Origin of the sequence: Halodurantibacterium daqingense (genome assembly GCF_042666235.1) — a bacterium.
In the GTDB taxonomy this organism is placed as follows: domain Bacteria; phylum Pseudomonadota; class Alphaproteobacteria; order Rhodobacterales; family Rhodobacteraceae; genus Halodurantibacterium; species Halodurantibacterium daqingensis.
Genome location: NZ_JBHTFQ010000003.1, coordinates 111,152 through 167,552, shown reverse-complemented (window position 1 = coordinate 167,552; position 56,401 = coordinate 111,152). Strand labels below are relative to the sequence as shown.

The following is a 56,401-nucleotide window of genomic DNA, read 5'->3' as shown; positions in this document are numbered from 1 at the left end:
CAATCGCCAATTGCGCAGCTGCAAGCCGTGCAACCGGAACGCGGAAGGGAGAACAGGAGACATAGTTGAACCCGGCCGCCCTGCAGAAGGCGATTGATTCGGGATTCGCCCCATGCTCGCCACAGACCGCGAGCGTCAGATCGGCACGCGCCCGCCGTCCGCGACTGGCACCGATCAGAAGCAGCTCTCCCACCCCGTCCACGTCGAGCGTATGGAAGGGATCTTCCGGAAAGACGCCCGACTGCACATAAGCGGACATGAAGCGTCCGGCATCGTCGCGCGACAGGCCATAGGTCATCTGCGTGAGGTCGTTCGTGCCGAAAGACAGGAAGGCGGCATGATGCGCTATATCGCCTGCCCGCAGTGCCGCGCGCGGCGTTTCCACCATCACCCCAAGGCGATAGCTGAAGTCAGCCCCCATGCGCGTCCGGACGGCGGCGGCAACCGCCTCGATGCGGGCCTTGACCAGCTCGACCTCGCGCACCGCGGAAACCAGCGGGATCATGATCTCGGGCACCACGACGCGGCCGTGGCGCGCGGCCTCGATCGCCGCCTCGAAGATGGCACGGGCCTGCATCTCGTAGATCTCGGGCAGGGTGATGCCCAGCCGCACCCCCCGCATGCCCAGCATCGGGTTGAACTCGGACAGGGCCTCAACCCGCCGTGTCACATCCGAGAGCGGCTTGTCGAGCGCCTCGGCAAGTTCGCGCAGGCCATCCCGGCTGTGCGGCAGAAATTCGTGCAGCGGCGGGTCGAACAGACGGATGCAGACCGGCAGCCCATGCATGATTTCGAACAGATGCGTGAAGTCCGCCCGCTGCATCGGCAGAAGGCGCGCAAGGGCCGCGGCGCGATCCTCGGCCGTGTCGGCAAAGATCATCTCGCGCATCACGGTCAGGCGGTCGCCCTGGAAGAACATGTGCTCGGTCCGGCAGAGGCCGATGCCCTCGGCCAGAAAATCACGGGCGATTCGGGCGTCGGAAGGGCTGTCGGCATTGGCCCGGATACCTATGTCGCGCTCGGCATCCGCCCAGGACAGGAGGGTGCGGAACGTATCGTCAAGCGCCGGCTCAAGCATATCGACCGCGCCGACAAGCGCCTCGCCGCGGGTGCCATCCACCGTGATGACGTCGCCTTCCCGAAATACCCGTCCGTCCCGTGCCCGCAACAGCCGCTCGCGCGGATCGAACCTGAGTTCGGAAGCACCCACGACGCAGGGAAGGCCCAGTCCGCGCCCGATCACCGCCGCATGGCTGGTCATACCCCCGCGTTCGGTCAGAACCCCGGCGGCGGCATGCATCCCGCGAATATCCTCGGGCGCGGTTTCGCGACGCACCAGAATACAGGGCTCGCCCCGTGCAGCGCTTGCCTGCGCCGCATCCGAGGAAAAGACGATGCGCCCCTTCGCAGCCCCCGGGCTTGCGGCGATACCACGGGCAAAGATGTCGCGCGGACGGCGCGGATCGACCTGACGGTGCAGCAGTTCCGACAGCGCCCGGGGTTCGACCCGAAGAAGTGCGTCGCTGCGCGAAATCACCTCGTCCTCGGCCAAAGTCACGGCGATGCGGACACTTGCCCGCGACGAACGTGCAACCTTCACCGCATCCAGAACGCACAGCCGGCCATTGGCCAGCGTGAACTCGATCTGCATTTCTTCGCGCAGGCGGCGCCGGCACGCCTCACCATAGCGCAGCAGGTCGGCAAAGGCATCCGGGCAGATCTCTTCAAGCGACGGGCCGCGAGGGTCGCGCGTCAGATAGATCTCGCCTTCGGACTGGGCAATGGGATCACCGCCCTGGGCCTGACGCATGTAGCGCCCGGTGATCTGCGCCTGCCCGCTGACCGGATCAACGAACTGGATCACGCCCGAGCCGCTTTCGCCGCGTCCCAGCCCAAGCACCATGTCCTGCACCACAAGGCCAAGCCCGGCCTCGGCCGGCGCGCCCTTGGCCTGGCGCAACAACCGCGCCGACGTGCCCTCCCAGGCCCGCGCCATCGAGCGCAGGACTTCGGCAAGCTGGCGTGCGGGATCCTGCGGGAAGGGCTCTTCCGTTTCCTGGGCATAGGCGCGCAGCGCAGCGCGCAGCGCTTCGGCCGAACCGTCGGCACCATCGAACATGTCCGGGTCCAGACGGGCCACATGCGTCGCATAGGCGCGGATGAAGCGCAGATAAAGCGCGTCGGCCACCGTCGCGCCGTGTTCGGCGGCAAGCGCCGCGTGACGTTCGTCATTCATGCCGATATTCAGCATCGTTCCCGGGCCGCCCCAATCCGGGTTCTCCGAACTCGGCCGAACAGAAACAAGCGGCCCCGCCCCGAAACCGGCGAGGATCGCGCCAGTGTCCGGCAGATGCCCCCCGGCTATGGCGCGCACCGTCGCGGCAGGAATTGCCACAGTCCGCGGCACCGGCAGATCAAGCCGCACCAGACGCTGCAGGCATTTGGCGCGCCAGCCATGGCTGGCCACGGCGACGGGCGCCGTCGGCGTGATCTCGGTGAACTCCGGCCGCTCGCTTCTCTGCACTGCAGCATCCCCCTGTTCTTCCGGCAACATACGCTTTCTGCGCAGCCGCACAAGCGTCGCGACGGGGGACAAGGTCAGCCTTGCAGCCGCCCGAAATCCGCGACGCCACCGCAGATAGTGCGGATGCGGTGCAAGAGGTTCAGACGGTTGCGCCGCACGATGGCATTGTCGCTGTTGATCTGGACCGCCGTGAAGAACGCGTCGATGGGGGCGCGCAGCCTTGCCATTGCCGCCATTGCGGTCTGGAAATCCTCGGCGCGCACGGCAGGCAGGATCGCGGCCTCGGCCTGATCAAGCGCCTCGAACAGCGCCTTCTCCTCCTCCGCTTCGGCCAGCTTGGGTTCTGGTCCGACCGAGTATTCAACCCCGTCCTTCTCCTCGGCCTGGGTCAGAATGTTATTGGCGCGCTTGAAGCCCTGCAGAAGGTTCTCGCCATCCTCGGTGCCCAGGAAGGCCGTCAGTGCCTCGGCCCGCTTTACCAGCAGCGTCAGGTCGTCGTTACCCGGCATGGCAAGACAGGCGTCGATGACGTCATGGCGGATGCCCTGATCGCGCAGGAATACCTTGAGCCGGTCGTGGAAGAAGGAGAGGAGTTCAGTTGCGTTCTCGTCCGCCTGGACCTTGCCTTTCTCAAGGCGCTCTCGCGCCACCTGCAATTTTTCCATTGCGGTGTTAAGGTTGGTCTGTCCTTCAGAGATGTCGAACTGCTCACGCTTAAGGACCTGATGAAGCGCGTGCGTGCCTTCGATATCCGCTTTCTCAACAGCTTTGCGCAGAGCCAAAGCACGAGTCACGCTGGCCGACGAACCAGCGTTAAGATCATCTGCATGCTTATGGACCGCCGGGGTTGCCTCCACGACATCCTGCACGAGCTTCAACAGACCAGCATGAAGAGCGACTCCTGCAAAGGCCACCTCGGCAAGGCGAAGGCGCAGGCCGTTCCCCAGCACCAGCCGGATCACCCCCAGGGCGGCGCGGCGCAGGGCGTAGGGATCCTTGGAGCCGGTGGGCTTTTCGTCGATCGCCCAGAAGCCGCTCAGCGTATCCAGCTTGTCGGCCAGCGCGACAGCGACCGACACCGGATCGGACGGCACGGCATCCGAGGGGCCCAGCGGTGAATAATGCGCCGCGCAGGCATCCGCAACGGCATCGGGCAGGCCGGCAGCGCGGGCGTAATAGCTGCCCATCAGGCCCTGAAGTTCAGGAAATTCGCCGACCATCGCAGATTGGAGATCGGTCTTGGCGATCCGCGCAGCCTGTTCGGCCTGGTCGGGATCGGCACCGACCTGCGGCGCGATATCGCGCGCGAGCGCGGCAATCCGGGTGATCCGGTCGAATTGCGACCCAAGCTTGTTGTGGAAGGTGACGGCCTTCAGCCCCTCCAGCCACTCATCCATGCCCGAGGGCGATTGCACGACCCGCAGATCGTTTTCCCAGAAGAACCGCGCATCCGACAACCGGGCCGACAGCACCTTCTGGTTGCCACGCAGGATCGTGGCACCGTGATCGGCGGTTTCGCGGTTCGCCACGGTCACGAACTTCTCGATCCGCCCGGTCGCCGGATTGCGGACCGAGAAGAACTTCTGGTGCTCCTTCATCGAGGTTTGCAGCACCTCGGGGGGCAGGCCCAGAAAGGCGTCGTCGATCGCACCCATGAGAACCACCGGCCATTCGACCAGCCCCGCCACCTCGGCCAGAAGGCCCTTGTCCGCGACCAGCTCCAGCCCCTGGGCGAAAGCGGCATTGGTCGCCTCGGACCAGATACGGTCCGCGCGTTCCTGCGCATCAAGGATCACATGCGCCCGCTTCAGCCGCGCCTGATAATCCTCGAAGCCGGTCACGGCAAAGCGCCCGGGTGACATGAAGCGATGGCCCTCGGTGGTATTGCCGGCGCGGATGCCGTCAATCTCGAACGGGACCGTTTCAGCCCCGGCCTCATCGCTCAGAATGCAGAGGATGGACTGCAGCGGTCGCACCCAGCGCAGCGTGCCGCTGCCCCAGCGCATGGATTTGGGCCAGGGGAAGGTGCGGATCGCGGCCTCCAGCACTTCGGCGATGATCGCCGCGGCGGGGCGCCCGGGGCGTTCGACCACTGCAAAGAAAACCTGCGCCTTGCCGGCGTCGCGCAGTTCAAGCTGATCGCGCTGCAGGCCTACCGACCGGCAGAAGCCTTCGATCGCGGCATCGGGCGCATCGGCACGCGGGCCCTTGCGCTCTTCCCGCAGGGTTGGGCTTTGCGCCGTCAACCCGTGCACCGCCAGCGCCAGCCGGCGCGGCGTGGAAAAGGCAGCGGCGGCCTCATAGGTCAGCCCGGACTCGACCAGGCCATCGGTGACAAGCCGCTTCAGATCCGCCGCAGCGCGGTCCTGCATCCGCGCCGGGATTTCTTCCGAGAAGAGTTCGATCAGCAGATCCGGCATGGTCAATCCCTGTACGTATCGTTGAGCTGGTGCCAGGCGAAGGCCCGGCCATCCGGAAACACCGCAATCACCCGGTCTACCCCAGGCGCGATTTCGGCCTGTCCGAGAAAGGCTTGCGCCGCGCCGTCTTCAAGCGCCGCACCGATTGCCGCCGCATCGAAGCAGGAAAACCAGTGGGGGGCATTCAGCGGTTCCGGGCGCGGATAGGGGGTAAAGCCCTGCAGGTCCTGTTCGGGACCGGCCGCAAGGTCAAAGCAGGCACGGAACCGCAACGGCGAGCTGTCGGCGTCGATCCCCTCGAAGCCCGTCACGGCAACGGGGCGGGGTCGGTCCTCACCCTCGGGCACCAGGGCGATGGCCGCGGCGTCCTGCGTGACAGGCTGATAATAGCCATAGACCTGCATGTAATACATCGCTGCGCCCCCGATCAGGGCGACGGCCGCGATTGATCCACCAAGGATCTTGCCGTTCACGCGCCTGCCCCCCCGGCTTCGGTTTGCACGAAGGCATCGGCGCATTTCTTGGCCAGTGCCCGCACACGGCCGATATAGGCCTGACGCTCGGTGACCGAGATGACCCCCCGCGCATCCAGAAGATTGAACAGATGGCTGGCCTTGATGCACTGATCATAGGCGGGATGGGCCATGATGATCTGCCGCCCTGCCTTGTCTGCCAGGGGTGCGGCAAGGATCCGTTCACATTCGGCCTCGGCATCGCGGAAATGCTGGAACAGCGTTGCAGTATCGGCCACGTCGAAATTCCAGCGGCTGTATTCCTGTTCCGTCTGGCGGAAAACGTCGCCATAGGTCAGCGGGATCGGCGCGTCGGGATCGTTGAAGGGCATGTCCATCACATGATCGACGCCCAGCACATACATCGCCAGCCGTTCGAGGCCGTAGGTCAGCTCGCCCGAGACCGGCCGGCAGTCGTGCCCGCCGACCTGTTGGAAATAGGTGAACTGCGACACTTCCATGCCGTCGCACCAGACCTCCCAGCCCAGACCCCAGGCACCAAGCGTCGGCGATTCCCAGTCATCCTCGACGAAGCGGATATCGTGCAGGCTGTCGTCGATGCCGATGGCGCGCAGGCTGCCCAGATACAGGTCCTGCAGATCAGGCGGCGAGGGTTTGATCAGCACCTGGTACTGGTAATAATGCTGCAGGCGGTTCGGGTTTTCGCCATAGCGCCCGTCGGTCGGACGCCGCGAGGGCTGGACGTAGGCCGCCGCCCAGGCGCGACTGCCCAGGGCGCGCAGCGTCGTGGCCGGATGAAATGTGCCCGCGCCGACCTCCATGTCATAGGGCTGCAGCACCGCGCAGCCTTTCGACGCCCAGTAGGACTGGAGCCTCAGGATGATTTCCTGAAAACTGCGGGGGGAAGAGGGGGCCTGGGTCATGCGCGCCTCGGTTCGGAAAGCAGGTGTTCAATAGGCAACGCCGGGCCAGGGGTCAATGCGCCTCCCGAATTGGGATGCGGTGGCCGGCAGGTTTGTTAGGGTCGCTGCGAGTCGCAGCAGGGGGCGAAACAGTGAGGAAACTGATCGGGGTGTTGATGCTGATGGGCGCGCTGTGGATTGCGCCTGCCCTTCAGGCGCAAGAGCCGGCATGGATCCAGGTCGAGGCACAGCCCAGTCTGCGCGCGGCCGAAGCCCGAGCGCGCACCTATGCGGCACAGTTTGCGGACGTGAACGGCTTTCGCCTGCCCTCGGGCTGGTATGCCATCGCGCTTGGCCCCTACCCCACCTCCGACGCTGCAACCCGGCTTCAGAGCCTTTTGCAGGATCGGCGCGTGCCGGCCGATGCCTATGTCGTGGACGGAGACGCCTTTGGCCAACGGTTCTGGCCCGTGGCAACGGGCCTGCGCCAGCCGCTCGTGATTGACGTTCCCCCGCCCGAGCCGGCCGCACAACCGTCAGAGGAGGTGTCTGCGATCGCCGCCGCGCCCGAGCGTCCTGTCGCTTCCGACTCCCCCGCCCCGGCGACCGAACCCCTTGAAGAAAGCCTGCGCCACGAGGCCCTTCTGAGCCGGGAGGACAGGATCGCCCTGCAGGAGGCGCTGCAGCAGGCCGGGTTCTATCGCGGCACCATCGACGCGGCGATCGGCCCTGGCACCCGCAGCGCCATGGCGGCGTGGCAGGCCGCGCAGGGCCACGAGGTGACAGGGGTCCTGAGCAGCGCCCAGCGCGCCGCCCTGCTTGGAGCCCAGGCCGAAGCGGACGCCGCACTGGGCCTTGCCAGGCGCCGGGACGAGGCAGCGGGAATCGAGGTGATCCTGCCGACGGCGCTTGTGCAGTTCGATCGTTATGATCCGCCCTTTGCGCGTTACGGCGGCGATGCCGGGGTGGAGATTATCCTTGTCAGCCAGCAGGGCAATCCGCAGGCCCTGGCCGGACTGCGCGATCAGATCCGCGCCCTGCCCGGCGTTCCTGCGGGCGGACGCGATTCGTTCGACGCTGCCGGGTTCGAGATCGAGACCGCAGAGGGCGCACGGCGCGCCCATGTGCTTGTGCGGCTTCACGACGGCGCGATCCGCGGTTATGTGGTGACATGGGATGATCGCGCCCCCGACATGGCCCCGATCCTTGCCGCGATGCGCCAGAGCTTCGCCCCCATCGGCCCGCAGACGCTTGACGATCTGGGCGCCGCACCCAGCGACGAGATGCGTGCCGCCCTGCTTGAGGGGGTGGCCGAAGCCGCGCCGAGCCGTAGCGCCACCGGCGTCTTTCTGGATGCCGAGGGGCATGTCCTGACCGCTGCGGCGGCGGTTGCAGCCTGCACACGGATCAGCGTGGACGATGCACCCGCGGTGATCTCGGCCTCGGATACCGCCACGGGGCTTGCGCTTCTGCGCCCCGAAGCACCGCCGCCGCCGCGACGGACGGCGGGCTGGCAACGCCTCCCGCTTGAGGTGGGTGCCCCGATCGTGGCGGCGGGCTTTTCCCTCGGGGCGGCCATGGGCTTGCCGGCCCTCACCCGCGGCATCGTGGCGGCGCCCCCGGAGGAGGGTCGTCAAAGCCTCAGGCTTGAGATGTTGCCCGGCGACACGGGCGCACCCCTTCTGGATGGGACGGGCGCCGTGGTCGGGCTGCTGCTGCCGACAGAGACCGCCGGCGCAAGCCTCGCCATCACCACTGCGGCGGTCGAAAGCTGGCTTGAGGGCCAAGGCATCTCTCTGCCCGGTTCCGGAACCGGTCAGGATCTGAGCCCGGCGGCGCTGGCCGAAGGCGCTGCAGGAATAACGACCCCTGTGTCCTGCTGGAACTGATACGGTGCCGGCGCTCAGCCGCGCCAGAACCGCGGCACGAACAGGACGAATACCGCCAGAAGCTCCAGCCGGCCCAGAAGCATGGCGAAGATCATCAGCCATTTGGCAAGCGCCGGAAAGGCATCGACGGCGCCGGTCGGCCCCACCTCGGGGCCAAAGGCCGGGCCGATGTTGAAGATGGCCGTCCAGGCCGCAGTCAAGGCAGTCAGGGTCTGCAGGCCCGTCATCGACAGGGCCACGGCTGTCAGGCCGAAGGTCAGGATGAAACAGGTGAACAGCACGATCACCGAATTCAAGACATCCTCGCCCACCGCGCGCCCGCCAAGGCGGACAGGGATCACCCGGCTCGGGCTCTGGATGCGGCGGACCTGTGCCTTGATCCCTTCCAGCAGCACAAGATAGCGGAACACCTTGATCGAACAGCCGGTGGATGAGGTGCAGCCCCCGATCATCCCGACGATGATGATGACGACGAAGGAAAACGCGCCCCAGGATGTCACATCGGCACTGCCATAGCCGGTGCCGGAGAACAGCGTCACGATGTTGAAGGTGGTTTCGCGCAGGATCACGAAGAACGGCACATCCTGCGTGTAGGACCGGTAAAGCACCACCGCCACGATGGCGTAGAAGGCCCAGCGCAGATAGGCGCGCACCTGCAGATCCTGCCAAAGCGGTGTGACCGAGCCATTGAGGACCTGGACGTAACGGATGAAGGGCAGCGTGGCGAGCAGCATGAAAACCGTCGAGGCATATTCCAGCGGGCCGCGAAAGGCGGCAAAGGAAGCGTCAGTGGTTGAAAACCCGCCCGTTGCAATGGTGGTCAGCGCATGGACCAGCGCGTCAAACCCGGTCATCCCGAGACTGTAATAGACGATCGTGCAGGCCACTGTCAGCGCCACATAGACCTGGATCAGCGCCGAAGAGATGTCGAGCGCGCGCGGCAGGATCTTGCCCAGCGTGTCGAACCCTTCCGAGCGGAAGAACTGCATCCCGCCGACCTTCATGACCGGCAGGAAGATCAGCGCCACGATGACGATGCCCAGCCCGCCCAGCCATTGCAACATGCCCCGCCACAGCAGCGTTCCCGCAGGCATGTCGTCCAGTCCGACGAAAACGGTCGCGCCGGTGGTGGTCATGCCCGACATGGATTCGAACATCGCGTCGGTAAAGCTTGCCCCCGGCACACCCATCATGAACGGCAGCGCCCCGAAGGCTGGCAGCGCGATCCAGACACCTGTGGTCAGCAGGAAGGATTGCTGGATGTTCAGCCCCCGCCCGAGGCTGTTCGAACAGGCCAGCGCGATCAGCCCCCCTGAAAGGCCGGTGATGACCGCGCATTCGAAGAACACCATCCAGTGCGGATCGCCGCGCAGAAGATCGGCCAGCATGGGCAACAGCATGGCAGCGCCCAGAACGGCGACAAGGAGACCTATGACATAACCGACCGGGCGCGCATCGAACATTCGCGCAGGCTTGGCGCTCGCAGCACGAACTGTCAAGCCTGCCGCAGCACCCGGTCCGCCCTGGCTCAGCCAGCGTGGTAAAGCGTGTTGAACAGGCGCGGATCGAGACTTTGCGCTGCGAAGGTTTCGCCATGTGTCAGGATGCTGACCGCGTCATGGCTGTGCAGGCTTTCCTGATGGCTTGCCACCACCCTGAAATCGCCGATCCGCTTGTCCTTCAGCAGTTCGCCACAGAACGACCGCGCCGCATCTTCGACAAAGATCGGATTGGCGGCATTCAGTTCCGCAAAGGCCTGTTCATCCTCGCGCTTGACCATCACCTGCGTTTCCGTGGGCACGGCTGCACGGCACAGATCGATCAGGTCCTCGAACCAGAGGCACTGCGCGCCCACGATCTCGACCGACAGACGCGCCACCGAACGCTGCGAGTGTGGCGTGGCAAGCTGGCCGCGCGTGCGGCGGGCATGTTCGGACAGCTCCAGCGAGCACGGGCAGGTCGAACTGTAGACATAATCCAGATGCATGATCTTCTTGCGCGCGCCGGCCTGTTCGATCAGCTCAAGCGCGATGTCATAGTACTGGTAGCCCTGCAGCCCCGACCGCAGCGACGTGACGCGCATGGGAAACGAGAGCCGCATCTGGATTCGGGCATCCAGCGACTCCAGATCCGATTTGTAGTCGTCCAGCGCCGCTTCGATCACGCCAAAGCTGAACGTCCGTTCGGCGTGGTTGTAGAAGCTGCGCATGATGCGCGACATGTTGATGCCCTTCTTCTCGGCCTCGAGGCTGACCGTGCCGGTCACCGAGGTTTCAAGCGTCAGATCTCCGTTGTCACGGGTGTGGAACCGGATCGGCAGGCGGAAGTTGGAAATGCCGACATGCTGGATCTGTTGCCGGGCGCCCTTGATCAGACTTGCAGGACCGTTCTGAAGATCGGGCAGGCTGGCCTTGTAGGCTTCATCAGCCTCGAAACCGGCGGGATAGGTGCGACTCAGGTCGGGATAGGGGACAGCGCCGGGCAGAAGCCCGCCCACCGCCGGATCAAGCCGGTCGATTTCGGCGTCGCTGGCCTTGCTGGCCCATTGCCGCAACAGCGCAAGCGCTTCTGCGGCCTCCTGTTCGCTGGGCTTGCGGTCGATCTCGGGCGTGTGGATATTCATGTCTTCCCCTCGGATGGGTTGGGCCGACCCGCCCCATAGTTGGGGATGGGCGCGCCGATGTCCAACTCTTTCAGGCAGAATACGTCTGGATCTTCTTGTCAGATCACATCCAGTGCCTGCCGCAGATCCGCGACCAGATCATCCGGATCCTCAAGCCCCACCGACACGCGGATCAGGCCGGGCGTGATGCCCAGCAGCGCCTTCTGATCCTCGGGCAGGCGCTGGTGGGTGGTTGTGGCCGGATGGGTCACGAGGCTTTTGGCGTCGCCCAGGTTATTGGTGATCTTGAAGATCTTCAGCGCGTTGAGGAACCGGAACGCGGCCTCTTTTCCGCCCTTCAGGTCGATGGCCAGCACCGTGCCGCCACCCCCCATGACCTGCGCGGCCAGACTGTGCTGCGGATGGCTGGGCAGAAGCGGATGCAGAACCCGGTGCAACCGTTCGTCGCCCTCAAGCGCCCTGGCGATGATCAGCGCGCTTTCGTCCTGGGCGCGCACCCGCAGGTCCAGCGTTTCAAGGCCCTTCAGCATGACCCAGGCATTGAACGGGCTCATCGAGCCGCCGGTGTGCTTCATGTAGGTTTCGACTGTCTTGCGGATGAAATCGCGGCTGCCGCAGATCACGCCGCCAAGGCAACGGCCCTGCCCGTCGATATGCTTGGTGGTCGAATAGACCACCACATCCGCACCCAGTTCCACGGCGCGCGAAAAGACCGGCGTGGCAAAGACATTGTCCACCACCACCAGCGCACCCACGGCATGGGCGATTTCGGCGACGGCGGCGATATCGATCAGCTCAAGTGTCGGGTTCGACACCGATTCGAAGAAAACCGCGCGCGTTCCGGGCCGCACCGCCGCGCGCCACTGCTCCAGATCGGTGCCATCGACAAGGGTCACCTCGACGCCAAAGCGTCGCAGGATTTCCTCGAGGATGTAAAGGCAGGATCCGAAGAGCGCCCGTGACGACACGACGTGATCGCCCGCCCGCAGCATCGACATCAGCGCCCCGTTCACCGCAGCCATCCCGGACGCCGTGGCAAAGGCATCCTCGGTGCCCTCGATCGCCGCAATCCGGTCCTCGAACATCGCAACGGTCGGGTTGCCGTAACGGGCATAGATGAATTCGTCCGGGCCCGCCTGCACGAACCGCGCTTCGGCAGCCTCGGCCGTATCATAGACGAAGCCCTGGGTCAGAAAGATCGCCTCGGACATCTCGCCATACTGGCTGCGCCGGGCGCCCGTATGCACCAGCTTGGTGCGTGTCTTCCAGTTTTCTGCCATGGCAGCCCCCGCCAAAGAAAAACCCCCACCGGATCAAGGTGGGGGCCTGCGCCCTGCCCTCTTTAGCGGAATGTTTAACGTGGCCCGCAATCCGGTCACAAAGCGCCACGGCCCTGCGATAGACCTGCACGCGCGTCACGTCAACCTTTCTGGAAGGTCGCCCCTGCGGCCCTTGTCCTTTCCGCCTGATGCTGCATCATTGCCTCCGAAAGGGGACATGCATGACCAAACCGATCGATCTTTATTACTGGCCAACACCCAACGGCTGGAAAATCTCCATCGCGCTTGAGGAAATGGGCCTGCCCTACGCCGTTCATCTGATCAATATCGGCGCAGGTGAACAGTTTGCGCCCGATTTCCTGAAGATCGCGCCAAACAACCGGATGCCCGCCATCGTCGATCCCGAGGGCCCGGACGGTCAGCCGATCTCGATCTTCGAAAGCGGCGCGATCCTGCAATATCTGGCCCGCAAGACCGGCCAGTTTGGTGGCGCGAGTGAACGCGACCGCGTTGCAGTCGAACAATGGCTGATGTGGCAGATGGGCGGCCTGGGGCCGATGGCCGGCCAGGCGCATCACTTCCTGAAATACGCGCCGGCGATGGATCCGCCGAACGACCTGCCCTATGCCAAGGACCGCTATCGCAACGAAGTGGCGCGGCTTTACGGCGTTCTGGACCGCAAGCTGGCCCAGACAGCCTATGTGGCCGGTGATTTCTATTCCATCGCCGACATGGCGATCTGGCCTTGGGCGAGCCTGTGGGAAGGCCAGCAACAGACGCTTGACGACAAGCCGAACCTCCGGCGCTGGCTCGAGGAACTTGCCGCACGGCCCGCGGTGCAGCGCGGTATGGCTGTCGCCGCCGAAAAACGCGCCAATATCCAGAGCGACCGCAAGGCGCAGGACGTGCTGTTCGGCAAGCGCTGATCCGCGCCCGGGCAGGGGCGGTCCCGGCCGCCCCTAGTCCTTCTGCACGATCCCGTGCGTCTGCATCAGCTTGGATTGCGCCATGAAGAACAGGAACATGGCGACGGTGATCCCGAAGGTCTTGAAATTGACCCAGGCGTCGGTGGACATCGTCCGCCAGACCACCTCGTTTGCCAGCGCGAGTCCGGCGAAGAACAGCGCCAGCCGCCGGGTGAGGATCATCCAGCCCTCGGGGCGCAGCGGCATCATGCCTTCCATGACGTATTGCAGCCAGGACTGGCCACGCAGCAGTCCCACGCCCAGCAGACCGGCGAAGAACAGGTAGATGATGGTCGGCTTGATCTTGAAGAACCGTTCGTCGTTCAGCCAGACCGAGAGCCCCCCGAACAGCACGACCAGCACCGCCGTCATCACCTGCATCCGGGAAAGGTGGCCGGAAAGCCACCACAACAGCCCCGTGCAGGCCAGAAGCAGCGGGATGAACGCCGCCGTCACCACGATGAAGCCGCTGTAGTCGCGCCCGCCAATGGTGAACACCTGGTCGCGCACCAGCAGATACCCGACGAAGAACGCCAGTACCGGCCCCAGCTCCAGCCCCATCTTCACGAGGGGGGATACCTGTTTCTGCTCGTCCATTTCGTCTCCTCTCATGCCGCAAACTGAACTATCACCGCGCCCGCCGCAATCAAAGCCATAAGCGCAACCCGCCGCGGCCCGACGGTTTCACCCAAGGCAAGCCAACCGATCGCCGCGGCAAAGACGGTCGAGGTTTCGCGCAGCACCGCCGCCTGCCCCACCTGCCCCAGCCGCGTTGCCATCATGATCGACCCGAAGCTGAAGATCGCGACCACCGCCCCGATCAGGCCCCGTCGCAACAGCGGTGCCAGCGCCGATGCCGGCAGCGCCCGCCACTGGCGCCAGGTCCAGAGCGGCATGAACAACCCGTCGATGAAGAAGAACCACGCCAGAAAGGTGAAGGGGTCGGCGGTGGCGCGGATGCCATAGGCGTCATAGGTCGTGTAAAGTGCCACGAAGGCACCGGTCAGCACCGCAAGCCCCAGCGCCGGGATCAGCGTGTCCCGCGCCACGCTGACATGCACAAGATTATAGGCCGCCAGCCCGAAGATCCCCGACAGAAGCACCGCAACGCCCAGCCATTGCCACGCGTTGAAGGTTTCGCCGAACAGAAGCCAGGCCCCGAACACGGCAAAAAGCGGTCCGGTCCCGCGCACGACGGGATAGACCACCGTGTAGGCGCCCCGCGTATAGGCCATCGCCTGAAACACCTTGTAGCCGGTGTGGATCACGAAGGCGCCGGCAAAGATCGGCCACATATGCGGTTCCGGCCAGGGAACGACGAACAGCGCAAAGGGCAGCGCAATCAGCATGTAGAACAGATCCATCGCCGCGCGGCTGATCCAGGGATCATGCCGGCCCTTCTGAAGCGCGCCAAAGACCGCGTGCAGCAGTGCCGCGAGCAGCGCCAGCGCCAATGCAACCTGCTGGCCGGTCGCGGTTCCTTCAAGGCTGGTCAGCCAGGCTGTCATGTCCGACAATCCTCATGCGGAACCTGCCGCGCGGCGGCGGCGTTGGCAGGAAGGTTCACCTCGGGGCGCTGCGGCACCCTTTTGCGGAAGATGTCCCGATGCTCGAAGCCCTGCTTGCCGACTTCAATGCGCCGTTCCAGTCCGTCGCCGTGGAAACTGTGGTGGTGCGGCTGATCACTGCCGTGGTGCTGGGGGCCGCCATCGGGTTCGAACGCGAATACCACGCCCATTCGGCGGGGCTGCGGACCCATATCCTGATCTCGCTTGCCGCCTGCCTGTTCACGCTGATCGCATTCGAGCTGATCAATGTCGAGATTGCCGGCGCCGCCGATCAGCAGACCGACCCGTTGCGCCTGATCGAAGCGGTCACGGCCGGGGTAGCGTTCCTGGCGGCGGGATCGATCATCACCTCGGGGGGTCAGGTGCATGGGCTTACAACGGGCGCCGGCATGTGGCTGGCGGGGGCGATCGGCCTTGCCTGCGGCACCGGGCGCATCGTGCTGGCGCTGATTGCGACCGGAATCGCCCTTGTTGTGCTGTGGATGCTGCGCACCGCGTCCAGCGCGATTGCCGCCCGCGCACGCACACTGGGCGATGGCGACGGGCGGCCCAGCACCGACTGACCCACGCAAACCGTTATCCTGCCTCCCCGGCGCCGGTCAGGGCACGGGCGAAGTCGCGCGGATCAAACGGTTGCAGATCGTCAATCTGTTCCCCCACCCCGATGGCGTGGATCGGAAGGCCGAACCGGTCGGCAAGGGCCACCAGAACCCCGCCGCGCGCGGTGCCGTCAAGCTTGGTCATCACCAGGCCCGAAACGTCGGCCAGCTTGCGGAAGGTTTCCACCTGGCTGAGAGCGTTCTGCCCGGTGGTCGCATCCAGAACCAGAAGCGTGTTATGCGGGGCCGAAGGATCCTTCTTGCGGATCACACGCACGATCTTGGCGAGTTCCTCCATCAGGTCGGCGCGGTTCTGCAACCGGCCCGCCGTGTCGATCATCAGAAGATCCGCGCCCTCTTCCTGCGCGCGCGTCATCGCGTCGAAGGCAAGGCTGGCAGGGTCTGACCCTTCCGGCGCCGTCATCACCGGCACGCCGGCGCGCTCGCCCCAGACCTGAAGCTGTTCCACGGCGGCCGCGCGGAAGGTGTCGCCCGCCGCGATCACCACCTTCTTGCCTGCCGCGCGGAACTGGCTGGCGAGCTTGCCGATCGTCGTGGTCTTGCCCGATCCATTGACCCCCACCACCAGCACGACCTGCGGCCGGGACGGATAAAGCGGCATCGGACGGGCCACCGGCTCCATGATGCGGGCAATCTCATCCGCCAGAAGCTCGCGGATTTCCTGGGCCGAAACACGCTTGCCAAAGCGCCCCTCGGCCAGATTGGCCGTGACGCGCAGGGCGGTTTCAACGCCCATGTCCGCCTGGATCAGCAATTCCTCGAGGTTCTCCAGCATCGCGTCGTCCAGGACGCGGCGCGGCTCTTCCTCGCGCCCGAAAAGGCGCCCCAGCATCCCGCCTTGCGCCGGTGCGGCGGGCTGCGGTGCCGGTTCGGCCAGTGGCGGCACTGATGCGGCGGGTCGCGGCGCAGCCTCGTCAAGGCCAGCCTCATCGACCAGCGCATCGAGCCCTTCACCGAGACGCGCCGAGGATTTCAGCATCCGGTCCTTCAGCTTCTTGAAAAACGACATGATACCTCCGGACACTGATGGTCATTCCCAGCTAATACAGCCTTGTCCCGGATGGAAGGGCTGCCCTGCCGGAAATCCGCCGAACCCCGTCACGCAGATCCCTGCGGCGGGTAGCCATCAGCCCGCCAATCTGCCAGTCTGGGCGCGACCGAGGTGAAAGAGATGATGATGCGTTTCCCCCTCCTGATGGCCCTCTGCCTTCTGCCCCTGACGACCGCCGCAGCCCATGCCGAAACGCCGATGACGGGCGCCGAGTTCGAGCGCGAGGTTACCGGCCGCACCCTGACCTATGGCACCGAGGGCGTGCCCTATGGGGTGGAACAATACCTGCCGAACCGCGAGGTGATCTGGTCCTTCATCGGTCAGGAATGCCGCCGTGGCAGCTGGTACGAGGTTGGGGAAGACATCTGCTTTACCTACGAACACGATCCGACGCCCCAGTGCTGGCGTTTCTTCCAGACGCCGGAGGGGCTGCGCGCCCGATTCATGGACGGCGCAGGCGGCGGTGGCGATCTGATCGAGGTGGACCGCAGCCCCGCACCGCTCTACTGCCCCGGCCCGGACATCGGGGTCTAGAACAGGCTGCCCTGCCCGGCGGGCGGATCGGTCTTGGCGCGCCGCCCCGGCCGGCCCCCGACCGGTATCCGGCCGTCGTGGAACTCGATCTCCAGCATGGCCGCGGTTTCGGCTGCCTCTTTCGAAGTGACCACGCTCCCTTCGGCCCGCACGACGGCATAGCCGCGCCGCAGGGTTTCACGATAGCCCAGCGTCTGACGCAGACGCTCAAGCGCCTCAAGCCGCGCCCAGGCCGCCGCGGGGGCGGCGCCTGCCGACTGATCCAGCCGCTCTGCAAGCTTGGCCAGCCGGTCGCGGCTGCGCGTGATCGCATCGCGACGGTCGCGCACCGAGCGGGCCAGCCCCAGCTCCAGACGCACTGCATATCCCGCAAGCTTGCGCCCCTCATTTCCGACCCGCTCGGCCATCCGCGCAGCGCTCAGCGCTGCGGTCGTGAAGCGGATCCGCCCGGCCTGCACCCTGGCGCCAAGCGCAGTCGAGAGCCGCAACTCGACGCGCAGCAGCCGGTCGCGGCTGCGGATGAGCCGTTCGGCCAGAACCCGCGGGCGCAGATGGGCCGCGACATCCTGGAAGGCGAGCCGCCGTTGCCCGGTTGCGTGGCGCAGCGCAGCGGACAGACGTTCGCTTCGATGGTCAAGCCGCTGTTCGGCCTGCCGCACAAGCGCCTCGGGTTGTGGCAGCGCCCGGCCCAGATCGCGCAGACGCTGCCCGCGTTGCGCCACCCCGTTTGCCGCACAGCGATCCAGCCGGGCCTCCTGTCCCTGCAGCCAGGACCACAGCTCCATTCGCACCGGCACTGCCATTTCCGCGGCCGCCGTGGGCGTGGGCGCCCGCCGGTCGGCGGCATGATCGATCAGCGTCGTATCGGTTTCGTGCCCCACGGCCGAGATCAGCGGGATCCGACTGTCCGCCGCCGCACGGACGACGATTTCTTCGTTGAAGCCCCACAGATCCTCGATACTGCCGCCGCCACGCGCGACGATCAGCAGATCAGGTCGCGGGATCGGCCCGTCCGCAGGCAGGTCGTTGAACCCGCGGATCGCCGCCGCAACCTCGTTTGCGCAGCGATCGCCCTGAACGGCGACCGGCCAGATCAACACACGGCTCGGAAAACGGTCGCGCAGGCGGTGCAGGATATCGCGAATTACCGCCCCCGAGGGCGAGGTGATGACCCCGATCACACTCGGCAGATAGGGCAAGGACCGCTTGCGCGCCGGATCGAACAGCCCCTCAGCGGCAAGTGCGGCACGGCGCTTTTCCAGCATGACCATCAGCGCACCGGCACCCGCAGGCGCCACATCCTCGATGACCATCTGGTATTTCGACTGTCCGCCGAAGGTGGTCAGCCTGCCCGTTGCGATGACCTCCATCCCCTCTTCCGGCGGCGTGCGAAGACGGTCGGCATTGCCCTTCCAGATCACGGCGGACAGGACACAGCGGTCATCCTTCAGATCCAGATAGACATGGCCCGACCGCGGCCGCGACACGCGCCCCACCTCGCCCCGAACCCGGACATGGGCGAATTCGCCTTCGACCACACGTTTGACGGCGCCCGAAATCTCGGACACGGTAAACTCGGGCGCATTCAGCCCGGGCGCGGGATCTTCGAAAAGGTCGGACATCACAGGCTCGCTTGTCAGGAACGCGGTGGCACCTTAGAACGCCGGGCAACGAAGGCCAAGAGAGGGCGGGCGGATGAACATTCTGGTTCTGGGCGGTGGCGGGCGTGAACATGCGCTGGCCTGGGCGATCAAGCAGAACCCGAAATGCGACCGCCTGATCGTGGCGCCCGGGAACGCAGGGATCGCCGCGATTGCCGAATGCGCGGAACTCGACATTCTTGACGGCGGGGCGGTGGTGGATTTTGCGGAACAGAACGCCATCGACTTCGTGGTGATCGGCCCGGAAGCACCCCTGGCCGCCGGGGTCGCCGACCGCCTGGCCGAGGCCGGCATCCTGGCCTTCGGTCCCTCGGCCGCCGCCGCCCGGCTTGAAGCGTCGAAAGCCTTTACCAAGGAAATCTGCGATGCTGCGGGCGCCCCCACCGCTGCCTGGGCCCGCTTCGACGACGCCGAGGCAGCGCGTGCCCATATCCGCACCACCGGCGCCCCGATCGTAGTGAAGGCCGATGGCCTTGCCGCCGGAAAGGGCGTGATCGTCGCCATGGACGAGGCTACCGCTCTCGGCGCCATCGACGACATGTTCAGCGGCGAGTTCGGCGCAGCCGGGGCCGAGGTGGTGATCGAGGAATTCATGACCGGCGAAGAGGCAAGCTTCTTCCTGCTGTGCGACGGAGAAACGGTGCTGCCGATCGGCACCGCACAGGATCACAAGCGCGCCTTTGACGGCGACGAAGGCCCGAATACCGGCGGCATGGGCGCCTATTCGCCCGCCCCGGTGCTGTCCGATGCGATAGCCGAACAGGCGCTGGCCGAAATCGTGCGCCCGACGATCCGCGAGATGGCGCGGCGTGGCACCCCCTACAAGGGCGTGCTTTATGCCGGATTGATGATCGAGAACGGCCGCGCGCGGCTGGTCGAATACAACGTCCGCTTCGGCGATCCCGAATGCCAGGTATTGATGATGCGCTTGGGCGCGCAAGTGCTTGACCTGCTGCTTGCCTGCGCAGAGGGGCGCCTGTCGGAATTGCGGGTGGACTGGGCCGATGATCACGCGCTTACGGTCGTGATGGCCGCCGAGGGATACCCCGGCCCCTATGCAAAGGGAAGCATCATCACCGGCCTTGACGCCCTGCCGCAGGACAGCGCGCATATGGTATTTCACGCCGGGACCGCGCTCGACAACGGCCGCCTTGTTGCCGCCGGAGGGAGGGTTCTGAACGTGACCGCGCGTGGCGCCACCCTGGCCGAAGCCCGCAGTCGCGCCTATGACATGATCGCACAGATCGACTGGCCGGGGGGCTTCTGCCGGTCCGACATCGGCTGGCGCGCGCTTTAGAACGGGCAGCGGGCGGGGAAGAAAAGGCCGCGCCCCCATCCTGGTCAGCGCCGGACGGACACCGGACACCGGAGTCCTAGAGGACCAGCAGCATTTCGGAGAGGGGCGTAAACAGTGCCTGACTGATGCGCGTCGATGGCAACCCGCCATCCCTTCCGATCGTCGGTTGCTTTCCAGCACAACACGACATGCGTTCGCCAATGGGTTTGAACCGCTGACGCCTTCGCCGGTTCTGTCTTGCCGAGGATCCCGTTCGCCTGCCGCAGCTCGCGCTGCTGGCGCTCCAGCGACTTCACCCTTCTCCGCAGCGCCGAATCGCTTGCCGCGGCGCCTTCGGCCTTTCGCACCCTTCAATGTCTGCCGCGCTAAACATGGAGGCGATGAACATCACCGCTTGCGGGCGCCGTCGGTGCTGACCGTGCGGGTCGAATACCAGCCGCGCGGCGCCTTTGCGCAGGCGTCGGACGACTTCTTCGCAGTCTTGCTCATGATGCTTCACCCTTCTCAGAAGTTGAAACCTCCGGCAAAACAGGTTCAGCCCTCAGCCCTCAGCCCTCAGCCCTCAGCCCTCAGATCTGCTTCTCGGGCATGTGAACGACAAGTCCGTCCAGCGCATCGCTCACCTTGATCTGGCAGGTCAGGCGCGACCGGGCCGGATCGGGCTGATAGGCGAAATCCAGCATGTCTTCTTCCATCGCATCTTTCGGCGGCAGCTTCTCGACCCAGTCCGGGGCGACATAGACATGGCATGTGGAGCAGGCGCAGGCGCCGCCGCAATCGGCCTCGATCCCGGGGATGCCGTTGTCGCGGGCGCCTTCCATGACGGTCAATCCCGTCGCAACCTCGACGACATGTTCCTTGCCGCCGAATTCCACATAGGTGATCTTTGCCATCGTGATCCTCTTGTCTCAGATGCTGACAGGCGCTTGCCGCCTTTCCCTTGCGACATAAGCCAACAGCCACATCTTGGCCAGCCCGACCGTCCGGAAGGCGAGAGGGCGCCGTCTCCGGCGCCCTCCGCTGCAGTGATCAGAAGGCGTTACTCGATCGACAGGGCAACGAACCGCGGTTCGCCACCCCGGCGGATCAGCAGAAGAAGCGATCGACGCCCGGCCTCGCGCGCCTCTTCGACGCGGCCCTCAAGGTCGGCAAGTGTTGCCACGCGCTGCTGACCCGCCTCGGTGATGACGTCGCCGCGCCGCAACCCTTTCTCGAAGGCTTCGCTGGCCTCGTCGATATCGGTCACCACGAGGCCCTCGGCGGTGCCGGGAAGGCCAAGTTCTTCGCGCAGCGCGGGGGTCATGTTGCTGACCGTCATGCCCAGGATGTCGGCCACAGTCGATTCCGGTGCGACCTCGGGCGCAGGCGCGCCCGGCATCGCGACGCCCTCGTCGGTTTCCCGCCGACCCAGGGTGGCCCGGAGCGTTTGCGTGCGGCCGTCGCGCATCACGGTGAGCCGCACCGCCTTGCCAACCTCGGCGTTACCGACACGACGAACCAGATCGCGGGTATCGACAACGTCGCCGCCATCAAACGACAGGATCACGTCCCCGGCCTGAATTCCGGCATCGCGGCCCGGACCTTCGGGCACATCGGTAACCAGCGCCCCGGCGGCACGTTCAAGGCCCATCGCCTCGGCGATTTCCGGCGTTACATCCTGGATCCGCACGCCAAGCCAGCCGCGCCGGGTTTCACCGAACTCGCGCAGCTGATCGACCACGCGCGTCACGACCGAGGCCGACATGGCAAAGCCGATCCCGATCGAGCCGCCAGTGGGCGACAGGATCGCGGTATTCACGCCGATCACCTCGCCTGCCATATTGAACAATGGCCCGCCCGAGTTGCCGCGGTTGATGGCGGCATCGGTCTGGATATAGTCGTCATAGCTTCCCGAAAGCGCCCGGCCCCGTGCCGAGACGATTCCCGCGGAAACCGAAAAACCCTGTCCAAGCGGGTTGCCCATGGCAACGACCCAGTCGCCTACCCGGGCGGCGTCGGAATCCCCGAAGCTGACGAAGGGCAGCGGCCGGTCACTTTCGACCTTGAGCAGCGCGATATCGGTATTCGGATCGGTTCCCACCACCTGCGCGGGCAATTCCAGACCGGTAAAGAACTCGATCAGAATCTCGTCCGCGCCCTCGATGACGTGATTGTTCGTGACGATGAACCCGTCTTCCGAGATGACGAAGCCGGAGCCGAGCGCCTGGCTGCGCCGGGGCGCGCGCGGCGCGCCGTTGGGCCCTCGGTCAAGGAAATCGCGGAAGAACTCTTCGAACGGAGAGCCTTCGGGAACGATCGGCCGCGGCCCGGTCGAGGTCTCGACCGTTGTCGATGTGGTGATGTTCACCACAGCGGGGCTCACGCGTTCGGCCAGGTCCGCGAAGCTTTCCGGCGCGGCGCGCGCATGGCCTGCGACCGTCTGGGCAAGAACCAGCACAAGGCCGAGGAACAGCGCGGCGAGAAGGCGCCGGGGGTCGGCACCCCCGAGGGGGAGGGAAATGGCCTTAGGTCTCAATCCGATCTCCTTTCCTGAAAGCTCCGGGTCGGCGGTGCGCGGCTCGGACGCTACGTGTCCTATTAGTTATGGCGCCTGTAGCAGAACGCAAACCCTCAGTAGAGGTCAGCCCCGGGCTGTCAACCAGTCGTGAACGGAATGCCACGGACCAACAGGGCCGCGCGACGCGGCGCGAATGAAAAAGCCGGCCACAGGGGCCGGCCTTTCCGGTTTCAGAGTTCAGTTCCCGACCGAGGGTGTCAGCTGCGCCTCGGGGGCTGCGGCGGGCGCCGCAGGGGCAGGCGCCGCTTCGGGTCCGGTGGCATGAAGGCCGCGGTCAGAACGCAGGTAGTTGAAGAACTCGCTGTCCGGCCGCATCACCATCGTCGAATTCTCGCCCCGCAGCGCCCGCTCGTAGGACGTAAGCGAGCGCGTGAAGGCAAAGAACTCGGGGTCACGGCCGAAGGCCTCGGCATAGATCGCATTGCGTTCGGCATCGGCCTCACCACGGATCACTTCGGCCTGGCGGCGCGCTTCCGAGACCAGTTCGACCACCGTCCGGTCCGCCGATGCCCGCACGCGCTGCGCGGCTTCGCCACCGCGGGCAATCTCGTCAGCAGCCTCGCGTTCACGCTCGGCCCGCATCCGGGCAAAGGTTGCCGCAAGGTTCTGTTCGGGCAGGTCGGTGCGCGTCAGCCGCACATCGATCACCTCGACGCCCAGCGTCGCGGCTTCACGCCGCGCCAGATCACGGATGCGGTTCATCAGCGCGGTCCGGTCATCCGAAAGCACCGCCCCCGAGGGGACCGACCCCAGAACCTCTCGGATCGCGGCGTTCACGATCCGCTCCATCCGGCCCTGTGCCGCACGAACACCCTCGATCCCCACCGCTTCGCGGAAGCGGACCACATCGACGATCCGCCAGCGGGCGAAGGCATCGACCACCAGGCGCCGATCATCGAGCGGCGTCACCTCGAGCGGCTGCGACTGCAGGCCGAGGATTCGCGCGTCATAGCGAACGACCTCCTGGATGAACGGGATCTTGAAGCCCAGCCCAGGCTCTTCGCGCACCTGTTTGACCTGGCCGAATTGCAGGACCAGAACCTTTTCACGCTCATCGACGATGAAGATCGCGGACAGGGCCAGCGCCACCGCAACGACCAGGACAGGAAGGATAAATGCAGAACGTTTCATCAGTTTCCTCCTCCGGTGCGGCGCAGTTCGTTCAGCGGCAGATAGGGAAGAACGCCGCTGCCACCGCCTTCTTCGCCGGTCACGCCATCAAGGATGACCTTGTCCATGCCGCCCAGAACCTGCTCCATCGTCTCCAGATACATCCGCCGCCGCGTCACGTCCGGGGCATTGACGTATTCGTTGTAGACCGAGACGAAGCGGCTTGCCTCACCCGAGGCGTTGTTGACCACCTCGGCGCGGTAGGCCTCGGATTCCTCGAGAACCCGTGCGGCCTCCCCCCGTGCGCCAGCCAGCACCCGGTTGGCATAGGCATCCGCCTCGCGTTCAAGCCGGTCGCGTTCCTGACGTGCGGCCTGCACTTCGCGGAAGCTGTCGATCACCTCGCGCGGCGGGTCGGCGCGATCGAAGTTCACCCGGATCACATTGATGCCCGAGGCATAGCTGTCCAGCGTTCCCTGAACCGCCTGCCGCAGATCGGCAGCAATCGCGCCACGATCGCGGTTGAGAATGGGCGAAAGTTCCGACCGGGCGATGATGTCACGCATCGCCGACTCTGATACCGCCCGCACGGTTTCGGTGGGATCGGCCAGGTTGAACAGGAAATTCTCGGGCTGCGAGATGTTCCACACCACCTGGAACGAAATGTCCACGATCGCCTCGTCGCGGGTCAGCATCAGCCCGCCTTCAAGCGGGCCGCGCCCGGCGCCGATATCGGTCACGCGCTCGCCGGTCACCTGAATGATCTCGGCACGCACTATGGGCCAGGGCGCAAAGTTGAGGCCCGGGCCACCCGTGCGGTGATAGCTGCCGAACATCAGCTCGACCGAGCGTTCTTCGGGCCGCACGGTATAGAACGAGGCCACCGCCCAAAGCGCCGCCACGGCCACAAGGCCAAGCAGAATGCCCCGGCGCGAAATGCCAGGCCCGCCCGTGCCGCCGCCGCGCGGACCGCGTGGCCCGTTGCCACCACGCCCGCCCATGAGCACCCGGAGCTGTTCCTGCCCCTTCTTCACGATCTCGTCGATTTCGGGAAGCTGCGGCCCCTCGCCGCCGGGCCGCTGACCGCCGCCGCGGTTGCCACCGCCGCCGCCCGAGCCGCCGCCTCCCCAGGGTCCGCCGTTATTACCAGACATCGAACCTTTGTTCCCCTCTCGTTATCATCAGTCTCGCAACTGGTTGCTGATGGCCTTACTCGAAAACCCGCACAGGGGCCCGGAGCGTCACAAGTTCCTCGGCCATCGTCGGATGCACCGCGACGGTGCGATCGAAATCCTCCTTGGTGGCGCCCATCTTGATGGCGATGGCCGCCAGCTGGATCATCTCGCCGGCATTGGGCGCCACGATATGGCACCCCAGAACCCGGCGGCTGTCACGGGCGACGATCAGCTTCATCATCACCCGGTCGGAACGGCCCGCGAACAAGGTCTGCATCGGACGGAACGCCGTCATGTAAACCTCGACCGGGCCGGTTTCGCGCGCGGCCTCTTCGGTGAGGCCGACCGAGCCAAGCTCGGGCTGAGTGAAAACGGCACTTGCCACCAGCTCGCGGTCGGCCTTGCGCTTCTCGCCCTTGAAAAGGGTGTCTGCGAAGGCATGCCCTTCCCGGATCGCAACCGGGGTCAGGTTGATCCTGTCCGTCACGTCCCCGACTGCATAGATAGAGGGAACGGAGCTTTGGGACCAGTCATCCACGATCACTTCGCCGTTGCGTCCCAGCGTCACACCTGCATCCTCGAGCCCAAGACCCTCGGTGTTCGGCACGCGACCGGTGGCGTAAAGCACCTGGTCGAACTCGGCCTCGTGGCCCAGCGAGGATTTGACACGGAAGCCCGTCCCGGAAGGCTCAAGCGACAGGATATCGGCCCCGCAGCGCAGGTCGATCCCGCTTTCACGCATCGCCTCGGCAATATGGCCGCGGGCTTCGTCGTCAAAGCCGCGCAGGATCTGCGCGCCGCGGTAATACTGTGTGACCTTCACCCCCAGCCCGTTCAGGATACAGGCGAATTCCGAGGCAATATAGCCGCCGCCCACGATCAGGATCGATTCAGGCAGCGTCGCAAGGCCGAAGATATCGTTCGAGGTCAGGACCTTGTCGGAATGCGACATCTCGGGCACGTAAGGCCGGCCGCCGGTCGCAATCAGGATGTGCCTGGCGCGGAAGGTCTGCCCGTCGGCCAACCGCACCGTATGCGGATCGACGACGGTGGCACGCTGGTCGTGGATGGCGACTCCGGCATTCTGAAGCCCCTTGCGATAAAGGCCCTCTAGCCGGGTCAACTCGTCGTCCAGCCGATCACGGAAATGCCGCCAGTCGAAGCCGCCCGCCTGCACGTCCCAGCCATAGGCGCGAGCATCTTCGAAGGTTGGACGATAGGTCGAGGCAAAGACCATCAGCTTCTTGGGAACGCAGCCACGGATGACACAGGTGCCGCCCATGCGGTATTCTTCGGCCAGCGCGACCGAGGCGCCACCTTCCGAGGCCGCGATCCGCGCCGCACGCACCCCGCCCGAGCCGCCGCCGATGACAAAGAGATCGTAATCGAATGCCATTGCGCCACCTCAGATGTCAGCGAATGCGTTGATCGGCCGGTCGGGATCGGCCCTTTCCTCGCGCGTGGTACGGCTGGCACGATCGCGGATGCGCACCAGCCCGTCCTCATGCCCCAGTACCACGATATCACAGAGATCGATGAAAAGCCCGTTCTCGACCACGCCGGGGATCTGGTTCAGCACCAGCGAAAGGGCGCGGGCATCGTGGATCTGACCCAGGTGCAGATCAAGGATGAAATTGCCCTCGTCGCTGATGAAAGGCGTCTCGCCCGCCATGCGTCGGGTGATGGCGGCGCCGGCATGGCCCCGGCCTTCAAGCGCCTCGCTCAGCAGCTTCTGCGTGGTCTGCCAGCCAAAGCAGATCACCTCGACCGGCAGCGGGAAGACGCCCAGCCGGGCGACGTCCTTGGCCCCATCCGCGATCACGATCATCCGGTCCGAGGCGCTGGCAACGATCTTTTCCTGAAGATGCGCGCCACCGCCGCCCTTGATCAGCTGAAAGTCGCCGTCCACCTCATCGGCACCGTCGATCGTCAGGTCAAGCCAGCCAGCCTCTTCCAGCGTGACCACCGGAATGCCCTCTTCTCGGGCCAGCGCAGCGGTGCGGCTTGAGGTCGGAACGCCGGTCACCTTCAGGCCCTCTTCGCGCACCCGCTCGCCCAGACGCCGCACCATGAAGGCCGCGGTGGAGCCGGTGCCAAGGCCAAGCCGCATCCCATCCTCGATGAAATCGACGGCGCGCCGGGCGGCAATGCATTTTGCAAAATCGGCGGGAGAAAGCTCTGTGCTCATCCATGGCTCCTGATCTGTCGCGGGGTTTATAGGAACTTTGCGCGCCGGCTGCGAGGATAATCGGCCCGCGCGGCCCCGTGCCTGTGCCTGCAACGCGACGCGAAGGATCGTTTTCCGGCGTGTGTCGGGCGCGTTTTACGCCTAAGAAGGGTTCAAAACAGGGGGAAGCATGTTCCTTTCGGTCTTTGACATGTTCAAGGTGGGGATCGGACCCTCCTCAAGCCACACGATGGGGCCGATGGTCGCAGCCGCGCGCTTTCTGGAGATGCTGCGCCACTCGCCCTTTCATCCGACGGGGCTGCGGGCGCGGCTGCACGGGTCTCTGGCCTTCACGGGCGTCGGCCATGCCACGGACCGGGCCGTGACACTGGGGCTTGCGGGCTTCACCCCCGAAGACTTTGACGCCGAGGCGGCGGAATCGGCCCTTGCCGCGATCAGGTCGTTGCGACAGGTGACGCCCCCGGGCCTGCCGGCGCTGCGCTTTGATCCCGGCACTGATCTGGTGTTTGACTACGGCCCGCCACTGCCGGGCCATGCCAATGGCATGGTGCTTCTGGCACTGGATGCGCAGGGCGATGTGCTGCTGCAGGAAACCTATTACTCGGTCGGTGGCGGCTTTGTCCTGACTGCGGCGGAACTTGGCGGCGAAAGCGCAGCGGCGCCGCCGGCGCAGGTTCCCTACCCGTTCCGCACCGCGGCCGAGATGCTTGCCATGGCATCACGCAGCGGCAAGAGCATCGCCGAGATGAAACGTGCCAACGAGCTGGCCTTTCGCAGCCCGCGCGCGCTTGAGGACGGCTTGGCCCGGATCTGGGCCGTGATGACGGCCTGCATCGACCGCGGGCTTGCCACCGACGGCATCCTTCCCGGCGGGCTGAAGGTTCGGCGTCGCGCGCATGGCATCCATCAGGCCCTGCTGCGCGAGGCCGGGCTGAACATGATCGCGCCGCATACGATCAACGACTGGATGAGCGTCTATGCCATGGCCGTCAACGAAGAGAATGCCGCAGGGGGACAGGTGGTGACCGCACCGACCAACGGTGCAGCAGGGGTGGTGCCAGCGGTGATCCGCTACTGGCTTGATCACGTCCCCGGCTCGGGCCACGCGCGGATCGGGGAGTTCCTGCTGACTGCGGCAGCGATTGGCGGGCTGGTCAAGCACAACGCCTCGATTTCGGGCGCGGAATGTGGCTGTCAGGCCGAGGTGGGCAGCGCGGCCGCCATGGCAGCGGCCGGGCTTGCCGCCGTGATGGGAGGCACGCCCGAGCAGGTGGAAAATGCCGCCGAGATCGCGCTGGAACATCACCTCGGCATGACATGCGACCCGGTGAAGGGCCTCGTGCAGGTGCCCTGCATCGAACGCAATGGCCTTGGCGCCATCAAGGCGGTTTCGGCGGCAAGCCTCGCACTACGCGGAGACGGGCAGCATCTTGTCCCGCTGGACGCCTGCATTGAAACCATGCGCCAGACCGGCCAGGACATGAGCGAGAAATACAAGGAAACCTCGCTTGGGGGCCTTGCCGTGAATGTACCCAACTGCTGATGCCGGCCCTGCAAAAAACCACCTTGCCCCGAAGGCACGCCGCGATGACCGGGAACGAGGACCGCGTCCTTCCGGGTGTTGCGCTGATGCTGGGCTTCTGCCTGATCGCGCCTCTGATCGACGTGGCATCGAAACTGGCTGCGGCCACGGTGCCCGTGGGCCAGATCACCCTGGCGCGATTTGTGGTTCAGGCCGTGCTGATGCTGCCCGTAGCCCTGGTGATGCGCGCGCCGCTGAGGCTGAGCCGTCGCGCGCTGCGGCTGATACTGTTGCGCGCGGTGTTCTCGATCCTGGCTACGGCTGCCTTTGTCGCGGCAGTGGCGGTCATGCCCATCGCCGACGCGCTTGCCATCGTCTTCGTGGAGCCGTTCATCATCCTGCTGCTGGGTTGGCTGATGTTTCGGGAACAGGTCGGGCCGCGCCGGCTGGCGGCAAGCGTGGTGGGGTTCATGGGCTGCCTGCTGGTGATCCAGCCCAGCTTCATGGCCTTCGGTGCGGCCGCACTTCTGCCGCTGGCCACCGCCCTGTTCTTTGCACTTTACATGCTGGTGACGCGGCGCCTGTCGTCCGAGGTTTCGCCCGTGGCAATGCAGTTGCACACGGCCGTTCTGGCGGTGCTGATCTGCCTGCCGATCCTCTGGCTCGGGCATCGGGCCGGCGTTGGGCCGATCAGCGTTGTGCTGCCTGTGCCGCTGGCATGGCTTTGGCTTCTGGGGGTCGGGGTCGCCGCCACGGTCAGCCACATGTTCATCACCTATGCGCTGCGCTTTGCGCCCTCGGCCACGCTGGCGCCCCTGCACTATCTGGAAATCGTCAGCGCCGTCGCGCTGGGTTACCTTGTGTTCGGCGACTTTCCGAACCTGCTGACCTGGGGCGGGATCGCGATCATCGTCGCCTCGGGGATCTATATCATCCACCGCGAACGGGTCGTGCATGTCACGGGCGGTTCGGCACCACGGCCTGCAGCGCCGCTCGCAGGCAATGGCGCGGCAGAATGACCAGCATCCGGCGTTGATCGAAGACAAGGCGCACCGGGCCGGTGACGACGTTTGATGTGCCGATCCGCTGCCCCGGGTCGAAGGTCAGCCCGGCGATGGGCCAGCGCAGGCCTTCGCTTTCGCCCTGAACCGGGCCCATGGGAAACAGCGACAAGCGCGTGCCCTTTCCGGGATCAAAGGAAAGCTGCCGCGGGGCAAGGAAGCAGATGTCGTCCCGCCCCAGCAGGAAACAGGCCTGTTCGGGGTGCTGCACAAGGGCCGTGAAGGCCGCAAGCGTGTGGTCAAGCCGCCCGCCCAGAAATCCCACGGCAAGGATGAAGGGCGCATCTATCCGCGCAAGACATTTCTGGAAATCCGTCGTGTCCTGATCGGCGACCCGGTGCAGATGCGACGCCGGCAGGGCAAGCTGCGCGGCGTCTCCCAGCGAATCGAAATCACCGATCACCGCGCGCGGCATCCATCCGGCCGAGAGCGCCGTATCGGCCCCGCCATCAGCGGCAACCAGCGTCGGCGCCAGGGCCAGCGCCTCGGCCAGATCCTGCGGCAGGGTCTCGCCCGCGCCCAGAAGCGTCACGCCATGACGGACCGTGACGATCGCCCCGGGCATCAGCCGTTGTCGGTGTCGCGGGGCGCGTCAGGGTCAGCCTGACCTACACCCCGGAAGACAAAGCGGAAAGGGGCCATCCACAGGAACCCGAGGATCACGTAGATGGCAAGTTCCAGCCAGATTGGCGGCCGGTCGAACAGACCGACCACATTCACCGCGATGACGATGTAAAGCGGCATCCCGATCAGCAGCAGCACCAGCGACCACCGCCGCCGCGCCTTGTAGGACAGGCCTTTACGTTGCGTCATCGCCGGCTCCTCAATCCGAGAACGGGTCGGTCACCAGGATCGTGTCATCCCGTTCCGGCGAAGTGGAGACAAGCGCCACCGGGCATTGGATCAACTCCTCGATCCGGCGCACATATTTGATCGCCGCGGCCGGAAGGTCGGCCCAGGACCGGGCGCCGGCGGTGCTTTCGCTCCAACCTTCCCACGTTTCATAGATCGGGGTGACGCGGGCCTGCAGATTGGCGGCCGTGGGCAGATAGTCCAGCCGCTCACCATCCAGGTCGTAGCCCACGCAGATCTTCAACTCGTCAAAACCATCAAGCACATCAAGCTTGGTCAGCGCGATGCCGGAAACACCCGAGGTCGCGCAGGTCTGGCGCACGAGCACCGCGTCGAACCAGCCGCAGCGGCGCTTGCGGCCCGTAACTGTGCCGAACTCGTGGCCCCGCTCGCCCAGCCGCTGGCCGTCGGCATCGGTCAGTTCCGTGGGGAACGGCCCTTCACCGACGCGCGTGGTATAAGCCTTGACGATCCCCAGCACGAAGTCGATCGCGTTCGGGCCCAGCCCGGTGCCCGTCGCTGCTGCACCCGCCGTCGTGTTGGAGGAGGTGACGAAGGGATAGGTCCCGAAATCGACATCCAGAAGCGAGCCCTGCGCCCCTTCAAAGAGAATCCGCTTGCCCGCGCGGCGGGCCTCGGTCAGCACTTTCCAGACGGGGGCGGCGAAGGGCAGGATCCTGGGGGCGACCTCTTCCAGAGCGGCCTTCAGCGCGTCGCGGTCGACCGGCTCAAGCCCAAGCCCCTTGCGCAGCGCGTCATGGTGCGTCAGCAGGCGGTCAAGGCGCAGTTCCAGCGTTGCCGGATCGGCCAGATCGGCAACCCGCACCGCACGGCGGCCCACCTTGTCTTCATAGGCGGGGCCGATCCCGCGACCGGTGGTCCCGATCTTGGCCACCGTTGTCTGCGCCTCGCGCCCGCGATCCAGTTCACCATGAACCGGCAGGATAAGCGGCGTGTTCTCGGCGATCATCAGGTTTTCGGGCGAAATGCTCACCCCCTGCCCCGCCAGCTTCTCGATCTCGGCGAGAAGTGCCCAGGGGTCAAGAACCACGCCATTGCCGATCACGCTCAGCTTGCCACCGCGCACGATGCCCGAGGGCAGCAGCGACAGCTTGTAGACCGTTCCGTCGATGACAAGGGTATGGCCCGCGTTGTGCCCGCCCTGAAAACGCGCGATCACATCGGCGCGTTCTGAAAGCCAGTCAACGATCTTGCCTTTCCCTTCGTCGCCCCATTGGGCACCGACAACAACGACATTGGCCATATCCGCCTCTCGCGTATGAAAATCCGCATCCCTCATAGCGGCCCCGGAAGGCTTTCGAAACCACAAATTACCCAAGGTGCCGCGCAATCGGCCCCTTCCGGACGCCGGAACGCCCCAGGCCGGGGCAAAGGGGTTGCGGCAGGGCGCGCTTGGGCCTAGATAGGCGCGAAAGTTCAGCCGAAAGCCGCCCCATGGAAAATGTCGTCCTCGTCATCCACCTGATCCTTGCGCTTTGCCTGATCGGTGCCGTCCTGCTGCAACGCTCCGAAGGCGGCGGGCTGGGGCTTGGCGGCGGCGGTGGCGGCGGGGTGATGAGCGGCCGTGCCGCGGCAACCGCGATGGGCAAGCTCACCTGGGCCTTCGCCATCGCCTTCATCTGCACCTCGATCGCGCTGACGGTCTTTGCCGCGCAGAATGCCACGGGTGGTTCGGTTGTTGACAGGCTGGGCATCCCCGCGGCCGGCACGCCTGCCCCGGCGCCCTCGATGGAGGATCTTCTGCCGCCCACGACCGGCAATGCCCCGCTTGTGCCGCCGCGCGCCGACTGACCAAGACCGCCGCTACAATCATTTGGCACCCGCCCCTTCGGCGCGACAGCATCTTGCGGTCAGGTTGCGGAGCTTTGGCGAATCCGCTATAGCTTGAGCCCCGTGATGCATCGTCCCGCGCCGGGCCGGATGCCGCATATCACTTGACCAATCACGGGAGACGCATCCTCATGGCACGCTATGTTTTCATCACGGGCGGGGTCGTCTCTTCCTTGGGCAAGGGGCTTGCCTCGGCGGCGCTGGGCGCGCTTTTGCAGGCTCGCGGCTTTTCGGTGCGGCTGCGCAAGCTGGATCCTTATCTGAACGTGGACCCGGGCACGATGTCGCCCTTCGAGCATGGCGAGGTTTTCGTGACCGACGATGGCGCGGAAACGGACCTCGATCTGGGGCATTACGAACGCTTTACCGGCGTGGCGGCGCGGCGGACGGACTCCGTTTCCTCGGGGCGCATCTACTCCAACGTGCTGGAGAAGGAGCGCCGCGGCGACTATCTGGGCAAGACGATTCAGGTCATTCCGCACGTGACCAACGAAATCAAGGACTTCCTGGCCGTGGGCGAGGATGAGGTCGATTTCATGCTCTGCGAGATCGGCGGCACCGTGGGCGACATCGAGGGCCTGCCTTTCTTCGAGGCAATCCGCCAGTTCGCCCAGGAAAAACCCAGGGGGCAGTGCATCTTCATGCACCTCACTCTGCTGCCCTATGTCTCGGCCAGCGGCGAGTTGAAGACCAAGCCTACGCAGCATTCCGTCAAGGAGCTTCGCTCCATAGGGATTGCCCCCGATGTGCTGGTCTGTCGCTCGGAGCATCCGATCCCCGAGAAAGAGCGGGAAAAGATCGCCCTGTTCTGCAATGTGCGCAAGGATGCCGTCATTGCCGCGCCCGATCTCAAGACGATCTACGAGGCCCCGCTGGCCTATCACCGCGAAGGCCTTGACCAGGCGGTGCTGGATGCCTTTGCGATCAGCCCCGCCCCGCGCCCGGACCTGAGCCGGTGGGAAGACGTGATGGACCGGCTGGAAAATGCCGAAGGTCTGGTGCGGGTGGCCATCGTCGGCAAATACACCCAGCTTGAGGATGCCTACAAATCCATCGCCGAGGCGCTCACCCATGGCGGCATGGCGAACCGAGTGCGCGTGAAGGCGGAATGGATCGACGCCGAGATATTCGAGCGCGAGGATCCGAGCCCCTGGTTGCAGGGGTTCCATGCCATCCTCGTTCCCGGCGGCTTTGGCGAGCGGGGCACCGAAGGCAAGATCAAGGCCGCTCAATTCGCGCGCGAACGTGGCATTCCCTACCTGGGCATCTGCCTTGGCATGCAGATGGCCGTCATCGAGGCGGCGCGCAACCTTGCCGGGCTGAAGGACGCCGGATCAGAAGAATTCGACCATGAAGCCGGGAAAAAGCGATTCACGCCGGTCGTCTATCACCTGAAGGAATGGATCCAGGGCAACCACAAGGTCGCGCGCAAGCTGGGCGACGACAAGGGCGGCACCATGCGGCTTGGCGCCTATACCGCCCAGCTCGCGGAAGGCTCGCTGGCGGCCAAGGTCTATGGCGGGCGTACGATCGAAGAGCGTCACCGCCATCGTTACGAGGTCGATATCCGCTATCGCGATCAGCTGGAGGGCTGCGGACTGGTCTTTTCGGGAATGTCGCCAGACGGGCGCCTGCCCGAGATCGTCGAACACCGGGATCATCCCTGGTTCATCGGCGTCCAGTTCCATCCCGAGCTGAAATCCAAACCCTTCGAGCCGCACCCGCTGTTCGCCGATTTCATCCGTGCGGCGCGCGACAATTCACGACTGGTCTAGGCCCCTCAGGGGCTTGTGAACGGCATGCGCGGCGCGCCTGATTGGCTTGCCCCGGATGCCGATCTATATGAGCAGGATGTTTGCCGATTTTCTCAGACGCCTGACAGCCCCCGCCCCCGCGCCGCTGTCGGACCCGGACGCCCGGCTTGCCCTTGGGGCGTTGCTTGTACGCGTGGCCCGGGCCGACGGGCATTATGCGCCGCCCGAGGTGGCGCGGATCGAACGCTGCCTTGCAGCCCGGTTCGGACTGGATGCCGAAGCCGCCCGCGCCCTGCGGATCGAGGCCGAGATTCTCGAGGCAGAGGCGCCGGATACTGTCCGCTTCACCCGCGCCATCAAGGACGCGGTGCCCTATGAGGAACGCGAAAGCGTCATCGAGGCAATGTGGTACGTGGTGCTGAGCGACGGGGTGCGGGACGCAGAAGAGGATGCCATGCTGCGCCTGGTGGCGAATCTGCTCGGCATCAGCGACCGCGACTCGGCACTTGCCCGACAGCGAGTCGAGGCACGGATGCACGCCTGATCCCTATGGGCGCTTTGGGCGCGATTGGCAGCCTGCCGGTTGCTGCTCGCGCCTCGCTTGAAAACGATCCGCCAAGCTTGCCTCATAATTGTCGCAGCGCCGGGCACCGACCGCCAACCCGCCCACAAACCATGCAGAACAGGCGTTCCTGATTGCTTTTCAGTCGTTTCGCAACGTCGCCTGCACAGGAAGATTGCATAATCTCCGCGAATGCGCCCTATTGAGGACATGTCCATTTCCGAAGAACTCCCCTTGCCGCCGCCCGTCATCGAGATCCGCGACCTGCACAAGAGCTATGGCAAGCTCGAAGTGCTCAAGGGCGTCGATCTGGTCGCACCGCGCGGCCATGTCGTATCGCTGATCGGATCCTCGGGTTCGGGCAAATCCACACTTCTGCGTTGCTGCAACCTGCTTGAGGACAGCGAGCAGGGCGAGATCATCTTCGAGGGCGAACCGGTGCGCTGGCGCGGCACTGGGCTGAACCGCCACCCCGCCGACAAGGCGCAGGTCATGCGCATCCGCACCAATCTGTCCATGGTATTCCAGCAGTTCAACCTCTGGTCCCATCTGAGTATCCTTCAGAACGTGATGGAGGCGCCGGTGACGGTTCTGGGGCAAGACCGGTCCGCGGTCGAGGCGCGGGCAAGGATGCTGCTGGATAAGGTCGGCATCGGCGAAAAGGCCGATGCCTACCCGGCCATGCTTTCGGGCGGTCAGCAGCAACGCGCCGCCATTGCGCGGGCGCTGTGCATGGAGCCGCGCGCGCTTCTGTTCGATGAACCCACCTCGGCGCTGGATCCGGAACTTGAACAGGAGGTGGTCAAGGTCATCAAGGCGCTGGCCGACGAGGGCCGGACCATGATCCTGGTCACCCATGACATGCGGCTGGCGGCCGATGTCTCGGACCATGTCGTCTTTCTTCACCAGGGGCGGATCGAGGAGGAGGGCCCGCCCGCGGCGCTGTTCGGCGCCCCAAGAACCGACCGCCTTCGCCAGTTTCTGCGGGCCACCGAGCCCGCCTGAACCAGTCCAACCAAGGGAGCCAAACATGAAAAAACTGATGCTTTCCGCTGCCATTCTTGCGCTTGGCACCGGCACGGCCTTCGCGCAGAACGTCGTTCGCCTGGGAACCGAGGGCGCCTACCCTCCCTACAACTTCATCAACGACAACAACCAGCTTGACGGCTTCGAGCGCGAACTGGGCGATGAGCTTTGCGCACGCGCCGAACTGACATGCGAATGGGTGATCACCGACTGGGATTCGATCATCCCCAACCTGACGGCTGGCAACTTTGACGCGATCATGGCCGGGATGTCGATCACTCCGGAACGCCAGCAGGTCATCACCTTCACGCAGAACTACACCCCCCCGGCCAGTTCGGCCTATGTCGCCCTGAGCGAGGATGCCGATCTGGAGGGTGGCGTCATTGCGGTGCAGGTCTCGACCCAGCAGGCCGGCTATATCGCCAGCACCGGCGCGACGCTTCTGGAGTTTGCGACGCCGGATGAAACCATCGCCGCCGTGCGCAACGGCGAAGCCGATGCCGTCTTTGCCGACCGCGACTTCCTTGTGCCGATCGTGAACGAATCGGGCGGTCAGCTGATGTTTGCCGGTGAGGACATCCAGCTGGGTGACGGCGTGGGCATGGGCCTGCGTCAGACCGATACCGAACTGCGCGACACCTTCGACGCGGCAATCGGTTCGATGAAGGAGGACGGATCGCTCAACGCGCTGATCACCAAGTGGTTCGGCCCCGATTCGCCCACCTACTGATCTGAACCCCGGGCGGGGCCGGACGGCCCTGCCCCATTTCGGGCACCTGCATGTTCACCTTCTGCGCCGACCCAAGCCTGCTGCCTGACTGGCAGTGGTTTGCCTGTTACCTCACCTCCGGCACCCATCTCGCCTTCTACTGGTCATTCGGGGTCGTGCTGTTGTTGATCGCGCTGACCGCTCCGGTCGCGCTGCTGTTCGGCTTTGGCGGGGCGCTGGCAGTGCGTTCGCATGTTGCGCCCCTGCGCGGCATCGGCAAGACCTATGTGGCGATGGTGCGCGGCGTGCCCGATGTCGTGTTCTTCCTGTTCGTGCCGATTGCCATCGATCAGGGGCTTGAATATCTGATGCACACGGTCCGCTGCCCCGACTGGACTGAACCTGTCCGGCGCGGGTCGGATTTCGTGGTCTGCGCGCAGGCCAAGGTGCCGTTGTCATCCTCGGCGCGCTGGGTCCATGACGTCTATGGCTTCGTTCTGGCGCTGTTCGCCTTTGCCATCGTCTTTGGCGCCTTTGCCGCGAACACGCTTGCCGGCGCGATGCAGGCAGTTCCCAAGGCCCAGCTTGAGACGGGCGAGGCCTATGGCATGACACGCCGTCAGGTGTTCCGCCGAATTCTTCTTCCGCAGATGTGGGTCTATGCGCTGCCGGGCCTGTCCAATCTGTGGATGATCCTGATCAAGGCGACGCCGCTTCTGTTTCTGCTGGGCATTCAGGACATCGTCTATTGGGCCCGTGAACTGGGCGGCACCAAGACCTCGTTCTATGCCTATCCGCATGGCGACTGGCGGCTGTGGTATTTTCTTGCGGTGCTGGTGTTCTATCTCGCGCTCACCTGGGTGTCCGACAAGGCGTTCAACCGGCTGATGCAGCGCCTGTCGCTGGGGCAGGCCACGGCGGCCGGTGAACAATTGCGGAGGCAGCAGGCATGAGAAGCTGTGCCGAATCCGTCCAGGGCTATGCCCTGCGCGCCCTGGGCCGCGACTATGGCGAAACACTTCTGCCGCGCGGGATGGAGATCACGCTGTGCGATCAGGTGGTGCTGATCGGATCCGGGATGCTCTGGAACCTTTACTTCGGTTTGCTGGCGGTTGCGATCGGCTTCTTTCTGGCGACCGCGCTGGCGATGGCCCGGAACAGCCGGAGCCGCCTGTTGCAGCGCCCGGCCTCGGCCTTCGTCTTCGTCTTCCGCGGCTCGCCGCTGTTCATCCAGTTCTTCCTTGCCTACGAGGCCTTCGTTCTGTTGCCCAAGGTCGAGATCGACATCAACCTGCTGTTCACCACGATCACCGCCGAAACCCGCTGGCTGACCCGCGCCTGGGCGGGCGCGCTGATCGTGCTGATTCTCAACACCACCGCCTATAGCGCCGAGATTTTTCACGGGGCGCTGCGTTCGGTGCCGAAGGGCGACCTCGAGGCGGCGGATGCCTATGGCATGACAGGGCTGCGCCGGTTCCGGCGGATCGTCTGGCCGACGATGCTGCGCCTTGCCTGGCCTTCTTATACCAACGAGGCGATCTTCCTGTTCCACGCCACGACGCTGGTCTTCTTCTCGGGCTTTCCGGCGTGGCAGCAATCGGGTGATGCGCTCTATTATGCCCGGTATTTCGCCGACCAGACCTTCAACCCCTTCGTGGCCTACCCGATCGTAGCTGCCTATTTCATCGCGCTGACGCTTGTCATCATCTGGATCTTCGGCATGGTGAACCGGCGGCTGAACCGGCACTTGCCACAGGCGGCACGGCCTCGGCTGCGCTACCGGCCGCAATTCATCAGGTGATACATGAAGAACTGGCTCCGCAAGCATCCCGAGGTCCGCACCATCCGTGTCGCTGCCGCTGATCTCAACGGCCAGGCCCGGGGCAAACGCATTCCGGCGCGGTTCGCGGAAAAGGTTGCGATCGAGGGCACGCGGTTCCCGATGTCGGTGCTCAACCTCGACATCTGGGGCGAGGATATCGACGACAGTCCGCTGCTGTTCGAATCCGGGGATGCCGACGGCGTTCTGCGCCCGACCGAGCGCGGCTTCGTGCCCATGCCCTGGCTTGAAGCACCCACGGCCTTGCTGCCGATCTGGATGTACCGCGAAAACGGGCAACCCTATGAAGGCGATCCGCGGCATGCGCTGGCGCGGGTCGTGCGCCGCTATGCCGAAAAGGGCCTCACGCCGGTGGTGGCCACCGAACTCGAATTCTTCCTGATTGACGACAGCGGCAAGACGCTTCAGGTGCCCCCGTCGCCCCGGTCCGGCAAGCGCCGCAAGGCCGCCGAGATCCTGTCGATCCGGGCCCTTGATGCCTTCGATGCCTTTTTCACCGACCTCTACGAGGCCTGCGAGGAGATGGACATCCCCGCCGATACCGCCATTTCCGAAGCGGGGTTGGGCCAGTTCGAGATCAACCTGATGCACGGCGATGACGCGCTCAAGGCGGCCGATGACGCCTGGCTGTTCAAGATGCTCGTCAAGGGGCTGGCCCGGCGTCACGGATTTGCCGCAAGCTTCATGGCCAAACCCTATGCCGATTATGCGGGCACCGGGCTGCATACGCATTTTTCAGTGCAGGACAGCGAGGGGCGCAACATCTTTTCCAACGGCGGCCCCGAAGGATCCGAGGCGCTGCACCAGGCCATTGCCGGCTGCCTGGCCGCCATGCCTGACAGCACGCTTCTTTTCGCGCCGCATGCCAACAGCTATGACCGGCTGGTGCCCGGCAACCACGCCCCGACAGGAATTTGCTGGGCCTATGAGAACCGGACGGCCGCGATCCGTGTGCCCTCGGGCAGCTCCGGGGCGCGTCGGATCGAACATCGCGTCGCGGGGGGCGACGTGAACCCCTACCTCATGCTTGCGGCGATTCTGGGCGCGGCGCTGATCGGGATGGAGGACGGGCTGACGCCGCCGCCGCCGATCACCGGCAATGCCTATGCCATGCCGCTTCCGCAGATCCCCGACAACTGGGACAGCGCAATCCGGGCCTTCGAAGGCAGCCCGACCATCGCCCGCATCTTCCCGCGCGAGCTGATCCGCAACCTCGTGCAGACCAAACGGCAGGAACGGCATTACATGGCCGAGCTTTCACCCGAAGAGCAGGTCGAGGTCTATCTCGACACGGTCTGAGCCCCCCTTGCCGCCGCCGGATCGCGGGGCTAGGCTCTGGGGAAACCAAACAAGAGAACCTCATGCGGATCGGAATCCTGCAAACTGGCCAATCGCCCGAACCCTTGCGGGCGGAGATGGGCGACTATCCCGACATGTTCGAGCGTCTGCTGGCGAAAGAAGGCTTCGACTTTCGCCGCTGGCATGTCGAGGCGATGGAGTTTCCCTCGGGCCCCCATGATGCGGATGGCTGGCTTATCACCGGCTCGCGTCACGGCGCCTATGAGGATCATCCCTTCATCGAGCCGCTGATGGCGCTGATCCGCGAGATCTATGCCGCCGGCGTGCCCCTTGTCGGGATCTGCTTTGGCCATCAGATCATCGCCCGGGCCTTGGGGGGCAAGGTGGAAAAGTATCCCGGGGGCTGGGCTGTGGGTCCGCAGACCTACGATTTTCAGGGAACGCCGATCACGCTGAATGCCTGGCATCAGGACCAGGTCACAGAGAAACCGGCCGAGGCCACGGTGATCGCCAGCAATGATTTCTGCGCCAACGCCGCGCTTGTCTATGGTGATCGCGCCCTGACGGTGCAGGCCCATCCCGAGTTTTCGGATCCGTTCATCCGGGGCCTGATGGAGACCCGCGGCCGCGGCGTCGTGCCCGATGCGCAGATTGACGCAGCCGAGGAACGGCTGGGCGGGCGCGTGCATTCCGACATCATCGCGCGACAGATCGCGGAATTCTTCAAGCAACCAAGGAACTGACCATGTCCGACTGGACCAGCCAGCTGCCCGAAGCCGCCCGCGACTATATCGCCGGGCGCAAGCCCGACGAGGTCGAGTGCATCGTCCCCGATCTTGCGGGTGTGGCGCGGGGCAAGGCCATGCCGGCCTCGAAATTCGCCAAGCAGCCGCGCTTCTATCTGCCGAATTCGATCTTCCTGCAAACGATCACCGGCGACTGGGCCGACAATCCCGGTGATGCCTTCACCGAGCCCGACATGGTGCTGACCCCGGATTTCAGCACCGCAAGTGCCGCGCCCTGGACGGCGGATGTGACGCTTCAGGTCATCCACGACGTGTTCGACCAGGCAGGCCGCCCCATTCCGACTGCGCCACGCAATGTGCTCAAACGGGTGATCGATCTTTATCGCGCTGAAGGGTGGATGCCGGTCATCGCCCCCGAAATGGAGTTCTATCTGGTCGCACGAAACATTGACCCGGCCCAGCCGATCATGCCGCCGATGGGCCGTTCCGGCCGGCGCGCAATGGGCAAACAGGCCTATTCGATGAGCGCGGTGGACGAATACGGCCCGGTGATTGACGACATCTACGACTTTGCCGAGGCGCAGGGTTTCGAGATTGACGGCATCCTGCAGGAAGGCGGCGCCGGTCAGGTCGAGATCAACCTGCAGCATGGCGACCCGGTGCGCCTTGCCGACGAAATCTTCTATTTCAAGCGCCTGATCCGGGAAGCCGCCCTGCGCCACGATTGCTTTGGCACCTTCATGGCCAAGCCGATCGAGGGCGAGCCGGGCAGCGCCATGCACATCCATCATTCGGTGACGGATCTGAAAACCGGGCAGAACATCTTTTCCGGGCCGAAGGGCGAGGAAACGCCGGCCTTCATGCATTTCATCGCAGGCCTGCAGACCTATCTGCCGGCGGTGATCGCGATCCTTGCGCCCTATGTGAACAGCTACCGCCGCTACGTTCCCGATTTCGCGGCGCCGATCAACCTGGAATGGGGCCGGGATAATCGCACCACCGGGATCCGCGTGCCCATATCCGAACCCGAAGCGCGGCGGGTGGAGAACCGGCTGGCCGGGATGGACTGCAACCCCTATCTCGGCATCGCGGCCAGCCTGGCCTGCGGGTATCTGGGCCTGAAAGAGGGCAAGATGCCCCGAACCGAATGTCTGGGCGACGCCTATATGAACGACGACGAACTGCCCCTGAACCTCGGGGATGCGCTGGACCTTCTGGCCGATTGCGGCCCGATCCGCGAGGTTCTGGGCCCCGAGTTCTGCGGTGTCTACGAGGCTGTGAAGCGGCTGGAATACAAGGAGTTCCTGCAGGTCATCAGCCCATGGGAGCGCGAGCATCTGTTGCTGAACGTATGAACCTGCTGCACGCCAACGACCAGACGGGCCGCTATCCGCAAAGCTATTACGCTGCCACCGCGGCGCCGCTTCCTGCCTTCCCCCCGCTGCGGGGCGCGGCCGCGGCGGATGTCTGCGTGGTGGGCGGAGGCTACACGGGCCTGTCAGCGGCCTTGCATCTTGCCGAACGCGGCTATGACGTGGTTCTGCTCGAAGCCCATCGGATCGGATTTGGTGCCTCGGGGCGAAACGGCGGCCAGGTTGGCAGCGGCCAGCGGCTTGAACAGGAGGCGCTGGAGAAGTTGCTTGGCCCCGCCAATGCACGCAAGCTCTGGGATCTGGGCGAGGAAGCCAAGGCGCTCGTGCGCGATCTGATCCTTCGCCACAAGATCGATACCTCGTTCAAGCCCGGCATTGTTCATGCCTGCTGGCGCAGATCGGAACTGCGCCATGTGCGTGCAAACGCCGAAAAGCTCGCGCGCGATTATGACTATCCGCATGTGACCTGTCTGGACCGTGAGGCGCTGCGTGCAATCTGCCCCTCGCCCGGCTATCATGGCGGGGATATCGATCACGGCGCCGGACATATCCACCCGCTGCGCTTTGCGCTGGGGCTGGGCCGGGCCGCCACCACGGCCGGCGTGCGCATCCATGAAGGCAGCGAGGTAACCGGGCTCACGCACGGGCCGACGCTGCGCATCACCACCCGTGACGGCGCGATCACGGCCCGCCACCTTGTCCTGGCCTGCAACGGCTATCTGGGACAGCTTGTACCGCAGGTTGCAAACCGGGTGATGCCGATCAACAACTTCATCATCGCCACAGAACCGCTGGGGCCGCGGCTGGAAACCGTCCTGCGGCAGGATGTGGCTGTGGCCGACAGCAAGTTTGTCGTCAACTACTTCCGCCTGTCAGAGGACGGCCGCCTTCTGTTCGGCGGTGGCGAAAGCTATGGCTATCGTTTTCCGGCAGATATCGCCGCCGTCGTGCGCAAACCCATGCTTCAGGTTTTCCCCCAGCTGCACGATGTGCGGATCGATTATGCCTGGGGGGGGACACTTGCCATCACCATGAACCGGATGCCGTGCTTTGCCCGGATCGCAGGCAATGTCCTGTCGGCCTCGGGCTATTCCGGACATGGCGTAGCGATGGCGACCCTTGCCGGGCGGCTGCTGGCCGAGGCAACTGCGGGCCATGCCGAACGCTTTGACCTGATGGCCAGCGTTCCCAGCCCGCCCTTTCCGGGCGGCACCCTCCTGCGCACGCCGCTTCTGGGGCTGGCGATGACCTGGTTTGCGCTGCGCGACCGGCTGGGGATCTGACCAAGGAAGGCGATTGAACGGCTGCACCAGCCAAGCTAGCCTGCAGCCATAACGAGGAAGGACCCGAGAAATGCGAGACACTGCGCCCAACAGCTGGGAATCCCGCGCCGATGCCCATTCGCTTTACGGTTTCACCGATCTGCCCTCGATCCATGCACGGGGCGCGGTGGTCCTGACCCATGGCGAGGGGCCTTATGTCGTGGATGTCCACGGCCGCCGTTACCTGGATGCGAATTCGGGGCTCTGGAACATGGTTGCAGGGTTTGACCATCCCGGGCTGATCGCAGCCGCCAAGGCCCAGTATGACCGCTTTCCGGGCTATCACGCCTTTTTCGGACGCATGTCCGACCAGACGGTGATGCTGTCGGAAAAGCTGGTCGAGGTGTCGCCCTTTGATCGTGGACGGGTGTTCTACACCAACTCGGGCTCCGAGGCGAATGACACGATGGTCAAGATCCTGTGGTTCCTGCACGGCGCCGAAGGCAAGCCCGAGCGCCGCAAGATCCTGACCCGCTGGAACGGCTATCATGGTGTGACGGTGGTCTCGGCATCGATGACCGGCAAGCCCTACAACAGCGTCTTCGGCCTGCCGCTGCCCGGCTTCATTCACCTCACCTGCCCGCATTACTGGCGCGAGGGTCGGCCCGGTGAAAGCGAAGCCGACTTCACCCGCCGCATGGCGCAAGAGCTTGAGGATGTCATCGCACGTGAGGGTGCCGATACGATCGCGGGCTTCTTCGCCGAGCCGGTCATGGGCGCGGGCGGGGTGATCCCGCCATCGGCGGGTTATTTCCAGGCGATCCAACCCATCCTGAAGAAACACGGCATCCCCCTGATCGCGGACGAGGTCATCACAGGCTTTGGCCGGACCGGCCATGTCTGGGGCAGCCAGACCTATGACTTCACGCCCGACGCGATCATCAGTTCCAAGAACATCACTGCGGGCTTCTTCCCGATGGGCGCGGTGATCCTTGGCCCCGAGCTGGCAGATCGCGTCCAGGCTGCCGCCGAGGCCATCGAGGAATTTCCGCATGGTTTCACGGCCTCGGGTCACCCCGTCGGCTGTGCAATCGCGCTGAAGGCGATCGAGGTTGTGATGAACGAGGGCCTGCTGGACAACGTCCGCGCCCTGACCCCGCGGTTCGAGGCCGGACTGCGTGAACTGGCGCGGAACCCCAACATCGGCGAATGGCGCGGGAAGGGGTTGATGGGCGCTCTGGAGGCCGTGAAGGACAAGGCCACCAAGACGCCCTTCGACAGCAAGCTGTCGGTATCCGAGCGGATCGCGAACACCTGCACCGATCTTGGGCTGATCTGCCGCCCGCTGGGACAGGCCGTCGTGCTTTGCCCGCCCTTCATCATCACGGAAGCGCAAATGGACGAGATGTTCGACAAGCTCGGCCAGGCGCTGACCAAGGTGTTTGCCGAAGTCGCCTGAAATGGCAGGGTGCGGGCCGCGAGGCCCGCTCAGTCATCCAGACGGGACAAACGGGCCTGAAGCGCCGCCAACTGGCGCTTTATCTCGGCCAGATCCTGCGCCGGGTCGCTGGCGTCTCCGTCCCGGTCGGGTTCGGGGCCGCTGCTTGTGGTCCAGCCCCCCATGATCGATTTGAGAAAGGCCTGCTGCTGGCGCTGCATGGCCTCGAACCCCGGCATCGTGTTCATCGGGTTCGGAACCTTGGTGAGATTTTCCATCATCTTGGACTGCCCGTCGCGCAGCATTTCGAACGACATGGCAAGGAACTGCGGCACGACGCTTTGCGCCTGAGTGGTATAGCTGCGCACAAGATCGGTCAGCACATCAAGGGGCAGCACGCTTTCGCCGCGGCTCTCGTGTTCGGCTACGATCTGCAGCAGATACTGGCGCGTCAGGTCGTCGCCGCTTTTCAGATCAACGATCTGAACGTCGCGACCCGCCCGGATGAAGGCCGCAATATCCTCCAGCGTCACGTAATCGCTGGTCTCAGTATTATACAGACGCCGGCTGGCATACCGCTTTATCAGCAGTGGTTTCGCGCCGTCAGCCATCGACCCATCTCCCATGTCCTGCAGTGCCGGGAAGCTTAGGGCAGCGAAAATCAAAAAGAAAGGGCGGGCTTCACAAGCCCGCCCCACCACCCGACCGGCTGGGAGGAAACCGGTCCGGCAGGCATCAACCCATGATCAGAGCGGCGTCTTCTTTGCAGCGCCAGCAGCACCCGAAGTAGCCTTCTTGGCGGCAGAGGTCGCGTCTTCCGAGAAATCCTTGCCAGCGGCGAGCATCAGCTCGACCGTCTCCATCTGCACCTTCTTCGCCACTTCGGCAAAAGCTGCCAGATGCTCGGCCGACATTTCAGCCGAGGCCGAAGCAAAATCGCTCACCGCCTTGGTGTATTCGGCCGGCTCTTCCTTGGCCTTCGACATCTCGCCCATCTTGGCGATCATGTCCTTGGTCCACTTGCTCTGGATCTCGGCCGATTTTTCGGCGGCCTCAAGCGCGACCTTGGTCATCTTCTCGCCCAACGCTGCCGAGGTCTTGAAGGCCTGCTGCATTGCGGACGCGTCGACCGGGAAAGCCGACATCATGTCCTGCATCATCTTGGTGTAGTCTTGGGTCTTCGCCATGCGTCTCACTCCTAGCTGCGGCCATCCCGTCTTGACAATTATATAAATGCTGCAGCGCAGAAAATCAACCCGTTTATGCTGCAGCGCAGCATTTCACGAAGGGCGCAGTTTGAATTGTCTTTTCAGGTATTTGGCCGCGCCAGAACATAGCTGCCGGGCGCACGACCCAGCAACGGAACCGGCGAATCGTCCAGCCGACGGGCTGCAACAAGCGCACCCGAGCGCTTGCGCAGCCATTCCTCCCAGCGCGGCCACCACGACCCCGGATGGAACTCGGACCTTTCGCGCCACGCGTCAGGCGCGAGGTCCAGTTCCTTGTTGATGTAATGGCCGTATTTCTTCTTCGCGGGCGGGTTCACGATACCGGCGATATGACCGGATTGTGACAGGATGAAGGTCTTGTCCCTGGCACCCATTTTCTGAACGCCCGCGTAACTTGCCTTCCACGCGGCGATGTGGTCGGTTTCGCAGGCGATGGCGCACAGCGGCACCTTCACATCGCGCAGCCGCAAGGTTTCCCCGCAGGCGTCATAGCCATCGCGGGCAAACCGATCCTGCTGACACAGCCCGCGCAGATACTCGACGGCCATGCGGGCCGGGAGATTGGTCCCGTCGCCGTTCCAGTAGAGCAGGTCAAAGGCCGGCGGCGCCTCGCCCAGCATGTAGCTGCGGATGGCCGGCTGGTAGATCAGATCATTCGAGCGCAGATAGGAAAAGGTGCGCGACATGTAGAAGGCATGCAGGAAGCCCTTGTTGCCCACCTCACGCTCGATCCCGTCGACGAAGTCGTCGTCCAGGAACACCCCCATTTCTCCCTGGTCCGAAAAGTCGGTGAGCGTGGTGAAGAAGGTCGCCGAGCGGGCCGAACGGTCCTTGCGCCTCTCCATCAGGGCAAGCGTCAGCGCCAGGGTTGTGCCGCCGATGCAATAGCCGACAAGGTTGACCTTGTCCTCCCCCGTGATCTTCTTCACCTGCGCGATCGCTGCCAGGTAGCCCTCCTCGATATAGTCATCCAGCCCCACATCGCGATAGCTGGCATCCGGATTGACCCAGCTTACCACGAACAGCGTGTAACCCTGTTCGACGATCCAGCGGATCAGGCTGTTCTGTTCCTTCAGGTCCAGAACGTAGAACTTGTTGATCCAGGGCGGGAAGATGATCAGCGGCGTCCGGCGCACCTTTTCGGTGCGGGGCGCATACTGGATCAGCTCGAACATGCGGTTGCGGAACACCACCGCGCCTTCCGTCGTGGCAATGTTCTCGCCAACATGGAACGCCTCGCGGTCGGCCAGCGTCACCAGAAGATCACCCTCGTTCGCCTCGATGTCGCGGACGAGGTTTTCCAGCCCGCGCACCAGGGACTCGCCGTCGGTTTCCACCGCGCGGGCAAGGGCTTCGGGATTGGTGCCAAGGAAATTCGTGGGCGCAAACATGTCGATGATCTGGCGGGTAAAGTAATCCACGCGCCGCTTGTCCCGCGGGTCAATATGCTCCAGATCGTTTACCGCATTCTGCATCGCCTCAGCCGAAAGCATGTATTGCTGTTTGAGGTAATTGAAATAGGGATGCGTCTGCCAGGCGGGATCAGCGAATCGGCGGTCGGACGGGGTGGGATCCGGGGGCGCCACCAGTTTGCCGCTTGCCAGAGCCTGGTTTGCCTCGACATAGTGCTTCAGGGTCTTCCCCCAGTAGGAAATCTGATGCTCCAGGACTTTGGATGGATTTTGCATCAATTCGGCAACATATGCCACGGCCGCCTTCATGAACAGCTCTTGCGAGGGGCCTTGCAGCCCCGGATCCCCCGATTTTCGCTTGGAAAGCGCGGAAACCAGCCGCTGGGAGAGTTCTTCGATCTTGACGAGATTGGCGTTGAGACGTTCGAGCCGGAGGGCTCCTGCCTCTTCCTCAGTTGTCATTGCAATCAATCCCCCCTACCTTCCTCTCAGCAAGCATAGCGTCGCCGAACTGGGGGGAAAAGCGACGATTTCCCGGATGTCCCGGCAGGAGCACGCGACATGAAATACATGGCAACCTACGACCTGATGGAAACCGCGCGCAACACCAACCAGTGGTTGGGTGCATCCGCACGGGCAATGGCGGCCTATCCGATCTGGGGGATGATGCCGAACCCGGTTTTCAACCTCATCGACGCCTGGGGCCGCGTGACCGAACGCAGCTTTGCGCGCATGGTCGAGAAACCCGATTGGGGCATTCAGGCCGTGGTCGGCTCCGAGGGCCGGGACCATACCGTGCAGTGCCAGACCGAACTCAAGCGACCCTTCGGCGATCTCGTGCATTTCCGGGTGCAGGGGCGGCCGACGATGCCGCGCAAGGTGCTTCTGGTGGCGCCGATGTCGGGACATTACGCGACACTTCTGCGCACGACGGTGGCAAGCCTGCTTCCCGATTGCGAGCTTTATGTGACTGACTGGCACAATGCCCGGGACATTCCCGTGTCTGCGGGCAAGTTCGATATCGAGGACTACACGCTCTATCTTGTCGAATTCATGCGACACCTCGGTCCCGATACCAACGTGATCGCCGTCTGCCAGCCGGTGCCGCTGGCCCTTGCCGCCACGGCCTATCTTGCACAGGAAGAACCCGAGGCGCAGCCGCGCAGCCTGATCCTGATCGGCGGACCGGTCGATCCCGACGCGGCCCCAAGCGACGTTACCGATTTCGGGCGGCGTGTAACCATGGGGCAGCTTGAACAGCTTGCCATCCAGCGCGTCGGCTTCAAATATGCGGGTGTCGGGCGTCTGGTCTATCCCGGGCTACTTCAGCTCGCGTCCTTCATCTCGATGAACAGCGACCGACACGGGCAGGCCTTCTTCGACCAGATCATGCGCACCGCCAAGGGTGAAGCCGCCGAGCATGACAAGCATAATCGTTTCTACGACGAATACCTGGCTGTCATGGACATGACGGCCGAGTTCTATCTGTCGACGGTCGAACGGATCTTCAAGAACCGCGAAATTGGCCGCAACGCCTTCAGCATTGCGGGCCGGCCGGTGGACATCGGCAAGATCACCACCGTGGCCGTCAAGGTCGTCGAAGGCGCCGAGGATGACATCAGCGCGCCGGGCCAGTGCCTTGCCGCGCTGGACCTGCTGACCGGCCTTCCGGAATCGAAGAAGGCTGCACATCTCGAACCCGGTGCCGGCCATTACGGAATCTTCGCCGGACGGTCCTGGCGCAACAACATCCGCCCGCTGGTGCTGGATTTCATCGACGCCAATTCCGGGGATGCGGCAGCAGCCAGGGGCAGCAAGAGCCGAATCCGTCTGGCCAGCGCCCAGGGTGCCGAAACCTGACCTAACCCAGCAGTTCCTCAAGGGTCTGGGCAACAAGATCAAGGCAATCGGGGGTGGAAAAGCGATGATCTGCTCCCTTCACCAGTGTAAGCCGGATGTCCGGACCCGTCGCATGTTCGAGAAGGCGCAGCGCGACCGAAACTGGGACATCAGTATCCGCCGTGCCCTGCAGGAAACGGACCGGAACCGTCAGCGGCAGCGGGCTTTGCAACACCAGGCTGTTCCGCCCGTCCTCGATCAGGCGGCGTGTGATCGCATAGGGTTCGTCCGAATAGTCCGACGGCAGATTCACCACGCCTTCGCGCAGCAACTGCGCACGCTGTTCGGCATCGAAGGCCGCCCACATGTCCTCGGTGAAATCCGGCGCGGCGGCGATGCCAATGATGCCGGCAACCTTCTCCGGCATCGCCTGCGCCACAAGCAGGCTGATCCAGCCCCCCATGCTTGACCCGACAAGGATCTGTGGCCCTTCGGTCAGCGCAGAAATCGCCTCGCAGGCATCATCAGCCCAGTCGCTGATCGCACCATCCAGAAACGCCCCTGACGAGGCGCCGTGTCCCGAATAATCGAACCGCAGAAAGGGCGCTCGTCGGGCCTTGGCCCAGGCTGCAAGATGCTGCGCCTTCGTCCCCTCCATATCCGACCGGAAGCCGCCCAGAAAGACCACGCCGCCCCCCTGACCCCCCAAACGGTGATAGGCGATGCGGCGGCCTGCGGCTGTCTGGTGAAAGGATGGCTGGCTCATCTCATGCTCCTCCGATGGTCGCGTTCTGTCCGGTCTGCCTGCTTGATCCCCGTCGCGCAAGATGGATAACAGCGCGGTTCAGGTCTCTCGGGTCTTGACTTGGCGAGGAAGCGCGCCCATTCAACTGCGGACATAACCCGCAACCGGGCGTTCCGTGGGCGCCAAAACGACGAGGACTGCCGCTATGGCCCAGATCTCCCTTACGTTCCCCGATGGCAATGCGCGCAGCTTCGATGCAGGCATCACTGCGGCGCAGGTGGCCGAGAGCATCTCCAAATCCCTTGCGAAAAAGGCTGTATCGGCCAGCGTCAACGGGGCGCATTATGATCTGCAATGGCCAATCGATGCCGATGCGGAAATCGCGATCCATACGCTGCAGGATGAAAAGCCCGCGCTCGAGCTGATCCGCCACGACCTGGCGCATATCATGGCACGTGCCGTCCAGGAGCTGTGGCCCGACGTCAAGGTGACCATCGGGCCGGTCATCAAGGACGGCTGGTATTACGATTTCGACCGGGCCGAACCCTTCACGCCCGAGGATCTGGGCGCGATCGAGAAGAAGATGAAGGAAATCATCAACCTTCGCGATCCCGTGCGCACCGAAATCTGGGACCGCGCGCGTGCCATTGCCCATTACGAGGCCAAGGGCGAGCCCTTCAAGGTGGAACTGATCGAGGCCATTCCGGGAGACCAGCCGCTGCGCATGTACTGGCATGGCGACTGGCAGGATCTGTGCCGCGGCCCGCATCTTCAGCACACCGGTCAGGTGCCCGCAGACGCCTTCAAGCTGATGAGCGTTGCCGGCGCCTATTGGCGCGGCGACAGCAGGAACAAGCAGCTTCAGCGGATCTATGGCGTGGCGTTCCGCAACCGCGACGATCTCAAGGCTCATCTCACCATGCTGGAGGAGGCCGCGAAACGTGACCACCGGCGCCTGGGGCGCGAGATGAACCTGTTTCACATGCAGGAAGAGGCCCCCGGTCAGGTGTTCTGGCACCCGAACGGCTGGCGGATCTACACCACGCTTCAGGATTACATGCGCCGCCGCCAGACGGCGAACGGCTATGTCGAGGTGAACACGCCGCAGGTGGTCGATCGCAAGCTGTGGGAGGCTTCGGGCCACTGGGAGAAATATCAGGAGAACATGTTCATCGTCGAGGTCGACGAGGAACATGCCCGGGAAAAGGCGGTCAATGCGCTCAAGCCGATGAACTGCCCCTGCCACGTGCAGATCTTCAACGTGGGCCTGAAATCCTATCGCGATCTGCCGCTGCGGATGGCCGAGTTCGGGTCCTGCAACCGCTATGAACCCTCCGGAGCGCTGCATGGCATCATGCGCGTCAGGGGGTTCACGCAGGATGATGCCCATATCTTCTGCCGCGAGGATCAGATCGAATCTGAAACCAAGCGCTTCATCGACTTTCTTGCCGCGATCTATCGCGATCTCGGGTTCGAGAAGTTCCGCGTCAAGTTTTCCGACCGTCCCGAAACCCGCGCCGGAGCCGACGTGGTCTGGGACAAGGCGGAAAGCGCGCTCAAATCCGCGACCGAGGCCGCCGGCTATGCCTACGAGATGAACCCGGGCGAAGGGGCCTTCTACGGGCCGAAGCTCGAGTTCGTCCTGACCGATGCGATCGGGCGCGATTGGCAATGCGGCACGCTTCAGGTGGATTTCGTGCTGCCGGAACGCCTTGACGCCACCTATATCGGCGAGGATGGAGGCAAACACCGCCCCGTGATGCTGCACCGCGCCGTTCTTGGCTCGTTCGAGCGCTTCATCGGCATCCTGATCGAGAACTTCGCCGGGAAACTGCCGTTCTGGCTCGCACCGCGTCAGGTCGTGGTCGCATCGATTGTATCGGATGCGGATGACTACGTCCGAGAGGTGGTCGCCGCCCTTCAGAAGGCAGGCGTACGGGCCGAAGCCGACCTGCGCAACGAAAAGATCAACTACAAGGTCCGCGAGCATTCTGTCGGCAAGGTTCCGGTGATCCTGGCCGTTGGCATGAAGGAGGTCGCGGACCGAACGGTCTCCGTGCGGCGCCTCGGTGAAAACCGCACCGAGACCGCGCACCTTGACAACATCATCACCAGCCTCGCGGCCGAAGCAACGGCCCCCGATCTGGCCTGAGAAAGTCCGGGCTGCCACGCAGGGGTGGCAGCCCGACCTCGCATGATCGCGTGGTGGATATCCGCAAGCGTGAACGCCTGCCCAACCGTAGCAGCAGGGGCGCCGCATGGAAGCCGATCAATTCGTCAAGATCAACGCCACACGGCCGAAGCACGGGCCCCTGATCGGGCGCAAGACCCGGTTCACGCGCTGCGCAATGGCGGCCCCTCGGCCGAAGATCCTCGCAGGAGGGAACGGCCGACAACGCTCCAAGTCAGTTCGACGGGGCCAGTGATCCGCCCGGCAACTGTTTGGGGCGGGCAGCGCAAGGGGGTTCGCTCTGCCCCAAAGGCAACCCGGGCAACCCATGGCCCGGGCGTCCACGAGGCGCGAAGCCGCGCGCACCCTGTTTTCCCACTGCGCCAATACCCCGCTCATGCCCCGTGCGGACAGGCATTTCCGAAGCGCCAGAGTTACACAGATGTCGCTTGATTTTTTGCGAAGATCGGTAATGCTTTTTTTCAGTGAAGACAGACTTTCTTACGACCGCCTCCTGATTCAGGCAGCCGGACCACTGGAAGACCTGGCTGAACGGCCCGGCGCAATACCGCCCGGGGGAATTGACTAAAGGAGAGCGGAGATGCCGACCGGCACCGTGAAATGGTTCAATACGACTAAAGGTTACGGCTTTATTGCGCCCGACACGGGGGGCAAGGATGTCTTTGTCCACATCTCGGCCGTTGAACGCGCCGGGCTCAAGGGCCTGAACGACAACCAGAAGATTGCCTACGAGCTTCAGTCGGGCCGCGACGGCCGCGAATCAGCAAGCGACCTGCAGCTTCTCTGAGCTTTCGCAGCCGTGTTCCGGCCCGTCGTTCAGGCGGGCCGCTTTGGTTCGGGCGCTCGGTTCAGCCCAGAAGGGCCGCCTGGTTCGCCTTGTCCCAGCCCAGATAAAGCTCGGCCCCGGTGTCGATAACCGGGCGCTTCATCAGCGTCGGATGCAGGGCAAGAAGCGTCGCCAGATCGGCCGCCCGCTGATCCTCGGGCAAGGCGCGCCAGGTCGTCGAACTGCGGTTGAGGATCCTGTCACCGAAGGCGGCCATGAATCGCGCGATCTCCTCGCCCGAGAGTGGCTCGGCGCGGACATCGCGGAAGGTCACGCTGTGACCCGCCGCTTCCAGCGCCTTGCGCGCTTTCCGACAGGTGTCGCAGGTGGGAATACCGAAAAGGAACATCTCAGTTCCCCGCGATCAGCTGTTCGAACTCGCGCCACTCGCCCTTGCTCATCCCCGAGTTTTCCTGCGTCACCGCCTCACCTGCCAGCATGCGCCGCAGACAATCCAGCCCTTTTGCCGAAAGGGTTGCCCCGCCCATGCGGTAATCCTCGAAGGCACCATAGGCAGCCGGGACCCAGTCGGCGACGATGCGCGCGATCGTTTCGGCATAGACGCGGATCTCGTATTGCGCGTGACGATCGGCGCGCAGGCGCAGGAAATGGAAGAGGTTGTGCAGATCGGTCTTCCAGTACCACTGCGTATAGATGTTCGCCGGCAGGTTCATCCGGGCCAGTTCGCGCGCCAGCCCCTGCTTGCCCTCCTGGCTCAGCATTTCCTCGTAATGATCGTAGCTGCGCGCCGCATCGGTCTTGAGGATCTCAAGCACCCGCGCCGCCTCGGGGCCGTCAAGCACCGCGCCGCGGCCCTGATTGTTGACCTGGCTTTGCGCGGCAAGCTGCTCGGGCGCGGGGATGTAGAACTCGCGGTCCATGATCGAATAGCGGGCGGAATATTCGTTCACATTCGCCGTGCGGTGACGGATCCACTGCCGGGCGACAAAAATCGGCAGCTTCACATGCAGCTTGACTTCGCACATCTCGAACGGAGTCGAGTGCCAGTGGCGCATCAGATAGCGGATCAACCCGGCATCATCGCGGGCCGCCTTTGTGCCCGCGCCATAGCTGACCCGCGCTGCCTGAACGATCGCGCCGTCATCGCCCATGTAGTCGATGACCCGGACAAAGCCATGATCCAGAACCTCGTGCGCGCGGTAAAGATGCGCCTCCATCCCTTCGCTGACCGCCCGCAACGTGTGTCGCGGTGTGGCGCGGGCAGACTCGATTTCGGAGATCTGATCGGGGGTCAGGGGCATCGTTGTCTCCGTGTCATGGCTTTTCGATCGCTTAACCCGTTTCGCAGGTCTGGACAATCGGTAGCTGTGCCCCATCATGCGACAGCAGCCCGCAGGGCATCATTGGCACAATCGAGAAGGAGAAGTGCTTGCAGATCCGTTATCTCCACACGATGGTCCGGGTCCTCGACCTCGACAAGACAATCGCGTTCTTCAAGCTTCTCGGGCTGGAGGAAAAGCGGCGGATTGATAATGACGCCGGCCGATTCACCCTGGTGTTCCTTGCACCTCCGGGGCAGCACGAATGCCCCGTAGAACTGACGTTCAACTGGGATGGAGACGACGGCCTGCCCTCGGACAGCCGCCATTTCGGCCATCTCGCCTATGAGGTCGAGGATATCTATGCGATGTGCCAGCATCTCATGGACAACGGCGTCACGATCAATCGCCCGCCACGGGACGGACGCATGGCCTTTGTTCGCAGCCCTGACAACATCTCGATCGAACTGCTTCAGCAGGGTGAGGCGCGCCCACCGGCGGAGCCGTGGACAAGCATGCCGAACATCGGCCATTGGTGAACAGCCTTTTCAGCTTTGCGCCAGCCCTGGGGCATCCCCATGCCCCAGGACCCGCGGGTGCTTGACTAGCAATCCTGCCGCATCCGTGCAGACGACCGGGCGCGGACAAAAGCGCCCCGTGTTCTGCTGCCCTTTCAAGTTAGAACGCATGCCCATCATCGGAGGGATCTTGTGCCCGTGCGCCGCCGTGTGACGTAATCCCACGGCAGGTCAGGTCAGGTCAGGTCAGGTCAGGTCAGGTCAGGTCAGGTCAGTCAGGACGACACATGATTAAACGGCAAGGGCAAGTGCAACCGCGTCTCCCCCTCCCGGCATTCATCGTGGCAGGCGGGAAGGCATCCCGATCAAGGTCAGGCTCTTTGATCCGTCAGAAGGATCATCCGTGCGGGAGACGCCTTGCCCCGTGCAGAGCGTTTTCACGATACAATCCGGTGGTGACCCCGGTCCTCTGCCCTGTTCCCGCGTCAGCCACCGCCGCAGCTGCTTGCCCGCCCCACGACAGCAGCCCCGACCTTCCCGAGCAGGCCGCCCCGCATCGCCCTTGCCTTGCCGAGGCACTCGGAACTTGCCCCTTCAGTAGATGAACCGGATCTGATCCGCCCAGTATCGCTCGATCCTGCGGAGCGCCGCGTTGATTCCCTCCATCCCTGCTTCACCAAGAACCGCAGAATTCTGCAGGCCTTCCGCATGGCGGGCAAAGAGCGCCTGCACCAACGCCCGAATATTGCGCCCCTTCTCGGTGAGCCGTACACGCACCGACCGCCGATCGATCGAGCAGCGCTGATGATGCATGAAGCCCAGCTCGACCAGTTTCTTGAGATTATAGGAGACGTTGGAACCCTGATAATAGCCCCGGGTCTTGAGTTCTCCGGCCGTCACCTCGTTTTCGCCGATATTGAACAGCAGGAGCGCCTGCACGGCGTTGATTTCCAACACGCCAAGCCGTTCGAATTCATCCTTGATGACGTCAAGCAAAAGGCGGTGAAGCCGCTCCACCAAGGCAAGGCTTTCAAGGTATTCCGCCATGAAACGGCCAGTTTCACTGGATCGAACCGATGAGTGGATGGTCATCACAAACTCCGCGAACTTTCGTCGTTCCGGAAAAATGTGACGAAAAAGAGAACATCTGGTAAACAAGAGTCACATAAACATGCGGGCACGCGCCATCGCGAAGGCACCTGCCCGCCCGGTCGTCACCGCCCGGGTTCGGGCGTCGGCTGCAGCCGGCCGCGGGCATTCGCGCCGATGGCCGCCAGAAGCTCGGCATGTTCGGCAGGGGCTGGCTGCGCACCGGTGACCCACAGATACAGGTCCTGGTCGTTTTCCTCGAGCAACAGATCGAAATGCTTGAGCGTCGCCTCGTCCATCCGCGTCAGCATCGAGTCGGCATAGGGGCCAAGGATCAGGTCCATCTCCTTGGTGCCCCGCCGCCAGGCGCGCATCCGCATCCGCTTCAGCCGTGCCTCGCGCGGTTCAGAATTCATGAGCCTTTCTCCTTCATGTTGGTTCCCAAATGGTCGGCCCGGCCACCAATGCCACCCCGGTCGAGAGCAGACCGCAAGCGCCGGCCCGGGGCGCGCATCCGCGTTCGATCGGCCCGCAGATCCGGGTACCGCGTGGCAGCCCCTGTCACGGCAAGCGGGCGCAGTCCGGCTATCGCGGCCTTTCCTGTGAACCAGCCGTCCCCGTTGCTGCGCTGCACGGTGTTCTCCGTCGTGAATCCGCTTGATCGGATCTTGCGCGAACCCTATGACATGAGCCCGGCAAGTTCAAACCGGAGTTCTCCCATGCCCTTCCTGTCCGACACGCTTGCGCGTGTGAAACCCTCGCCCACGATTGCGGTGACCAACAAGGCGCGGGAGCTGAAGGCCGCAGGCAAGGACGTGATCGGCCTCGGAGCCGGCGAACCGGATTTCGACACGCCCCAGAACATCAAGGACGCGGCCAAGCGCGCCATCGACGAAGGCCGCACCAAGTATACGGCTGTGGACGGGATCCCCGAACTGAAACAAGCCATCTGCGACAAGTTCCTGCGGGAAAACGGCCTTACCTACAGCCCCAACCAGGTGACGGTCGGCACCGGCGGCAAGCAGGTTCTCTACAACATCCTGGTCGCAACGCTGAACGCGGGCGACGAGGTGATCATTCCCGCCCCCTACTGGGTATCCTACCCCGACATGGTGCTCCTGGCGGGTGGGGAACCGGTCA

Annotated in this window: 52 protein-coding genes and 1 riboswitch (2 of these 53 cut by a window edge); of the genes, 24 read left to right on the top strand and 28 right to left on the bottom strand. The window is 64.4% G+C overall.

From position 1 onward, the window contains the following. The 4 genes in view from ACFQXB_RS06970 to ACFQXB_RS06955 are tightly spaced (at most 44 nt apart) and all read right to left on the bottom strand, a layout consistent with a single transcriptional unit that may run on beyond the window. Positions 1 to 2,554, bottom strand: the 5' portion of a protein-coding gene (locus ACFQXB_RS06970) for a putative PEP-binding protein (protein ID WP_377401227.1). Its footprint begins 41 nt before the window's first position; the window shows 2,554 of its 2,595 coding nt (coding positions 1–2,554); the start codon lies at positions 2,552 to 2,554; its stop codon lies off the left edge, out of view. 44 nt (positions 2,555 to 2,598) lie between these two features. Beyond that, entirely contained in the window at positions 2,599 to 4,944 is a 2,346-nt protein-coding gene (gene glyS / locus ACFQXB_RS06965; protein ID WP_377401224.1) for a glycine--tRNA ligase subunit beta, read from the bottom strand. A gap of 2 nt (positions 4,945 to 4,946) precedes the next feature. After that, positions 4,947 to 5,417, bottom strand: coding sequence for a DUF6446 family protein (locus ACFQXB_RS06960; RefSeq protein ID WP_377401221.1), 471 nt, complete (start codon positions 5,415 to 5,417; stop codon positions 4,947 to 4,949). Beyond that, positions 5,414 to 6,340 (bottom strand): glycine--tRNA ligase subunit alpha, encoded by a 927-nt coding sequence (locus tag ACFQXB_RS06955; protein WP_377401218.1) that lies wholly within the window; start codon positions 6,338 to 6,340, stop codon positions 5,414 to 5,416. Before ACFQXB_RS06955 ends, ACFQXB_RS06960 begins: the two co-directional genes overlap by 4 nt. A 131-nt stretch (positions 6,341 to 6,471) precedes the next feature. Here ACFQXB_RS06955 and ACFQXB_RS06950 point away from each other — a divergent pair, with 131 nt between their 5' ends. Further along, a complete protein-coding gene (locus tag ACFQXB_RS06950; RefSeq protein WP_377401215.1) occupies positions 6,472 to 8,208 on the top strand; it encodes a peptidoglycan-binding protein in 1,737 nt (578 codons plus the stop codon). Between the two features lie 14 nt (positions 8,209 to 8,222). On the opposite strand, the gene ACFQXB_RS06945 is transcribed toward ACFQXB_RS06950, so the two are convergent. The 3 genes from ACFQXB_RS06945 to metZ form a co-directional block, all read right to left on the bottom strand. Then, complete coding sequence (locus tag ACFQXB_RS06945) at positions 8,223 to 9,671, bottom strand: TrkH family potassium uptake protein (RefSeq protein WP_377401212.1); 1,449 nt, start codon at positions 9,669 to 9,671, stop codon at positions 8,223 to 8,225. A 65-nt stretch (positions 9,672 to 9,736) separates the two neighbouring features. After that, positions 9,737 to 10,831 carry a GTP cyclohydrolase FolE2 gene (gene folE2 / locus ACFQXB_RS06940; RefSeq protein ID WP_377401208.1) on the bottom strand — a complete coding sequence of 365 codons (1,095 nt, stop codon included), beginning with the start codon at positions 10,829 to 10,831 and terminating at the stop codon, positions 9,737 to 9,739. Positions 10,832 to 10,929: 98 nt separating this feature from the next. Next, positions 10,930 to 12,111: an O-succinylhomoserine sulfhydrylase gene (gene metZ / locus ACFQXB_RS06935; RefSeq protein WP_377401205.1), complete on the bottom strand. Its 1,182-nt coding sequence runs from the start codon at positions 12,109 to 12,111 to the stop codon at positions 10,930 to 10,932. A 41-nt stretch (positions 12,112 to 12,152) separates the two neighbouring features. Continuing rightward, positions 12,153 to 12,230: riboswitch (SAM riboswitch) on the bottom strand. Between the two features lie 102 nt (positions 12,231 to 12,332). Here metZ and ACFQXB_RS06930 point away from each other — a divergent pair. Beyond that, the gene (locus ACFQXB_RS06930; RefSeq protein WP_377401202.1) at positions 12,333 to 13,037 is read left to right on the top strand and encodes a glutathione S-transferase N-terminal domain-containing protein; all 705 of its coding nucleotides are present in this window, start codon (positions 12,333 to 12,335) and stop codon (positions 13,035 to 13,037) included. A gap of 33 nt (positions 13,038 to 13,070) precedes the next feature. Here ACFQXB_RS06930 and ACFQXB_RS06925 read toward each other — a convergent pair whose 3' ends face one another. Further along, positions 13,071 to 13,673 carry an inner membrane-spanning protein YciB gene (locus ACFQXB_RS06925; RefSeq protein ID WP_377401199.1) on the bottom strand — a complete coding sequence of 201 codons (603 nt, stop codon included), beginning with the start codon at positions 13,671 to 13,673 and terminating at the stop codon, positions 13,071 to 13,073. 11 nt (positions 13,674 to 13,684) lie between these two features. Further along, a complete protein-coding gene (locus tag ACFQXB_RS06920; protein ID WP_377401196.1) occupies positions 13,685 to 14,584 on the bottom strand; it encodes an EamA family transporter in 900 nt (299 codons plus the stop codon). A 98-nt stretch (positions 14,585 to 14,682) separates the two neighbouring features. Here ACFQXB_RS06920 and ACFQXB_RS06915 point away from each other — a divergent pair, with 98 nt between their 5' ends. Continuing rightward, positions 14,683 to 15,207 carry an MgtC/SapB family protein gene (locus ACFQXB_RS06915; protein ID WP_377401193.1) on the top strand — a complete coding sequence of 175 codons (525 nt, stop codon included), beginning with the start codon at positions 14,683 to 14,685 and terminating at the stop codon, positions 15,205 to 15,207. Between the two features lie 13 nt (positions 15,208 to 15,220). Here the strand turns inward: ACFQXB_RS06915 and ftsY are convergent, their stop codons facing one another. Then, the gene (gene ftsY / locus ACFQXB_RS06910) at positions 15,221 to 16,273 is read right to left on the bottom strand and encodes a signal recognition particle-docking protein FtsY (RefSeq protein ID WP_377401190.1); all 1,053 of its coding nucleotides are present in this window, start codon (positions 16,271 to 16,273) and stop codon (positions 15,221 to 15,223) included. Between the two features lie 168 nt (positions 16,274 to 16,441). Here ftsY and ACFQXB_RS06905 point away from each other — a divergent pair, with 168 nt between their 5' ends. Beyond that, positions 16,442 to 16,849 (top strand): hypothetical protein, encoded by a 408-nt coding sequence (locus ACFQXB_RS06905; protein WP_377401187.1) that lies wholly within the window; start codon positions 16,442 to 16,444, stop codon positions 16,847 to 16,849. On the opposite strand, the gene xseA is transcribed toward ACFQXB_RS06905, so the two are convergent. Next, on the bottom strand, positions 16,846 to 18,471 hold the full coding sequence (xseA, locus tag ACFQXB_RS06900) for an exodeoxyribonuclease VII large subunit (protein WP_377401184.1): 1,626 nt from the start codon (positions 18,469 to 18,471) through the stop codon (positions 16,846 to 16,848). The genes ACFQXB_RS06905 and xseA overlap by 4 nt on opposite strands. 73 nt (positions 18,472 to 18,544) lie before the next feature. Between xseA and purD the strand changes: the two genes are divergently transcribed. After that, complete coding sequence (gene purD / locus ACFQXB_RS06895; protein ID WP_377401181.1) at positions 18,545 to 19,807, top strand: phosphoribosylamine--glycine ligase; 1,263 nt, start codon at positions 18,545 to 18,547, stop codon at positions 19,805 to 19,807. A 569-nt stretch (positions 19,808 to 20,376) separates the two neighbouring features. Here purD and ACFQXB_RS06890 read toward each other — a convergent pair. The 6 genes from ACFQXB_RS06890 to rpiA form a co-directional block, all read right to left on the bottom strand. Then, a complete protein-coding gene (locus ACFQXB_RS06890; protein WP_377401178.1) occupies positions 20,377 to 20,700 on the bottom strand; it encodes a 2Fe-2S iron-sulfur cluster-binding protein in 324 nt (107 codons plus the stop codon). Between the two features lie 146 nt (positions 20,701 to 20,846). After that, positions 20,847 to 22,322 (bottom strand): Do family serine endopeptidase, encoded by a 1,476-nt coding sequence (locus tag ACFQXB_RS06885; protein ID WP_377401175.1) that lies wholly within the window; start codon positions 22,320 to 22,322, stop codon positions 20,847 to 20,849. A 219-nt stretch (positions 22,323 to 22,541) separates the two neighbouring features. After that, positions 22,542 to 23,495: a protease modulator HflC gene (gene hflC / locus ACFQXB_RS06880; RefSeq protein WP_377401172.1), complete on the bottom strand. Its 954-nt coding sequence runs from the start codon at positions 23,493 to 23,495 to the stop codon at positions 22,542 to 22,544. Then, positions 23,495 to 24,628: an FtsH protease activity modulator HflK gene (gene hflK, locus ACFQXB_RS06875; protein WP_377401169.1), complete on the bottom strand. Its 1,134-nt coding sequence runs from the start codon at positions 24,626 to 24,628 to the stop codon at positions 23,495 to 23,497. Before hflK ends, hflC begins: the two co-directional genes overlap by 1 nt. 55 nt (positions 24,629 to 24,683) lie before the next feature. Continuing rightward, the gene (gene gor / locus ACFQXB_RS06870) at positions 24,684 to 26,045 is read right to left on the bottom strand and encodes a glutathione-disulfide reductase (RefSeq protein WP_377401166.1); all 1,362 of its coding nucleotides are present in this window, start codon (positions 26,043 to 26,045) and stop codon (positions 24,684 to 24,686) included. A 9-nt stretch (positions 26,046 to 26,054) separates the two neighbouring features. Then, positions 26,055 to 26,837 carry a ribose-5-phosphate isomerase RpiA gene (gene rpiA / locus ACFQXB_RS06865; RefSeq protein ID WP_377401163.1) on the bottom strand — a complete coding sequence of 261 codons (783 nt, stop codon included), beginning with the start codon at positions 26,835 to 26,837 and terminating at the stop codon, positions 26,055 to 26,057. A 169-nt stretch (positions 26,838 to 27,006) separates the two neighbouring features. Here rpiA and ACFQXB_RS06860 point away from each other — a divergent pair, with 169 nt between their 5' ends. Continuing rightward, positions 27,007 to 28,380 carry an L-serine ammonia-lyase gene (locus ACFQXB_RS06860; RefSeq protein WP_377401160.1) on the top strand — a complete coding sequence of 458 codons (1,374 nt, stop codon included), beginning with the start codon at positions 27,007 to 27,009 and terminating at the stop codon, positions 28,378 to 28,380. A gap of 44 nt (positions 28,381 to 28,424) precedes the next feature. Further along, positions 28,425 to 29,378: a DMT family transporter gene (locus ACFQXB_RS06855; RefSeq protein WP_377401157.1), complete on the top strand. Its 954-nt coding sequence runs from the start codon at positions 28,425 to 28,427 to the stop codon at positions 29,376 to 29,378. On the opposite strand, the gene ACFQXB_RS06850 is transcribed toward ACFQXB_RS06855, so the two are convergent. Genes ACFQXB_RS06850 through ACFQXB_RS06840 form a run of 3 tightly spaced genes read right to left on the bottom strand, consistent with a single transcriptional unit; the run spans position 29,317 to position 31,536 of the window. Next, on the bottom strand, positions 29,317 to 29,985 hold the full coding sequence (locus ACFQXB_RS06850) for a thiamine diphosphokinase (RefSeq protein WP_377401154.1): 669 nt from the start codon (positions 29,983 to 29,985) through the stop codon (positions 29,317 to 29,319). The genes ACFQXB_RS06855 and ACFQXB_RS06850 overlap by 62 nt on opposite strands. Then, complete coding sequence (locus ACFQXB_RS06845) at positions 29,985 to 30,233, bottom strand: DUF2842 domain-containing protein (RefSeq protein ID WP_377401151.1); 249 nt, start codon at positions 30,231 to 30,233, stop codon at positions 29,985 to 29,987. Before ACFQXB_RS06845 ends, ACFQXB_RS06850 begins: the two co-directional genes overlap by 1 nt. A 10-nt stretch (positions 30,234 to 30,243) precedes the next feature. Beyond that, complete coding sequence (locus ACFQXB_RS06840; protein WP_377401148.1) at positions 30,244 to 31,536, bottom strand: adenylosuccinate synthase; 1,293 nt, start codon at positions 31,534 to 31,536, stop codon at positions 30,244 to 30,246. A gap of 191 nt (positions 31,537 to 31,727) precedes the next feature. Between ACFQXB_RS06840 and secG the strand changes: the two genes are divergently transcribed. The 12 genes from secG (at position 31,728) to ACFQXB_RS06780 (ending at position 44,153) form a co-directional block, all read left to right on the top strand. Further along, the gene (gene secG, locus ACFQXB_RS06835; protein WP_377401145.1) at positions 31,728 to 32,084 is read left to right on the top strand and encodes a preprotein translocase subunit SecG; all 357 of its coding nucleotides are present in this window, start codon (positions 31,728 to 31,730) and stop codon (positions 32,082 to 32,084) included. Positions 32,085 to 32,254: 170 nt separating this feature from the next. Then, entirely contained in the window at positions 32,255 to 33,898 is a 1,644-nt protein-coding gene (locus ACFQXB_RS06830; protein ID WP_377401142.1) for a CTP synthase, read from the top strand. A 76-nt stretch (positions 33,899 to 33,974) separates the two neighbouring features. Continuing rightward, positions 33,975 to 34,421, top strand: coding sequence for a tellurite resistance TerB family protein (locus ACFQXB_RS06825; RefSeq protein WP_377401867.1), 447 nt, complete (start codon positions 33,975 to 33,977; stop codon positions 34,419 to 34,421). Positions 34,422 to 34,631: 210 nt separating this feature from the next. Continuing rightward, entirely contained in the window at positions 34,632 to 35,444 is an 813-nt protein-coding gene (locus ACFQXB_RS06820) for an ABC transporter ATP-binding protein (protein WP_377401139.1), read from the top strand. A gap of 25 nt (positions 35,445 to 35,469) precedes the next feature. Beyond that, entirely contained in the window at positions 35,470 to 36,195 is a 726-nt protein-coding gene (locus tag ACFQXB_RS06815; protein WP_377401136.1) for a transporter substrate-binding domain-containing protein, read from the top strand. A 50-nt stretch (positions 36,196 to 36,245) separates the two neighbouring features. Further along, complete coding sequence (locus tag ACFQXB_RS06810; protein WP_377401133.1) at positions 36,246 to 37,127, top strand: ABC transporter permease; 882 nt, start codon at positions 36,246 to 36,248, stop codon at positions 37,125 to 37,127. Beyond that, the gene (locus ACFQXB_RS06805; RefSeq protein ID WP_377401130.1) at positions 37,124 to 37,975 is read left to right on the top strand and encodes an ABC transporter permease; all 852 of its coding nucleotides are present in this window, start codon (positions 37,124 to 37,126) and stop codon (positions 37,973 to 37,975) included. The genes ACFQXB_RS06810 and ACFQXB_RS06805 overlap by 4 nt, the downstream gene beginning before the upstream one ends. 3 nt (positions 37,976 to 37,978) lie before the next feature. Further along, positions 37,979 to 39,313, top strand: a complete 1,335-nt coding sequence (locus ACFQXB_RS06800) for a glutamine synthetase family protein (protein WP_377401127.1) — start codon at positions 37,979 to 37,981, stop codon at positions 39,311 to 39,313. Positions 39,314 to 39,375: 62 nt separating this feature from the next. After that, positions 39,376 to 40,056, top strand: a complete 681-nt coding sequence (locus ACFQXB_RS06795; protein WP_377401124.1) for a type 1 glutamine amidotransferase — start codon at positions 39,376 to 39,378, stop codon at positions 40,054 to 40,056. Positions 40,057 to 40,058: 2 nt separating this feature from the next. Then, positions 40,059 to 41,414, top strand: coding sequence for a glutamine synthetase family protein (locus ACFQXB_RS06790; protein ID WP_377401121.1), 1,356 nt, complete (start codon positions 40,059 to 40,061; stop codon positions 41,412 to 41,414). Continuing rightward, positions 41,411 to 42,715: an NAD(P)/FAD-dependent oxidoreductase gene (locus tag ACFQXB_RS06785; protein ID WP_377401118.1), complete on the top strand. Its 1,305-nt coding sequence runs from the start codon at positions 41,411 to 41,413 to the stop codon at positions 42,713 to 42,715. Before ACFQXB_RS06790 ends, ACFQXB_RS06785 begins: the two co-directional genes overlap by 4 nt. Positions 42,716 to 42,785: 70 nt before the next feature. After that, on the top strand, positions 42,786 to 44,153 hold the full coding sequence (locus tag ACFQXB_RS06780; RefSeq protein ID WP_377401115.1) for an aminotransferase: 1,368 nt from the start codon (positions 42,786 to 42,788) through the stop codon (positions 44,151 to 44,153). A gap of 29 nt (positions 44,154 to 44,182) precedes the next feature. On the opposite strand, the gene phaR is transcribed toward ACFQXB_RS06780, so the two are convergent. The 3 genes from phaR to ACFQXB_RS06765 form a co-directional block, all read right to left on the bottom strand. Next, a complete protein-coding gene (phaR, locus tag ACFQXB_RS06775; protein WP_377401112.1) occupies positions 44,183 to 44,743 on the bottom strand; it encodes a polyhydroxyalkanoate synthesis repressor PhaR in 561 nt (186 codons plus the stop codon). Positions 44,744 to 44,878: 135 nt separating this feature from the next. Continuing rightward, the gene (locus ACFQXB_RS06770) at positions 44,879 to 45,319 is read right to left on the bottom strand and encodes a Phasin (RefSeq protein ID WP_377401109.1); all 441 of its coding nucleotides are present in this window, start codon (positions 45,317 to 45,319) and stop codon (positions 44,879 to 44,881) included. Positions 45,320 to 45,441: 122 nt separating this feature from the next. After that, a complete protein-coding gene (locus ACFQXB_RS06765) occupies positions 45,442 to 47,235 on the bottom strand; it encodes a PHA/PHB synthase family protein (RefSeq protein WP_377401106.1) in 1,794 nt (597 codons plus the stop codon). A gap of 99 nt (positions 47,236 to 47,334) precedes the next feature. Between ACFQXB_RS06765 and phaZ the strand changes: the two genes are divergently transcribed. Then, the gene (gene phaZ, locus ACFQXB_RS06760) at positions 47,335 to 48,633 is read left to right on the top strand and encodes a polyhydroxyalkanoate depolymerase (RefSeq protein WP_377401103.1); all 1,299 of its coding nucleotides are present in this window, start codon (positions 47,335 to 47,337) and stop codon (positions 48,631 to 48,633) included. A gap of 1 nt (position 48,634) precedes the next feature. Here the strand turns inward: phaZ and ACFQXB_RS06755 are convergent, their stop codons facing one another. Next, the gene (locus ACFQXB_RS06755; RefSeq protein WP_377401100.1) at positions 48,635 to 49,378 is read right to left on the bottom strand and encodes an alpha/beta hydrolase; all 744 of its coding nucleotides are present in this window, start codon (positions 49,376 to 49,378) and stop codon (positions 48,635 to 48,637) included. 184 nt (positions 49,379 to 49,562) lie between these two features. On the opposite strand from ACFQXB_RS06755, the gene thrS reads away from it, so the two are divergent. Both thrS and ACFQXB_RS06745 read left to right on the top strand, forming a co-directional pair. Next, a complete protein-coding gene (thrS, locus tag ACFQXB_RS06750) occupies positions 49,563 to 51,509 on the top strand; it encodes a threonine--tRNA ligase (RefSeq protein WP_377401097.1) in 1,947 nt (648 codons plus the stop codon). Positions 51,510 to 52,128: 619 nt separating this feature from the next. After that, complete coding sequence (locus tag ACFQXB_RS06745) at positions 52,129 to 52,335, top strand: cold-shock protein (protein ID WP_377401094.1); 207 nt, start codon at positions 52,129 to 52,131, stop codon at positions 52,333 to 52,335. 61 nt (positions 52,336 to 52,396) lie between these two features. On the opposite strand, the gene ACFQXB_RS06740 is transcribed toward ACFQXB_RS06745, so the two are convergent. Together ACFQXB_RS06740 and thyX are read right to left on the bottom strand one after the other, a co-directional pair. Further along, complete coding sequence (locus ACFQXB_RS06740; protein ID WP_377401090.1) at positions 52,397 to 52,723, bottom strand: arsenate reductase family protein; 327 nt, start codon at positions 52,721 to 52,723, stop codon at positions 52,397 to 52,399. Position 52,724: 1 nt separating this feature from the next. Beyond that, positions 52,725 to 53,636 carry an FAD-dependent thymidylate synthase gene (gene thyX / locus ACFQXB_RS06735; protein WP_377401087.1) on the bottom strand — a complete coding sequence of 304 codons (912 nt, stop codon included), beginning with the start codon at positions 53,634 to 53,636 and terminating at the stop codon, positions 52,725 to 52,727. Between the two features lie 128 nt (positions 53,637 to 53,764). Between thyX and ACFQXB_RS06730 the strand changes: the two genes are divergently transcribed. Next, complete coding sequence (locus tag ACFQXB_RS06730; RefSeq protein ID WP_377401084.1) at positions 53,765 to 54,193, top strand: VOC family protein; 429 nt, start codon at positions 53,765 to 53,767, stop codon at positions 54,191 to 54,193. Between the two features lie 573 nt (positions 54,194 to 54,766). On the opposite strand, the gene ACFQXB_RS06725 is transcribed toward ACFQXB_RS06730, so the two are convergent. Further along, complete coding sequence (locus ACFQXB_RS06725; protein WP_377401081.1) at positions 54,767 to 55,264, bottom strand: MarR family winged helix-turn-helix transcriptional regulator; 498 nt, start codon at positions 55,262 to 55,264, stop codon at positions 54,767 to 54,769. Between the two features lie 122 nt (positions 55,265 to 55,386). Continuing rightward, positions 55,387 to 55,677 carry an FAD assembly factor SdhE gene (locus tag ACFQXB_RS06720; protein ID WP_377401078.1) on the bottom strand — a complete coding sequence of 97 codons (291 nt, stop codon included), beginning with the start codon at positions 55,675 to 55,677 and terminating at the stop codon, positions 55,387 to 55,389. A 303-nt stretch (positions 55,678 to 55,980) separates the two neighbouring features. Between ACFQXB_RS06720 and ACFQXB_RS06715 the strand changes: the two genes are divergently transcribed. Beyond that, positions 55,981 to 56,401: the 5' end (the start) of a pyridoxal phosphate-dependent aminotransferase gene (locus tag ACFQXB_RS06715; RefSeq protein ID WP_377401075.1), read on the top strand. 782 nt of this gene lie beyond the right edge of the window; 421 of the gene's 1,203 nt are visible here — the first part of the coding sequence; it begins with the start codon at positions 55,981 to 55,983; its stop codon lies off the right edge, out of view.

Coding starts and splice junctions, on each gene's coding strand:
- glyS (WP_377401224.1), bottom strand. CDS start 4,944: ATGCCGGATCTGCTGATCGAACTCTTCTCGGAAGAAATCCCGGCGCGG.
- ACFQXB_RS06955 (WP_377401218.1), bottom strand. CDS start 6,340: ATGACCCAGGCCCCCTCTTCCCCCCGCAGTTTTCAGGAAATCATCCTG.
- ACFQXB_RS06945 (WP_377401212.1), bottom strand. CDS start 9,671: ATGTTCGATGCGCGCCCGGTCGGTTATGTCATAGGTCTCCTTGTCGCC.
- folE2 (WP_377401208.1), bottom strand. CDS start 10,831: ATGAATATCCACACGCCCGAGATCGACCGCAAGCCCAGCGAACAGGAG.
- metZ (WP_377401205.1), bottom strand. CDS start 12,111: ATGGCAGAAAACTGGAAGACACGCACCAAGCTGGTGCATACGGGCGCC.
- ACFQXB_RS06930 (WP_377401202.1), top strand. CDS start 12,333: ATGACCAAACCGATCGATCTTTATTACTGGCCAACACCCAACGGCTGG.
- ACFQXB_RS06925 (WP_377401199.1), bottom strand. CDS start 13,673: ATGGACGAGCAGAAACAGGTATCCCCCCTCGTGAAGATGGGGCTGGAG.
- ACFQXB_RS06920 (WP_377401196.1), bottom strand. CDS start 14,584: ATGACAGCCTGGCTGACCAGCCTTGAAGGAACCGCGACCGGCCAGCAG.
- ACFQXB_RS06915 (WP_377401193.1), top strand. CDS start 14,683: ATGCTCGAAGCCCTGCTTGCCGACTTCAATGCGCCGTTCCAGTCCGTC.
- ftsY (WP_377401190.1), bottom strand. CDS start 16,273: ATGTCGTTTTTCAAGAAGCTGAAGGACCGGATGCTGAAATCCTCGGCG.
- ACFQXB_RS06905 (WP_377401187.1), top strand. CDS start 16,442: ATGCGTTTCCCCCTCCTGATGGCCCTCTGCCTTCTGCCCCTGACGACC.
- xseA (WP_377401184.1), bottom strand. CDS start 18,471: ATGTCCGACCTTTTCGAAGATCCCGCGCCCGGGCTGAATGCGCCCGAG.
- purD (WP_377401181.1), top strand. CDS start 18,545: ATGAACATTCTGGTTCTGGGCGGTGGCGGGCGTGAACATGCGCTGGCC.
- ACFQXB_RS06890 (WP_377401178.1), bottom strand. CDS start 20,700: ATGGCAAAGATCACCTATGTGGAATTCGGCGGCAAGGAACATGTCGTC.
- hflC (WP_377401172.1), bottom strand. CDS start 23,495: ATGAAACGTTCTGCATTTATCCTTCCTGTCCTGGTCGTTGCGGTGGCG.
- hflK (WP_377401169.1), bottom strand. CDS start 24,628: ATGTCTGGTAATAACGGCGGACCCTGGGGAGGCGGCGGCTCGGGCGGC.
- gor (WP_377401166.1), bottom strand. CDS start 26,045: ATGGCATTCGATTACGATCTCTTTGTCATCGGCGGCGGCTCGGGCGGG.
- rpiA (WP_377401163.1), bottom strand. CDS start 26,837: ATGAGCACAGAGCTTTCTCCCGCCGATTTTGCAAAATGCATTGCCGCC.
- ACFQXB_RS06860 (WP_377401160.1), top strand. CDS start 27,007: ATGTTCCTTTCGGTCTTTGACATGTTCAAGGTGGGGATCGGACCCTCC.
- ACFQXB_RS06855 (WP_377401157.1), top strand. CDS start 28,425: ATGACCGGGAACGAGGACCGCGTCCTTCCGGGTGTTGCGCTGATGCTG.
- ACFQXB_RS06850 (WP_377401154.1), bottom strand. CDS start 29,985: ATGCCCGGGGCGATCGTCACGGTCCGTCATGGCGTGACGCTTCTGGGC.
- ACFQXB_RS06845 (WP_377401151.1), bottom strand. CDS start 30,233: ATGACGCAACGTAAAGGCCTGTCCTACAAGGCGCGGCGGCGGTGGTCG.
- ACFQXB_RS06840 (WP_377401148.1), bottom strand. CDS start 31,536: ATGGCCAATGTCGTTGTTGTCGGTGCCCAATGGGGCGACGAAGGGAAA.
- secG (WP_377401145.1), top strand. CDS start 31,728: ATGGAAAATGTCGTCCTCGTCATCCACCTGATCCTTGCGCTTTGCCTG.
- ACFQXB_RS06830 (WP_377401142.1), top strand. CDS start 32,255: ATGGCACGCTATGTTTTCATCACGGGCGGGGTCGTCTCTTCCTTGGGC.
- ACFQXB_RS06825 (WP_377401867.1), top strand. CDS start 33,975: ATGTTTGCCGATTTTCTCAGACGCCTGACAGCCCCCGCCCCCGCGCCG.
- ACFQXB_RS06820 (WP_377401139.1), top strand. CDS start 34,632: ATGCGCCCTATTGAGGACATGTCCATTTCCGAAGAACTCCCCTTGCCG.
- ACFQXB_RS06815 (WP_377401136.1), top strand. CDS start 35,470: ATGAAAAAACTGATGCTTTCCGCTGCCATTCTTGCGCTTGGCACCGGC.
- ACFQXB_RS06810 (WP_377401133.1), top strand. CDS start 36,246: ATGTTCACCTTCTGCGCCGACCCAAGCCTGCTGCCTGACTGGCAGTGG.
- ACFQXB_RS06805 (WP_377401130.1), top strand. CDS start 37,124: ATGAGAAGCTGTGCCGAATCCGTCCAGGGCTATGCCCTGCGCGCCCTG.
- ACFQXB_RS06800 (WP_377401127.1), top strand. CDS start 37,979: ATGAAGAACTGGCTCCGCAAGCATCCCGAGGTCCGCACCATCCGTGTC.
- ACFQXB_RS06795 (WP_377401124.1), top strand. CDS start 39,376: ATGCGGATCGGAATCCTGCAAACTGGCCAATCGCCCGAACCCTTGCGG.
- ACFQXB_RS06790 (WP_377401121.1), top strand. CDS start 40,059: ATGTCCGACTGGACCAGCCAGCTGCCCGAAGCCGCCCGCGACTATATC.
- ACFQXB_RS06785 (WP_377401118.1), top strand. CDS start 41,411: ATGAACCTGCTGCACGCCAACGACCAGACGGGCCGCTATCCGCAAAGC.
- ACFQXB_RS06780 (WP_377401115.1), top strand. CDS start 42,786: ATGCGAGACACTGCGCCCAACAGCTGGGAATCCCGCGCCGATGCCCAT.
- phaR (WP_377401112.1), bottom strand. CDS start 44,743: ATGGCTGACGGCGCGAAACCACTGCTGATAAAGCGGTATGCCAGCCGG.
- ACFQXB_RS06770 (WP_377401109.1), bottom strand. CDS start 45,319: ATGGCGAAGACCCAAGACTACACCAAGATGATGCAGGACATGATGTCG.
- ACFQXB_RS06765 (WP_377401106.1), bottom strand. CDS start 47,235: ATGACAACTGAGGAAGAGGCAGGAGCCCTCCGGCTCGAACGTCTCAAC.
- phaZ (WP_377401103.1), top strand. CDS start 47,335: ATGAAATACATGGCAACCTACGACCTGATGGAAACCGCGCGCAACACC.
- ACFQXB_RS06755 (WP_377401100.1), bottom strand. CDS start 49,378: ATGAGCCAGCCATCCTTTCACCAGACAGCCGCAGGCCGCCGCATCGCC.
- thrS (WP_377401097.1), top strand. CDS start 49,563: ATGGCCCAGATCTCCCTTACGTTCCCCGATGGCAATGCGCGCAGCTTC.
- ACFQXB_RS06745 (WP_377401094.1), top strand. CDS start 52,129: ATGCCGACCGGCACCGTGAAATGGTTCAATACGACTAAAGGTTACGGC.
- ACFQXB_RS06740 (WP_377401090.1), bottom strand. CDS start 52,723: ATGTTCCTTTTCGGTATTCCCACCTGCGACACCTGTCGGAAAGCGCGC.
- thyX (WP_377401087.1), bottom strand. CDS start 53,636: ATGCCCCTGACCCCCGATCAGATCTCCGAAATCGAGTCTGCCCGCGCC.
- ACFQXB_RS06725 (WP_377401081.1), bottom strand. CDS start 55,264: ATGACCATCCACTCATCGGTTCGATCCAGTGAAACTGGCCGTTTCATG.
- ACFQXB_RS06720 (WP_377401078.1), bottom strand. CDS start 55,677: ATGAATTCTGAACCGCGCGAGGCACGGCTGAAGCGGATGCGGATGCGC.